Annotated in this window: 40 protein-coding genes and 1 riboswitch (1 of these 41 cut by a window edge); of the genes, 14 read left to right on the top strand and 26 right to left on the bottom strand. The window is 56.8% G+C overall.

The features are described from left to right. Positions 1-371: 371 nt before the first annotated feature. From sanA to metG, 6 genes are all read right to left on the bottom strand, one after another. Positions 372-1,091, bottom strand: a complete 720-nt coding sequence (gene sanA / locus PAG01S_RS06145; RefSeq protein WP_010248246.1) for an outer membrane permeability protein SanA — start codon at positions 1,089-1,091, stop codon at positions 372-374. Between the two features lie 135 nt (positions 1,092-1,226). After that, entirely contained in the window at positions 1,227-2,924 is a 1,698-nt protein-coding gene (locus tag PAG01S_RS06140) for an NAD-dependent malic enzyme (protein ID WP_033788243.1), read from the bottom strand. A gap of 269 nt (positions 2,925-3,193) precedes the next feature. Beyond that, positions 3,194-4,084 carry a cytidine deaminase gene (gene cdd / locus PAG01S_RS06135; RefSeq protein ID WP_062758063.1) on the bottom strand — a complete coding sequence of 297 codons (891 nt, stop codon included), beginning with the start codon at positions 4,082-4,084 and terminating at the stop codon, positions 3,194-3,196. 120 nt (positions 4,085-4,204) lie between these two features. Then, complete coding sequence (locus tag PAG01S_RS06130; RefSeq protein ID WP_010248240.1) at positions 4,205-4,897, bottom strand: CidB/LrgB family autolysis modulator; 693 nt, start codon at positions 4,895-4,897, stop codon at positions 4,205-4,207. Next, positions 4,890-5,282, bottom strand: coding sequence for a CidA/LrgA family protein (locus tag PAG01S_RS06125; RefSeq protein ID WP_010248237.1), 393 nt, complete (start codon positions 5,280-5,282; stop codon positions 4,890-4,892). Before PAG01S_RS06125 ends, PAG01S_RS06130 begins: the two co-directional genes overlap by 8 nt. Before the next feature lie 233 nt (positions 5,283-5,515). Further along, positions 5,516-7,549, bottom strand: a complete 2,034-nt coding sequence (gene metG, locus PAG01S_RS06120) for a methionine--tRNA ligase (RefSeq protein ID WP_062758061.1) — start codon at positions 7,547-7,549, stop codon at positions 5,516-5,518. 177 nt (positions 7,550-7,726) lie between these two features. Here metG and apbC point away from each other — a divergent pair, with 177 nt between their 5' ends. Beyond that, on the top strand, positions 7,727-8,839 hold the full coding sequence (gene apbC, locus PAG01S_RS06115; RefSeq protein ID WP_033772237.1) for an iron-sulfur cluster carrier protein ApbC: 1,113 nt from the start codon (positions 7,727-7,729) through the stop codon (positions 8,837-8,839). Here apbC and PAG01S_RS06110 read toward each other — a convergent pair. Continuing rightward, positions 8,836-9,291, bottom strand: coding sequence for a GNAT family N-acetyltransferase (locus PAG01S_RS06110; RefSeq protein WP_010670997.1), 456 nt, complete (start codon positions 9,289-9,291; stop codon positions 8,836-8,838). The genes apbC and PAG01S_RS06110 overlap by 4 nt on opposite strands. Positions 9,292-9,527: 236 nt before the next feature. Between PAG01S_RS06110 and ahpC the strand changes: the two genes are divergently transcribed. Then, complete coding sequence (ahpC, locus tag PAG01S_RS06105; protein ID WP_010248225.1) at positions 9,528-10,091, top strand: alkyl hydroperoxide reductase subunit C; 564 nt, start codon at positions 9,528-9,530, stop codon at positions 10,089-10,091. A 71-nt stretch (positions 10,092-10,162) separates the two neighbouring features. Then, complete coding sequence (gene ahpF, locus PAG01S_RS06100; protein WP_010248223.1) at positions 10,163-11,731, top strand: alkyl hydroperoxide reductase subunit F; 1,569 nt, start codon at positions 10,163-10,165, stop codon at positions 11,729-11,731. 54 nt (positions 11,732-11,785) lie between these two features. Here ahpF and PAG01S_RS06095 read toward each other — a convergent pair whose 3' ends face one another. Both PAG01S_RS06095 and PAG01S_RS06090 read right to left on the bottom strand, forming a co-directional pair. Then, complete coding sequence (locus tag PAG01S_RS06095; protein ID WP_062758059.1) at positions 11,786-12,745, bottom strand: AEC family transporter; 960 nt, start codon at positions 12,743-12,745, stop codon at positions 11,786-11,788. Positions 12,746-12,842: 97 nt separating this feature from the next. Further along, the gene (locus PAG01S_RS06090; protein WP_010670995.1) at positions 12,843-13,040 is read right to left on the bottom strand and encodes a hypothetical protein; all 198 of its coding nucleotides are present in this window, start codon (positions 13,038-13,040) and stop codon (positions 12,843-12,845) included. 307 nt (positions 13,041-13,347) lie between these two features. After that, positions 13,348-13,448, top strand: a riboswitch (TPP riboswitch). 34 nt (positions 13,449-13,482) lie between these two features. On the opposite strand from PAG01S_RS06090, the gene thiM reads away from it, so the two are divergent. Beyond that, positions 13,483-14,280: a hydroxyethylthiazole kinase gene (thiM, locus tag PAG01S_RS06085; protein ID WP_081114145.1), complete on the top strand. Its 798-nt coding sequence runs from the start codon at positions 13,483-13,485 to the stop codon at positions 14,278-14,280. Next, positions 14,267-15,067 (top strand): bifunctional hydroxymethylpyrimidine kinase/phosphomethylpyrimidine kinase, encoded by an 801-nt coding sequence (thiD, locus tag PAG01S_RS06080; protein WP_010670993.1) that lies wholly within the window; start codon positions 14,267-14,269, stop codon positions 15,065-15,067. Before thiM ends, thiD begins: the two co-directional genes overlap by 14 nt. Positions 15,068-15,119: 52 nt before the next feature. On the opposite strand, the gene PAG01S_RS06075 is transcribed toward thiD, so the two are convergent. From PAG01S_RS06075 to PAG01S_RS06015, 13 genes are all read right to left on the bottom strand, one after another. Next, positions 15,120-15,806, bottom strand: a complete 687-nt coding sequence (locus PAG01S_RS06075; RefSeq protein ID WP_010248206.1) for a GntR family transcriptional regulator — start codon at positions 15,804-15,806, stop codon at positions 15,120-15,122. A gap of 100 nt (positions 15,807-15,906) precedes the next feature. Beyond that, entirely contained in the window at positions 15,907-17,367 is a 1,461-nt protein-coding gene (locus PAG01S_RS06070) for a mannitol dehydrogenase family protein (protein WP_062758056.1), read from the bottom strand. A gap of 67 nt (positions 17,368-17,434) precedes the next feature. Beyond that, on the bottom strand, positions 17,435-18,718 hold the full coding sequence (locus tag PAG01S_RS06065) for an MFS transporter (protein ID WP_010248200.1): 1,284 nt from the start codon (positions 18,716-18,718) through the stop codon (positions 17,435-17,437). Between the two features lie 82 nt (positions 18,719-18,800). Further along, entirely contained in the window at positions 18,801-19,811 is a 1,011-nt protein-coding gene (locus PAG01S_RS06060) for a Zn-dependent oxidoreductase (protein ID WP_033788256.1), read from the bottom strand. 10 nt (positions 19,812-19,821) lie between these two features. Continuing rightward, positions 19,822-21,036, bottom strand: coding sequence for a D-mannonate dehydratase ManD (gene manD / locus PAG01S_RS06055; protein ID WP_010670990.1), 1,215 nt, complete (start codon positions 21,034-21,036; stop codon positions 19,822-19,824). A gap of 219 nt (positions 21,037-21,255) precedes the next feature. Continuing rightward, on the bottom strand, positions 21,256-22,155 hold the full coding sequence (gene yegS, locus PAG01S_RS06050) for a lipid kinase YegS (protein WP_062758054.1): 900 nt from the start codon (positions 22,153-22,155) through the stop codon (positions 21,256-21,258). 220 nt (positions 22,156-22,375) lie between these two features. Beyond that, a complete protein-coding gene (gene trhP, locus PAG01S_RS06045; protein ID WP_062758053.1) occupies positions 22,376-23,758 on the bottom strand; it encodes a prephenate-dependent tRNA uridine(34) hydroxylase TrhP in 1,383 nt (460 codons plus the stop codon). Positions 23,759-23,878: 120 nt separating this feature from the next. Beyond that, entirely contained in the window at positions 23,879-24,586 is a 708-nt protein-coding gene (gene baeR, locus PAG01S_RS06040; RefSeq protein ID WP_010248188.1) for an envelope stress response regulator BaeR, read from the bottom strand. 6 nt (positions 24,587-24,592) lie between these two features. Further along, entirely contained in the window at positions 24,593-25,981 is a 1,389-nt protein-coding gene (gene baeS, locus PAG01S_RS06035) for an envelope stress sensor histidine kinase BaeS (protein WP_010670989.1), read from the bottom strand. Continuing rightward, positions 25,978-27,384 carry an MFS transporter gene (locus PAG01S_RS06030; RefSeq protein ID WP_010248184.1) on the bottom strand — a complete coding sequence of 469 codons (1,407 nt, stop codon included), beginning with the start codon at positions 27,382-27,384 and terminating at the stop codon, positions 25,978-25,980. Before PAG01S_RS06030 ends, baeS begins: the two co-directional genes overlap by 4 nt. Positions 27,385-27,434: 50 nt before the next feature. After that, the gene (gene mdtC / locus PAG01S_RS06025; RefSeq protein ID WP_031592105.1) at positions 27,435-30,509 is read right to left on the bottom strand and encodes a multidrug efflux RND transporter permease subunit MdtC; all 3,075 of its coding nucleotides are present in this window, start codon (positions 30,507-30,509) and stop codon (positions 27,435-27,437) included. Further along, positions 30,506-33,628, bottom strand: a complete 3,123-nt coding sequence (locus PAG01S_RS06020) for an MdtB/MuxB family multidrug efflux RND transporter permease subunit (RefSeq protein WP_062758051.1) — start codon at positions 33,626-33,628, stop codon at positions 30,506-30,508. The genes mdtC and PAG01S_RS06020 overlap by 4 nt, the downstream gene beginning before the upstream one ends. Further along, positions 33,628-34,866: an MdtA/MuxA family multidrug efflux RND transporter periplasmic adaptor subunit gene (locus PAG01S_RS06015; protein ID WP_062758050.1), complete on the bottom strand. Its 1,239-nt coding sequence runs from the start codon at positions 34,864-34,866 to the stop codon at positions 33,628-33,630. The genes PAG01S_RS06020 and PAG01S_RS06015 overlap by 1 nt, the downstream gene beginning before the upstream one ends. A 240-nt stretch (positions 34,867-35,106) precedes the next feature. Between PAG01S_RS06015 and PAG01S_RS06010 the strand changes: the two genes are divergently transcribed. Beyond that, on the top strand, positions 35,107-36,066 hold the full coding sequence (locus PAG01S_RS06010) for an aldo/keto reductase (protein WP_010670985.1): 960 nt from the start codon (positions 35,107-35,109) through the stop codon (positions 36,064-36,066). Positions 36,067-36,275: 209 nt separating this feature from the next. After that, the gene (locus tag PAG01S_RS06005) at positions 36,276-37,619 is read left to right on the top strand and encodes a carbohydrate porin (protein WP_060680592.1); all 1,344 of its coding nucleotides are present in this window, start codon (positions 36,276-36,278) and stop codon (positions 37,617-37,619) included. Positions 37,620-37,990: 371 nt separating this feature from the next. On the opposite strand, the gene yegD is transcribed toward PAG01S_RS06005, so the two are convergent. The 3 genes from yegD to PAG01S_RS05990 all read right to left on the bottom strand — a co-directional run bounded on the left by yegD (position 37,991) and on the right by PAG01S_RS05990 (position 43,544). Continuing rightward, the gene (yegD, locus tag PAG01S_RS06000) at positions 37,991-39,355 is read right to left on the bottom strand and encodes a molecular chaperone (RefSeq protein WP_062758048.1); all 1,365 of its coding nucleotides are present in this window, start codon (positions 39,353-39,355) and stop codon (positions 37,991-37,993) included. 75 nt (positions 39,356-39,430) lie between these two features. Then, positions 39,431-42,766 (bottom strand): diguanylate cyclase, encoded by a 3,336-nt coding sequence (locus PAG01S_RS05995; protein ID WP_062758046.1) that lies wholly within the window; start codon positions 42,764-42,766, stop codon positions 39,431-39,433. A gap of 163 nt (positions 42,767-42,929) precedes the next feature. Then, entirely contained in the window at positions 42,930-43,544 is a 615-nt protein-coding gene (locus tag PAG01S_RS05990; RefSeq protein ID WP_010248160.1) for a phosphatase PAP2 family protein, read from the bottom strand. Positions 43,545-43,827: 283 nt separating this feature from the next. Here PAG01S_RS05990 and udk point away from each other — a divergent pair, with 283 nt between their 5' ends. From udk to asmA, 3 genes are all read left to right on the top strand, one after another. Then, positions 43,828-44,469, top strand: a complete 642-nt coding sequence (udk, locus tag PAG01S_RS05985; protein WP_010670982.1) for a uridine kinase — start codon at positions 43,828-43,830, stop codon at positions 44,467-44,469. Between the two features lie 81 nt (positions 44,470-44,550). Further along, on the top strand, positions 44,551-45,132 hold the full coding sequence (gene dcd / locus PAG01S_RS05980; RefSeq protein ID WP_004571280.1) for a dCTP deaminase: 582 nt from the start codon (positions 44,551-44,553) through the stop codon (positions 45,130-45,132). Positions 45,133-45,144: 12 nt separating this feature from the next. Further along, positions 45,145-46,968, top strand: a complete 1,824-nt coding sequence (gene asmA, locus PAG01S_RS05975) for an outer membrane assembly protein AsmA (RefSeq protein ID WP_062758045.1) — start codon at positions 45,145-45,147, stop codon at positions 46,966-46,968. A 30-nt stretch (positions 46,969-46,998) separates the two neighbouring features. Here the strand turns inward: asmA and PAG01S_RS05970 are convergent, their stop codons facing one another. After that, complete coding sequence (locus PAG01S_RS05970; RefSeq protein ID WP_062758043.1) at positions 46,999-48,570, bottom strand: TerC family protein; 1,572 nt, start codon at positions 48,568-48,570, stop codon at positions 46,999-47,001. Between the two features lie 795 nt (positions 48,571-49,365). Here PAG01S_RS05970 and wbaP point away from each other — a divergent pair. From wbaP to wzc, 4 genes are all read left to right on the top strand, one after another. Further along, a complete protein-coding gene (wbaP, locus tag PAG01S_RS05965; RefSeq protein ID WP_010248148.1) occupies positions 49,366-50,799 on the top strand; it encodes an undecaprenyl-phosphate galactose phosphotransferase WbaP in 1,434 nt (477 codons plus the stop codon). Between the two features lie 287 nt (positions 50,800-51,086). Next, on the top strand, positions 51,087-52,226 hold the full coding sequence (locus tag PAG01S_RS05960) for a polysaccharide export protein (RefSeq protein WP_010248145.1): 1,140 nt from the start codon (positions 51,087-51,089) through the stop codon (positions 52,224-52,226). A 9-nt stretch (positions 52,227-52,235) separates the two neighbouring features. After that, complete coding sequence (locus PAG01S_RS05955; RefSeq protein ID WP_010248142.1) at positions 52,236-52,670, top strand: arsenate reductase/protein-tyrosine-phosphatase family protein; 435 nt, start codon at positions 52,236-52,238, stop codon at positions 52,668-52,670. 12 nt (positions 52,671-52,682) lie between these two features. Continuing rightward, a protein-coding gene (gene wzc, locus PAG01S_RS05950) for a tyrosine-protein kinase Wzc (RefSeq protein WP_010248139.1) crosses the window boundary here: on the top strand, positions 52,683-54,429 show its 5' portion. It continues 431 nt past the right edge of the window; only the first 1,747 of its 2,178 coding nucleotides appear in the window; its start codon is at positions 52,683-52,685; its stop codon lies off the right edge, out of view.

Below are 54,429 nucleotides of genomic sequence, written 5' to 3'. Positions count from 1 at the left end.
ACGCTCGGCCCACGCCATCCCTGGCGTGTGACGCTTTCCTCTTCTGACCGTGTTCCCTGCGCGTTGAGCTGATTTATTGCTGTTGGATTCACCCTAATTCAGACTGATAAGCAGTCAGCTTAAAAATCGCTGCGGAATGGTCTTCTGTCAGACGGCGACAAAAACTAAAGCGATAGGAGCATACGCCTGTAGCAAAGCGTTGGCTCGTTTACGGGCGCACCTCAGGGATGAGGTGCGTAATCGCCCGCGCTGAGCCCGCCAGGTATAGAGGTCCTGCGTCTTTGCGGAAGGCGTATGCTCCCTGAACCCTGCACGTTACTGCCAGACTTCGGCACAGCAGTAACCAGCATAAAGAAGCCGCAGCGCGTGAGCTATTTCCGCAGCTTCTGTTCCAGCTCAAGCAGCTGCTCCGGCGTCACTGCCGGGTAACTCTGCGCATCTTCAGGGACATCGCGTACGGCGGGGATCGGCACCAATGGGCCCAGGAAGCGGGGTTCGCGCTTAAGCAGGAAGAGATCCACCAGCGCGCCCAGCCGGGCACCTACCTCACGGAAGCGCACGCTAAGCATGTTCTTCGGTGAGGGCACCGCATAACACTGCGCCTGAATACCCAGCTGTAAGGCGATAAACAGCGCACGCTCGCAATGGAAACGCTGCGTGATAATAATGAAGTCGTTGGTATCAAACACTTTGCGAGTGCGCACAATCGAATCCAGTGTGCGGAAACCGGCATAGTCCAGCACGATATCAGCCGGATCGACACCGGCTTTGATGAGATCGCGGCGCATCGTCATCGGCTCGTTATAGCTTTGCAGCGCGTTATCACCGCTTAACAGCAGATAATTGACCTTGCCGCTGTTGTAGGCATTCAGCGCGCCCTGCATACGATAGAGGTAATACTGATTGATGACGCCGGTGCGATAATATTTCGCCGTACCCAGTACCACACCGACCTGACGATGTGGCAAAGAGGCGACATTTTCGTAGATAAAGGGCGCAGTTTTCCAGCTGATCCAGCGATCAAGGCCGAGCGCCGTTGCCATCATCAGTAAGATGATGAAAAGCAGACCAATGAAAACGCGTTTCAGCATGCGCCTGGAGACTCGATGTCAGAATAGTGAGATGGGACAAGGCTACTTGAGCTGTCACTGTGAAGCAAGTTACTGCCGGCTGGCTGTGCTCTTTTTGAACACTGCCGGATCGGATGCAATCCGGCAGTCTGAAGATTAAATCGAGGTACGACGATAATGACGGTACTGCGGTAGCCAGAAGTTGTTGGCGATAGCCTGTGACAACACATCTTCAGAGGTCACCACGGCGACACCCGCCAGCTGAGCAGCTTTACCCACTTCCATCGCAATGATTTTCGATACACCCTGGATATCTTTAATCTCAGGCAGCACAGGGCCTTCACCTTCATTCACCAGCGGAGAGCAGTCAGCAAGCGCGCGGCTGGCGGTCATCAGCATGGTATCGGTAACGCGGCTGGCACCCGAAGCAATCACACCCAGACCAATGCCCGGGAAGATGTAGGAGTTGTTACACTGCGCAATCGGATAGGTTTTACCGTTCCAGCTCACCGGCGAGAACGGACTGCCGGTTGCGACCAGTGCGGCACCGTCAGTCCAGGCGATGATATCGGCTGGCGTCGCTTCCACGCGTGATGTCGGGTTCGACAGTGGCATCACGATAGGGCGCTTACAGTGCTTGTGCATCTCGCGGATGATCTCTTCGGTGAACAGGCCCGGCTGGCCAGAGACACCAATCAGAATATCGGGCTGCGCATTGCGCACCACGTCCAGCAGCGAGATGGAATCATTGGTGACATCCCACTGCTGCAGGTTTTCGCTCTTCTGCACCAGCTTGCTCTGGAAATCGAGCAGGTTAGGCAGCTTGTCAGTGAGCAGACCAAAGCGATCCACCATCATTACCCGGCCACGCGCTTCCTCGTCACTCAGACCTTCGGATTTCATCTGTGCGATGATCTGTTCAGCGATACCACAACCCGCGGAACCGGCGCCCAGGAACACCACTTTCTGCTCGCACAGGCGGCTGCCGGCGGCGCGGCTGGCGGCAATCAGCGTACCCACGGTCACGGCGGCAGTGCCCTGAATATCATCATTAAAGCAGCAGACTTCATCGCGATAGCGGTTCAGCAGTGGCATGGCATTCTTCTGGGCGAAATCTTCAAACTGCAACAGCACTTTCGGCCAGCGGCGTTTAACGGCCTGAATAAAATCGTTCACGAACGCATCATACTCATCGCCAGTGATGCGCGGATGACGCCAGCCCATATAGAGCGGATCGTTCAGCAACTGCTGGTTGTTGGTACCAACATCCAGCACCACCGGCAGGGTGTAAGCCGGACTGATGCCGCCACAGGCGGTGTAGAGTGAAAGCTTACCAATCGGGATACCCATACCACCGATGCCCTGATCGCCGAGGCCCAGAATACGCTCGCCATCAGTCACCACGATCACCTTCACATTCTGCTTGGTGGCATTTTGCAGCATATCTTCGATATGGTCGCGGTTAGGGTAGGAGATGAAGACGCCGCGCGCACGACGGTAGATTTCAGAGAAGTGTTCGCAGGCTGCGCCGACGGTCGGGGTGTAGATGATGGGCATCATCTCTTCGAGATGGTTATCCAGCAGGCGGTAGAACAGCGTTTCGTTGGTGTCCTGGATGTTACGCAGGTAGACATGCTTATCGTTATTGTTTTTGAAGTCCTGGAACTGACGCCAGGCACGCTGCGCCTGCTCTTCAATCGATTCCACTGCTTCTGGCAGCAGACCGTTGAGGTTGAATTCGTTACGTTCTTCGATACTAAAGGCGCTGCCTTTGTTCAGCAGGGGAAATTCCAGCAAAATCGGGCCAGCATAAGGGATATACAGCGGGCGTTTACTTTCGTAGTCGAGTTCCATGCGGTAATGCTCCGGTTGCAGTGTTGTCTGGCGTCACGCCGGAAAGGTAGCGCCAGTTTTCTTACCCGTTATAGCTCAGACTGCAGGCCTGGCAGCGGCAGGGTAACCGCTGCAGAAACATTCACGACCGTGCTGCCATCCTGCAACCTGAATTATTCAGAGTAATTTGTAATGACGTGAATTCTGGCGCCAGATCCTATGAAATTTCCCGCAGAAGTACAGCGTTTGTTCATAAAAGCTCACAAAACTGTGGCCTCTCTGACAGCGGGTTATGCTTTGTACAGCGTCACCTGCAGCAGCTCACCGCAACCAAATGTCTCAAGCGTCGCCTGTGTGGCGGCGAACTGGCTTAGCGTGGCATTTTCCACTTCGGCTAATACCGCTTTTTTTATCTGACGAACATCGCCACCCTGCATGTTGAGCAGGACCAGCGCCGCCTGAAGGGGCGGGAAACTCGGGTTAAAGGCGGCATTTTCCGCATAGCGCCCGGTGACAATCGCGCCGGTTGCGGTCAGCAGCGCAACACCGGCGTGTGACTGGCTGTAAGGCGCGTGGCTGGCATTGGCAGCGACAACCGCGGCCTGCACCAGTTCATCGCCTTCGGCTACATAACCGTGATCCACGCTGTCCATCAGGAAGGTCGTGATGTCCAGATCGCGCGGTCCAAAGGCATCCGGCAGATAATCGGCCAGGGTGCTGACCGCGCGTTGTGGCAGGCTGATGCGAATGTTCGTGCCGCTGTTCAGCTCGTTCATAAACTGACGGCAGTGACCGCACGGCGTGTAGTTAACGGTGATCGTCTCAAGCTGGCTTTCGCCACGCAGCCACGCATGGGTAATGGCGCTCTGCTCGGCGTGAACCGTCTGCTGCAACGGCGTACCGATAAATTCCATGTTGGCCCCGAAGTACCAGTTGCCGCTGACGCCACGGGCGATAGCCCCGACGTTAAAATGCGACACGGTAGCAACGGCACAGGCCGCCGCCAGGGGCAGCAGCGCCAGCGCCAGAGCATCGGCATCCATCTGTGTCTGTTGCTGCAGTGAGGCGACCTGGTCGGCGCTCAGCACCGCCTGAAAGCCAGGATCGTCCAGCAGCGGAGCGAGTGCGGTTTGCAGCGTTGACGGCAATGCCTCAAAGGCAGAGAGGAAACGGGATTGCATGTGAGCCTCATTAGATTCAGCAGGGCGATGTGCCAGTCACCGGTTTATATGTGATCCACATCGCTCTGACAATGTAACCTGTGTTGCATGTTTCAACTTTGCGAGATCTCTCGCAAACTTTCAGCCAAACCAGTGCAGCAGCAGCGGAAAAATAAACGGCGCCAGCAGAGAGGTGATGATGCCGCAGATCACCAGCGCCAGTGAGCTGAATGCCCCTTCCTGATAGTCGAGTTCAGCGGCGCGCGCTGTGCCGAGGGCGTGCGACGCGTTACCTATCGCCAGTCCGCGCGCTGCTTTAGATTTCACGCCAAGCAGATTCAGCACGGTATGTCCGAACACCGCCCCCAGTACCCCGGCAATCAGCACGCAGATGGCGCTGATGGCGGGAATACCGTGCAGCGAACCGGAGACGGCCATCGCAATGGGCGTGGTAACGGATTTAGGAACAATGGTAGCGGCGATTTCAGGCGTGGCACCCATCCACAGAGCAATAGCGGTGCCAGAGGTCATGGCGGTCACACTGCCGATAAAGCAGACGCCAATAATCGATTTCCAGCGGGCTCGGATCTGGTGCATCTGCTCATACAGCGGCAGTGCCAGCGCGACAACAGCCGGTTGCAGCAGCTGATTAAGAATCTGACTGCCCGCGAAATAGCGCGAATAGGGCAGCTGCAACAGCAGCAGAATCGGGATAATAATCGCCATCGCCACCAGCAGCGGATTGAGCAGCGAGATTTTCAGCCGTATCGCCAGTTTGCGTGCCAGAAAAAATGCCGCCAGCGTCAGTGGCAGTGACCACCATATTTCACTCATCGCCTGACTCCCCGGCCGGGCGGCGACTATGAAGCTGGTGGGCGCTTACGCCGACAATAGAGAGAACCAGGAAGGTGCTGACGACGCAGGAGATCACGATAGGGCCAAACTGCGCGGTCAGAATATCGGTGTAGCTCATTACCCCGACGCTGATTGGCACAAACAGCAGCGCCATATAGCGAATCAGCAGATGGCAGCCCGGTTTAACCCAGCTGACCGGCAGGATCTGCGAGGCGAGCAGGGCAAACAGAATTAACATCCCAAGGATGCTGCCAGGCAGTTTGATAGGCAGCAGCGAGGCGATGCCGATGCCGGCGTATAAGCAGAGATAAATGATGATAAAGGCGCGAAGATAGCGCCCGCAGACAGACAGCACGGTGAGCATGGCAGGCTCCTGTTTTCACTGAGCTTCATCATACGCATTAACCGCTTAGCGTGCTAGCGATCACATTTATGCAGCGGTATGGCCGTAGCAGATACAGATTTTCAGGGGCGGGAGTGGAATGGAAGCGGTGCACATTCAGAGCGAGGAGAGATAACCCTTCGCGCCCGTGATGAGGCACGAAGGGTTTGAGAACGGCACTGCGCTAAGCGGTTAAAGCCGCAGAATGCAGAGTGTTACTTAACGGGCATTCCCGGCACAGCACCGCTGTCGACGGACAGCACAAACAGGTCTTTGCCGCCAGGACCCGCTGACAGCACCATGCCTTCAGAGATCCCAAAACGCATTTTACGCGGCGCGAGGTTGGCCACGATAATGGTCATTTTACCGACCAGCACAGAGGGATCGGGATAGGCGGCGCGGATACCCGAGAAGATCTGACGCTTTTCACCGCCCAGGTCGAGCTGCAGGCGCAGCAGCTTGTCCGAACCCTCAACCAGTTCCGCCTGCTCAATCAGCGCCACGCGCATATCAACTTTGGCGAAATCGTCGATGGTGATGGTGTCACCTACCGGCGAATCTGCCAGCGGGCCGCTTGCGGCCGGTGCACTGGCGGCAGCGGCATCCTTTTTCGAGGCCTCAATCAGTCCTTCAACCTTTGCCATCTCAATGCGGCTGTAGAGCGCTTTGAATGGCGCAACCTGGTGGTCCAGCAGCGGTTGCGCGATAGCATCCCAGCTCAGTTCGCAGTTCAGGAAGCCTTCTGCGCGGGCGCTCAGTGACGGCAGAACCGGCTTCAGCCAGGTCATCAGAATGCGGAACAGGTTAATGCCCATTGAGCAGATCGCCTGCAGATCGGCATCACGGCCTTCCTGCTTCGCCACCACCCACGGAGCCTGCTCATCGACATAGCGGTTCGCCAGGTCGGCCAGCGCCATGATCTCACGAATAGCCCGGCTGTATTCACGACCGGCCCAGGCTTCACCAATCTTCTCTGACGCGTCCACAAAGGTCTGATAGAGCGCCGGATCGGCCAGCTCCGCCGCCAGTTTGCCGTCAAAGCGTTTAGTGATAAAGCCCGCGTTACGTGACGCCAGGTTAACCACCTTGTTGACGATGTCGGCGTTCACGCGCTGGACGAAATCTTCCAGATTCAGGTCGATATCGTCGATACGTGAAGAGAGTTTCGCCGCGTAGTAGTAACGCAGGCTGTCCGCATCCAGATGCTGCAGCCAGGTGCTGGCTTTAATAAAGGTGCCGCGCGACTTCGACATCTTGGCACCGTTGACGGTGACATAGCCGTGCACAAACAGATTGTTCGGCTTGCGGAAGTTGCTGCCTTCCAGCATCGCTGGCCAGAACAGGCTGTGGAAGTAGACGATATCTTTACCGATGAAGTGATAGAGCTCGGTAGTGGAGTCTTTACGCCAGAATTCGTCGAAGTCGATGTCGCCGCGCTTGTCGCACAGGTTCTTGAACGAGCCCATGTAGCCGATAGGCGCATCCAGCCAGACATAAAAATATTTGCCTGGCGCGTCCGGAATTTCAAAGCCGAAGTAAGGCGCGTCGCGGGAGATATCCCACTGCTGCAGGCCCGATTCGAACCACTCCTGCATTTTGTTCGCCACCTGATCCTGCAGCGCACCCGAGCGGGTCCAGGCCTGCAGCATGGCGCTGAAGGATGGCAGATCAAAGAAGAAGTGTTCAGAGTCGCGCAGAACCGGCGTCGCGCCAGAGACCACCGATTTTGGCTCGATCAGCTCGGTCGGGCTGTAGGTCGCGCCACACACTTCGCAGTTATCGCCATACTGATCGGCAGATTTACATTTCGGGCAGGTGCCTTTTACAAAACGGTCCGGCAGGAACATCCCTTTTTCCGGATCGTAAAGCTGGGAGATGGTGCGGTTCTTAATAAAACCGTTCTCTTTCAGACGGCCATAAATCAGCGCAGAAAGCTCACGGTTTTCGTCGCCGTGGGTCGAGTGATAGTTGTCATAGCTGACGTTGAAACCGGCAAAGTCGGCTTCATGCTCGCTTTTCATTTCTGCAATCATCTGCTCCGGTGCAATCCCTAACTGCTGAGCTTTCAGCATGATAGGCGTGCCGTGCGCATCATCGGCGCAGATGAAATAAACCTGATTGCCACGCATTCGCTGATAACGCACCCAAATGTCGGCCTGGATATGCTCGAGCATGTGGCCGAGATGGATTGATCCGTTCGCGTAAGGCAGTGCGCACGTTACCAGAATTTTTTTAGCGACTTGAGTCATAGTTTGCGTAGCTTTCTGTTGATTGAAAAAACGGGCTTAGATGGTAACTGAAGGCTTCTCCTGCGTAAACACAAGGGATTCACCCCCTGCGGTCACCGCAGATCCACGGGCATCTGATATCATTGACAATACATCGCTGAAACACAGCGTAAGCACAGCAGAAATAAGGAGTAGGGGATGACAGCACAATCCCGGGAACCGCAGACGCCAGAAGGCCTGCGCGCCATCGTGGCTGGCGTATTGAGAAGCTTTGAGCATCCGACCCTTAAGCAGAATCTCACCGCCCTTAAGGCGTTACATCACGTGGCGCAGCTTGACGGTACGCTGCATGTGGAGCTGCTGATGCCGTTTGCCTGGGCCAGCGGGTTCGACGTCCTGAAAGAGCAGGTCAGCGCCGAACTGCTGCGTCAGACCGGCGCGGGTGCCATCGACTGGCGACTCAGCCATGACATTGCCACCCTGAAACGGGTGAAAAACCAGCCGGGCGTTAACGGCGTGAAAAATATTATTGCGGTCAGCTCTGGCAAAGGCGGCGTGGGTAAATCCAGCACCGCCGTGAACATGGCGCTGGCGCTGGCAGCAGAGGGGGCGCGGGTCGGCATTCTTGACGCCGACATTTATGGCCCGTCAGTGCCGAACATGCTTGGCACCCAGGATCAGCGGCCTACCTCGCCGGATGGCACCCACATGGCACCGATCATGGCGCACGGGCTGGCAACCAACTCTATTGGTTATCTGGTAACGGACGACAATGCGATGGTGTGGCGCGGGCCGATGGCCAGCAAAGCGCTGATGCAGCTGCTGAACGAGACGCTGTGGCCTGAGCTGGATTATCTGGTGCTGGATATGCCACCCGGTACCGGCGATATTCAGCTGACGCTGGCGCAGAACGTACCGGTCACCGGCGCGCTGGTGGTGACTACGCCGCAGGATATCGCCCTGATTGATGCCCGCAAAGGGCTGGTGATGTTTGAAAAGGTTAATGTGCCGGTACTTGGCGTGGTGGAAAACATGAGCCTGCATATCTGCAGTCAGTGTGGCTTCCATGAGCCGATTTTCGGCACCGGCGGCGCACAGAAACTGGTAGAGGATTACCAGACGCAGCTGCTGGCTCAGCTGCCGCTGCACATTGACCTGCGCGAAGATCTCGATGAAGGACAGCCGACGGTTATTCGCCGGCCCGATAGCGAGTTTACCGCGCTTTATCGCCAGCTGGCCGGACGCGTTGCTGCCCAGCTTTACTGGCAGGGCGAAGTCATCCCCGGCGACATCGCCTTCCGCGCGCTCTAAGCACGACCCGACCCGCTGGCATATTGCGAGGCCAGCGGGTAGTGCATTAGCACGTAGCCGCCATGTTCGCCTTCGCCTTGTGAAATCATCTTCCAGCCATGTTTCAGGTAAAAGGCCTGCGCCGCTTTATTCTTCTGCAGGCACTTTAGCGCACCGGTTGAGGTAAAGCGCGCCTCTGCCGCCTTAAGCAAAGCGCTGCCCACGCCGCGCCCCTGCCAGTCAGGATCGACATAGAGGCTGTGCAGGAAGTTATCGTTCTCCAGCAGGCCGGCAAATCCGACCCGCTGTCCATCAGCTTCCGCGACCAGCACGGTTTCACCCAGGATTACCCCATCAAAATCTTCCAGCTGCCACTCGCTGCCGTCCAGCCAGCGCCAGTTATGCCGACGCGCCGCCAGAAACAGCGTACGCAGAAAAGGACGATCGGCTTCAGTAAACGGACGAATCTCCACAAGTCAGCTCCCTTTTAATCCGGTCTTACAAAACTAGCAGCGATTCGCGGAGAGGGGCGGAAAAGATAAAGCGGGTTAAATGTCACGTAAATCGCTGTACACTGCCTGCCGGGCCAGAGAGCATCAGGCTCTTAGCGTTTGATAGCTTTCGTTAATCAAATTGATAACGACTGCATATTAGATGTTGGCCCGGAAATTATGTAACCTGCATCACATATTTTAACGGAGGCCACCAGATGTCTATTATCAATACCAAAATCAAGCCGTTCAAAAACGCAGCATTCAAAAACGGCGAATTCATCGACGTAACCGAGAAAGACGTTGAAGGTAAATGGAGTGTGTTCTTCTTCTATCCAGCTGACTTCACCTTCGTCTGCCCGACCGAGCTGGGCGACGTGGCTGATCACTACGAAGAGTTCCAGAAACTGGGCGTAGATATCTACTCCGTTTCTACCGATACCCACTTTACCCACAAAGCCTGGCACGGTTCTTCTGACACCATCGCGAAAATCCAGTACACGATGATCGGTGATCCGACTGGCGCGCTGACCCGTAACTTCGAAATTATGCGCGAAGACGAAGGTCTGGCTGACCGTGGTACCTTTATCGTTGACCCGGAAGGCGTTATCCAGGCAATCGAAATCACTGCTGAAGGCATTGGCCGTGACGCCTCTGACCTGCTGCGCAAAGTGAAAGCGGCTCAGTACGTGGCTTCTCACCCAGGTGAAGTGTGCCCGGCTAAATGGAAAGAAGGTGATGCAACACTGGCTCCGTCTCTGGACCTGGTTGGCAAAATCTAATTCCGCTTCGGCCTTTCGACCATTCTCCAATCGGGTGCTGCGGCACCCGATTTTTTGACCAGGATATCACTATGCTCGACACAAATCTGAAAACCCAGCTCAAGGCTTACCTTGAGAAATTAACCAAACCTGTTGAGTTGATTGCCACGCTGGACGAAGGTGCAAAATCAACCGAGATCCGTGAACTGTTGGTTGATATCGCCGGTTTGTCTGACAAAGTCAGCTTCCGCGAAGAGAACGATCGTCAGGTGCGTAAGCCCTCATTTCTGATCACCAACCCAGGTTCGAACAGCGGCCCGCGTTTTGCCGGTTCACCTCTGGGTCACGAATTTACCTCACTGGTGCTGGCACTGTTACAGACCGGTGGGCATCCGTCGAAAGAAGCACAAAGCCTGCTGGATCAGATTGCCGCGCTGGACAGCGACTTCCATTTCGAAACCTACTATTCACTCTCATGCCATAACTGCCCTGACGTCGTACAGGCGCTGAACCTGATGGCGGTGATTAACCCGCGCATCAGCCACACCGCTATCGACGGTGGCTTGTTCCAGAACGAGATTCAGGAACGTAACGTGATGGGCGTGCCAGCGGTTTACCTCAATGGTAAAGAGTTTGGTCAGGGTCGCATGAGCCTGGCGGAAATCGTCAGCAAAGTGGATACCAATGCCGACAAACGTGCAGCGGAAGAGCTGAACAAGCGTGACGCCTATGAAGTCCTGATTATCGGCAGCGGCCCGGCGGGCGCAGCGGCAGCCATCTACTCAGCACGTAAAGGTATCCGTACCGGCCTGCTGGGTGAGCGTTTTGGCGGCCAGGTGCTGGACACGGTCGATATCGAAAACTATATCTCCGTACCGAAAACCGAAGGGGCAAAACTGGCCGGTTCACTGCGCGCACACGTGGATGATTACAACGTAGACGTCATTGAAAGCCAGAGCGCCATCAAACTGATCCCGGCAGCGAAAGAGGGCGGAATGCACGCCATCGAAACCGCCTCCGGCGCAGTATTGAAATCACGCAGCATCATCCTGGCGACCGGCGCACGCTGGCGTAACATGGGCGTGCCGGGTGAAGAAGAGTATCGCACCAAAGGCGTGACCTACTGCCCACACTGCGATGGCCCGCTGTTTAAAGGCAAACGCACGGCGGTGATCGGCGGCGGTAACTCCGGCGTGGAAGCGGCCATCGATCTGGCCGGTATCGTTGAACACGTTACGCTGCTGGAGTTTGCTGGTGAGATGCGCGCCGATCAGGTGCTGCAGGATAAGCTGCGCAGCCTGAAGAACGTGGATGTGATCCTGAACGCCCAGACCACCGAAGTGAAAGGCGACGGTACCAAAGTCACCGGCCTGCACTATATCGATCGCACGACGCAGACCACTCATGAGCTGCCGCTCTCCGGTATCTTCGTTCAGATTGGTCTGTTGCCAAACACCCCATGGCTGGAAGGTGCGGTTGAGCGCAACAAAATGGGTGAGATCATCATCGATGGTAAATGCGAAACCAGCCTGAAAGGCGTGTTCGCCGCGGGCGACTGCACCACCGTACCGTACAAGCAGATCATCATCGCCAGCGGCGAAGGTGCTAAAGCCTCACTGAGTGCTTTTGACTATCTGATTCGTACCAAATCGGCAGAGTAACATTTAGTTAGCCATACAATAGCCCTTCAGCACGTGTGCTGAGGGGCTTTTTTGTTAATAGCCCGCCAGCGTCATCAGCATCATCCAGATTGGCGTTGTAACCGCCGCAAACACGGTAGAATAGAGCATGCTCGCCGCCGCCGGGCCGGTAATGACATTGAACTTCTGCGACATCAGATAGACGTTAACCCCGACTGCCATCGATCCCAGCAGCACCACCACTTTACTCTCCAGCGGCGGCAGATCGGTCAGCCACGCGATAGCCCATACCGTCATCGGTTGCAGCACCAGCTTCAGCAGGCAGATGGTATAGCTCTCTTTTAAGCCATCCCGCACCCGATAGTGTGCCAGGCTCATGCCCAGCGTCACCAGCGACAGAGGTGCAGCCAGTGAGGCCAGCATCTTTAGCGGTTCAGCGGCCAGCAGCGGCAAGGGACGTTGCAGAAAGCTCCAGGCTGTACCGCTGAGAATACCGATGATCAGCGGATTCTTCAGCACGCCGAGCAGGGTGCGCCAGAGTCCTTCCAGCGAGAAGCTGCCCTGTTTTGCCCACTCGACCGAAACGGTCAGTAAGGTCCAGAGGATCAGGCTGTTAAAAACCAGCACCAGCGCCACCGGGGGCAGGGCTTCTGGCCCCAGCAGTACCGTGGCCACCGGGATCCCCAGCATCACGTTATTGGAAAAGATGCCGCCCAGCGCAAAAACCGACGCCGCTACGCCATCCAGATTAAACAGCCTTGTTGCCAGCAGTCGCCCCACGATAAACACCAGCAGGCAACTGCCGAAAAAGGCCAGCAACAGGCGCGCATCCACCGGCGGACTTTGCGAGAAGGTGCTCATTACCCGAAACAGCATGCAGGGCAGAGCAACGTTAAACACAAAGCGGTTCATCCCTTCGCTGATGCTGGCGGGCCATTTCCCGAGGCGCGTCAGGCAGTACCCCAGCAGGATCAGGATAAACAGCGGGGCTGACAGGTAAATTTGATGGCTTAAGCTTTCAAACAGCAGTGGCATAGAGAGAGTCTGGTCAGACGATGATTAGTTACCAGACTAACAAATTGCTAACTAACTGTTAACCTGAACTGTGTCCGGAATGACCGTTGCCGGGACGCTAACCTAACCAGCGGCGCGCCTGCCGATCGCTGATGTCGCGATAATAGACCCGGTGAATAATTTCGCCACAGCCTGTGCAACGGGCGGAGATATAGGTGGAGAGGTACTGTCTGCCATTGGGTGCCACGGCACCCCTGCGTTCAATATTAATATCCTGCCATCGATGGCGGTGTGGAATAAGCGCTAAAAATCGCATCATACATCCTGAATAGTATGAAGTTCCGCTTCAGGAGTTTTCTAACCCCATGAAATAAAGTGTTTTTTACGATGATGCTGCAAGCAGGTTAATTATTATGGGGTAACCAGAGTCACTGCGGGAAATATTACCCATCCGGGTAATAAGCGGGACTACCTATAAAGAGGTATCTCGTTAACCCGCAGCATTAAGCCTTTTTTTGCACCCTCAGGCGTTGATCGGGATCATGTGAATTGTTTCAGCTCTGATTATTTCCCAGGCGGGAGTCGCTTGCTTTCGCTGCGCGGCTTGCCTATGCTGCAAGCCGTAAGATGACTCGGGGTGCCGCTTTCCACACGGAAAGGGCTGAGAAAAACCCGCTGACCTGAACTGGATAATGCCAGCGTAGGGAAGTCTGATGCCTGACCGCATTCGCCTTCTTGTTCGCCGGTTGGGAGCTACCATGACACATCAATCTCAACACCTTTCTGCCGCGCACTTCGCGCCCATTCTGCACGCTTTCCGGCGCCAGTCACCGCTGGTGCACTGTATGACCAATGACGTGGTCCAGAACTTCACCGCCAACGTGTTGCTGGCACTCCATGCCTCACCGGCGATGGTGATCGATGCCGCTGAGGCTGCCCAGTTCAGTAGCATGGCCGATGCACTGCTGATTAACGTGGGCACCTTAACCCGCGATCGCCAGCAGGCGATGCAGGCTGCCGTCACCGCGGCTAATCAGGCGGGCACGCCCTGGACACTCGATCCGGTTGCCGTCGGCGCGCTGACGCTGCGCAGTGACTTCTGCCAGCAGTTGTTAAACCAGCAACCGGCGGTGATTCGGGGGAATGCGTCAGAGATTCTGGCGCTGGCACAACAGGCCAGCGGCGGGCGCGGTGTCGACACGCTGCATCAGGCGGATGCCGCACTCGATGCGGCCCAACAGCTCGCGGAAACCTGGAGCACGCTGGTGGTCGTCACCGGTGAAGTGGACTACGCCACCGATGGTCAGCGACTCCTTGCTGTACACGGTGGAAACCCCTCAATGACACGGGTAGTCGGGACCGGCTGCGCCCTCTCGGCAGTGGTGGCGGGTTTCAGCTCTCTGCCTGGCGATCGGCTGATGAATGTCGCGGCCGCCTGTCAGGTGATGGCGCTGGCGGGTGAAAAGGCAGCGGCGCAGGCTGCCGGCCCCGGCAGCTTTGCCACGGCGTTTATTGATGCACTCTGGACGCTGGAGGGTAATCATGAAGCGTATTAACGCTCTGACGATTGCGGGTACCGATCCCAGCGGCGGCGCAGGGATTCAGGCCGATCTCAAGACCTTCTCCGCTCTGGGAGCCTATGGCACCAGCGTCATCACCGCGCTGGTGGCACAGAACACCTGCGGCGTGCAGTCGGTTTATCGCATTACGCCTGACTTTGTTGCTGCCCAGCTCGATTCGGTGCTCAGTGATGTGCGCATCGACAGCGCAAAAATTGGCATGCTGTCAGAAACAGCTATCGTGGAGCAGGTTGCGGCCCGGCTGAGCAATGCGGCAATCCCGTTTATCGTGCTGGACACGGTCATGGTTGCGAAAAGTGGTGATGCGCTGCTCTCGCCAGACGCCGTAGCCAGTGTTCGGGAGCTGTTATTGCCGCAGGTCTCGCTGATCACGCCTAATCTGCCGGAAGCGGCGGCGTTGCTGGACTGCGCCATTGCGGCAGATGAAAAGGAAATGCGCGAGCAGGGACGGGCATTGCTGGCACTGGGCTGTCAGGCCGTGCTGATGAAGGGCGGTCACCTTGCGGCGGCAGAGAGCCCGGACTGGCTGATCACGCACTCAGCAGAGCAGCGATTCAGTACGCCGCGCGTGAATACCCGTCATACGCACGGCACCGGCTGTACGCTGTCGGCAGCCTTAGCCGCGTTGCGACCACGTCATGCTGACTGGGCAGAGACGATTGGGGAAGCCAAAAACTGGTTACAGCAGGCGTTGCTACAGGCGGATTCGCTGGAGGTCGGGAAGGGTATCGGGCCGGTTCACCATTTTCATCAGTGGTGGTAACGACGAAGGCCCGCATCGACCTGGTAATCAGGTGGTGCGGGCGGTTTCAGGTTCAGGGTGCTTCAAACCAGGCGCTGTTACGCTCGGCAATCGGGGTGATAGAGAAGATCATCTCCTGCAGATGACGACGCATTGCCGCTTCGGCTGCATCGGCGTCATGACGCTTCAGCGCCGCAAAAATCTCTTCATGCTGCTCAATCAGCTTGTCCGGTGGAGAGACTTCACTCAGCGTCAGAAACCGCACCCGGTCCATGGCCGCTTTGATGTTCTCCACCGTTTCCCAGGCCAGCTTACAGTCAATGCTTTCAGCAATCAGGCGATGAAACTCATCGTCCAGAGTGAGAAAAGCCTGGCTGTCATGCCGTTCAGCGGCCATGCGCTGTAGCTGCAGGTTATGCTCCAGTGCCATCAGAGCCGGATCATCAATCTCCAGTGCCGCACGGCGAACCACCGACACCTCGACTGCCTCCCGGATAAAGCGGCCATCCGCCACCCGCTTAGCGGAGATTTTGCGCACGAAAGTGCCACGCTGCGGCAATACCTGTACCAGTCCGGCTTCGGCCAGCTTGATGAACGCTTCACGCACCGGCTGGCGTGAAACGTTGAAGCGCGCGGACACCTCTTTTTCCGAGAGCAGCGAGCCCGGCTGAATTGCGCAGGTGACGATATCTTTGCGCAGATACCGGTAAATCTGCTGATTTACCGGTTCGCTGGTAGTAATGGTATAGGCGATCGACATGCAGCAATATCCATATTACGGCTGGCAGGGGCCAGCGCGATGGGAAAGTGTCAGTCTAATCAGCGCGCTGCATCTGCGCCAGCGCTTTGTCACCAGGCTGTTATGCCTGACTCATACACTGTTGCACCGTCGCCCGCGCGCCCTGAGTCGTCAGTTGCTGGTAATACGTCGTCAGTCGGGCCACCAGATCGGCGTTCTGCGCTAAATCTTCGCCAAAGATGTCGCGCAGACCCAATAGCGCACGGACACGCGCTTCGCCTTCTTCGCTACCGGCAACCGTCTCTGCCAGCGTGGCTTTCAGCGGATCGCGGATCTCAATCGGTTGACCCTGTTCATCGACGCCGCCGACATAGCGCATCCAGCCTGCCACGCCCAGCAGCAGCAGGTCGCAGCGGCTGCCGCGCTGCAGGTGCCAGCGCAGACTGTCGAGCATGCGTTGTGGCAATTTTTGCGATCCGTCAGTGGCGATTTGATATGTGCGATGTTTAATGGCACGGTTTTCGTAACGGGCGATAAGCGAATCGGCATAGGCGTTGAGATCCACGCCCTGGGTACGCAGCGTCGGCGCCTGTTCATCGATCATCAGTGAACGGGCGGCAGCGCGGAAATGGGAATCGGCCACGCAGTCGCTTATGTATTCATAACCTGCCAGGAAGCCGAGATAGGCCAGGAAAGAGTGGCTGCCATTGAGCATGCGCAGTTTCATCTCTTCATAGGGCAGAACGTCACTGACCAGTTCTGCGCCCGCTTTTTCCCACGCCGGACGGCCATTGACGAAGTTATCTTCAATCACCCACTGAAAAAAGGGCTCCGCTTCAACCGCAACCGGGTCATCGGAACCCAGACGCGCGCCTAGTGCCGCAAACGCCGCATCGGTCATGGCCGGAACGATACGATCCACCATGGTGGAGGGGAAGGTAATGTGTTGCTGAATATAGTCTGCCAGGGCCGGATCCTGATGCTGTGCCAGTTGTACAACAACGTTGCGGGTCACGTGACCGTTTTCCGGCATGTTGTCACAGGACATCACGCTAAAGGCGGGTAAGCCCTGATCCCGTCGGCGGCGAATTGCGGCCAGAATCAGACCGGGTAGCGAACGCGGCGAATCAGGATTCTGCAGGTCATGCACGATGTCAGGGTGATCGGGATTTAAATTGCCACTGGCTGGCTGGTGACAATAGCCTTTCTCGGTGACAGTCATGGAGACAATCGCCACCTCAGGCTGGCTCATGGCATTGATCACCGCCTCAATACCGTCACTTTTGCCGTGCAGTGCCTGAGTAATGACGCCAATCACCCGGGTATGCAATGAATCATCGGCCATCTCGGTGAGGGTATAAAGCAGATGCTGCTCTCGCAGGGCCTCAATCAACGCGCCGCTGTTGAGGTTCACTTCACAATATCCCCAGTCGCTGCCCTGTTCAGCCAGCTTATCGCTGCAGAGCGCCTGATGGGCGCGGTGAAATGCACCAAAACCGATATGTACCATGCGGGTTTTTAACTGGCTGCGGTCGTAAGCGGGGCGCTTGACTTCAGCGGGCAGGCGATCAATCTGTAACATAGTCCATCCTTATGGCAAACGGGGCGCAAAGCGCCCCGAAATCATACATCTGTTAGCGAAACAACACTCAGACCGAAACCGGTTTATCCTGGGTTTTCGGACTGCGAATCACAAATAACACCAGGAAGGCGCCCAGCGCGGCAACACAGCCCGCCAGGATAAAGGCGCTATCGAATTTACCGGTGTGATGAACAATAAACCCGGTGACGATGGGCCCGATGATGCCGGAGAGGCTACCCACCAGATGGATAAAGCCGCTGATGCTGCCGATACGGCTCTTGTGCACCACATCCTGAATAATCGCCCAGTAGATTGCGCCGGTGATATAGAGAAAGAAAATCGACACCGACATCATAATTACCGCAGGCACCACATCTTTTATCGTACCCGCCAGCGCCACACAAATTGCGGCGGCCAGCAGTGAGACCACCAGCACAATTTTGCGGGACAACAACAGCTTGCCGGTGATGTTAAAGATCTTATCGGAGATCCAGCCACCCAGCGCCAGGCCAACGAAACCGACGATCCACGGGATCATAGTGGTGATGCTCATCGATTTGATATCCAGGCCGTGCGCCTGCACCAGGTAGGCCGGGAACCAGCTCAGGAAGAAGAACAGAATGTAGTTGTAGCAGAAGAAGGCAAAAGCGGTGACCAGGATAATCGGCTGGCGCAGGTAGTAGCCAAACGGATGTGACGTTTCCGACAGATCAACTTCATCATTCGGATTCGTTGCTTTCAGGCGATCAATCAGCAGACGTTCCTCTTCGCTGACGCGCTTGCTCTTCGCCGGATTGTCAGCGGCGAAGAAGAGCCAGAATGCCATCCACACCAGACCGATGCAGCAGACAATCACGAACGCCGGACGCCAGCCATAGGCGAGCGCCAGATAACCAATGATCGGGCCAGCGACCGCACCACCTAAAGGTGATCCGGCACTCAGTAAGCCCATGGCCGTCGCGGCCTGTTTTTTCGGGAACCAGCCGTTAATCGCTTTGTTGGCCGAGGAGCAGATCGGGCCTTCAGCCATGCCGAACAGCACACGCAGGATCAGCAGTGACCAGAAGCCGGTGGCCAGTGCGGTCATGCCGCAGAAAATGGACCAGGCTCCTACCGCCACAGCCAGCACGATTTTAGGGCCATAGCGGTCAGTAGCAAGGCCGCCAAGGAAGTTAAACAGGGCATAGCCAAAGAAAAAGCTGCCGAAGATCATGCCAAACTGCTCAGCATTGATCGCCAGATCTTTTTCCACCAGCGGCACCGTCAGCGACAGGGCGACACGATCGAGGTAGTTAATCATGTAAACCAGGAACAGCAGCAAAACGAGGGTCCAGCGCAGATTCTTGAACATACAAACTCCGTGATCTGTTTTATCTTTATAGTCATGCCGGCGGGTACGCACCGGCTGAGGAGACCTGGTGTTCAGCGGATAATTAACCCATCTGAAGTATGACTTTGCAGCAGGTGCGCGGATCTTTTTCAAACAGGGTCATCGCACGCTCAATCTCCTGCAGCGGGAAGTAGTGCGTGACCAGTTTCTCTGGCTGGATTAACCCTTTTTCCATCCATTCGATCACCTGGGGGAAACGATTGCTGTTAAGACGTGAGGTAAACAGCGACAGCTCCTTGCTGGTCAGGCTCTGCTGAGTAATGCTGCACGGCTCGCCGGAGAAACCCAGCAGGCCAATGCGCGCGGCCGGTGAGGCGAGGGCAGCTGCTTCAGCCAGAATGGTGGGATGGCAGGCCGCGTCGATAATCAGCGTAGGCTGCACGCCCTCAAGCTGTGCCGCCAGCGGGATTTCGCTGTTATCGAACAGTTGATCCGCACCGCTCTGCTCTGCAAGTGCCAGCCTTTCCGGCAGGCGATCCACCACCATCACCTTTTTAACCTTATAGACGCCCTTCAGCACCTGAATCGCAGTGAGCCCCATCGGACCGGCACCGTAAATCAGCGCCACATCGTCTGGCTGCGGTTTGAGAAACGCGGTGATATTGGCGGCGATAGTGAAAGGCTCAACCAGACTGGCGAGCCGATCGGGGATGCTGTCCGGCAGGGAAAAGGCATTTTTTGCCGGAGCCAGCGCAAACTCGCTGAAGCCGCCATCACGGTGCACGCCAATCACCTGCAGTGTGGTACAAACATTGGGACGGCCCACCGAGCAGGGATAGCAGCTGCCGCAGCTCACCACCGGATCCACCGCCACGCGGTCGCCCAGCCGGGCCGGATCAACACCGTCGCCCACCGCGTCAATGACGCCGAAAAATTCGTGACCAATTACCCGTGGATATTTCGCGAACGGGTTATGCCCGTGCCAGATATGCACATCAGAGCCGCAGATACTGGCATAAGCCACTTTGACCCGGACTTCGCCCGCCGCAGGTTGTGGCAGCGGACGTTCAGCCACCACCAGTTCACCCGGCTGTTCAATAACAACGCTTTTCATCAGCTTCTCCTTACCAGTTCCACAGGGTGCCATCTTCAAGACGGGCGACCGGGAGATAGGCAGGTTCATAGGGATATTTCGACGCCAGTTTCTCGTTGAATTCAATGCCGAGACCGGGTTTGTCGCCTGGATGCATGTAGCCCTGGTCAAAGGTCCAGTTAGCATCAAACAGCTCCATCATCTGTTCGGAGAAGCCCATGTACTCCTGCACACCGAAGTTCGGCACCCAGAGGTCAAAGTGCAGTGCAGCCGCCATGCAAACAGGGGAGAGATCAGAAGGACCGTGCGAGCCGGTGCGCACCTGATAGAGCGAGGCAAAATCAGCGATACGCCGCATACCGGTAATGCCGCCCGCATGCGTAATGGTGGTGCGGATGTAGTCGATCAGCTGTTCTTCAATCAGCTGCTTACAATCCCAGATGCTGTTGAACACTTCACCCACGGCAATCGGCGTAACGGTATGCTGGCGGATCAGGCGGAAGCACTCCTGATTCTCAGCAGGCGTCGGATCTTCCATCCAGAAAAGGCGATAATCTTCCACGCTCTTGCCGAAACGCGCCGCTTCAATTGGCGTCAGGCGATGATGCATGTCATGCAGCAAGTGCTCGTCGAAACCAAACTTGTCACGGATGGCGGCGAACAGTTTCGGGGTGAAATCGAGGTATTTCTCGGTTGACCAGAGCTGCTCTTCCGGCCAGTTACCTTTGGTTGCAGGCTCATAGGCCAGACCTTTGCCTTTCGCCATGCCGTAGGTGGTTTTCATGCCCGGGACGCCGCACTGCGCGCGAATCGCTTTGAAGCCCAGCTCTTTGTGCTTCGCGTAGTCATCCATCACTTCATCAATAGAGTGGCCGGTGGTGTGGCAATAGACCATCACGCCGGTGCGTGATGCGCCACCCAGCAGCTGATACACCGGCATATTGGCGGCTTTGCCTTTGATATCCCACAGTGCCATATCGACGGCCGAGATAGCGGACATGGTGACCGGGCCACGACGCCAGTAAGCGCCCTTGTAGAAATATTGCCAGATGTCTTCGATCTGATGCGCATCGCGTCCAATCAGCTGCGGGCAGACGTGATCTTTCAGGTAGGAGGCGACCGGTAATTCACGGCCATTCAGCGTTGCGTCGCCAATGCCGGTCAGACCCTGATCGGTGGTGATCTTTACGGTGACAAAGTTTCTGCCTGCGCAGGTTACAAATACTTCTGCCTTAACAATTTTCATCCTGGTTGCCTTAAGTCAGCGTTCAATGATGAAAAAGTACGCTCTTTAATACTACCATACAAGTTAGGGTGGCAGAGTTGTGAACGGAATCACAGAGTGTTTACATTGTCTGAAAACGGCGATTAAGGCGTCATAAAGCGAGGCAGCAGGGGGAATGTTACGAACAAAATAGGCGCTATTGGCAGCAATAAAAAAGGGGCTTTCGCCCCTGATGTTGGTTCAGGCAAGCAGCGCGCACTGCGGCGGCAGGCGGCAGCTCAGCGCGCCCGCCATCACCTCAATCACGAATTCGCGCCCGGAAAGCGGCTCGCCATCAAGGTTAAAGGTCATCTCATGCGGAGAACGGATCGTCAGTGACTCCAGTTGCGTGGTGACGATGCCGGGATTGTCATCGTCGCCGGTCAGCGAGTGCAGCAGGGTAGGCAGCAGCTCCTGTGCGGTGACAATACTGACGTCCAGTCTGCCATCGTTGATCAGGGCAGAAGGGCACAACCGCTGACCGCCGCCCGCCTGACGACCATTACCGATACCGATCACCAGCGCATCACCCTGCCAGGCGAAATCGGGGCCGCTAATCTCGCAGGTATCCGGTTTCAGCGTATCCATGCGCATCAGGCCGTGAATAAAGTAGGAGACGCCACCCAGCGCCGACTTCAGCTTTTCCGGGGTTTCAGTCGTGATACGGGTACCAAACCCGCCGGTCGCCATATTGATGAAGTAGTGGCTCTGGTTTACCCTGGCCAGATCGATGGCACTGGCTTTGCCCTGAATCGCCAGTCGCAGTGCCAGTTCCATCTCTTCCGGGATGCCGACGCTGGTGGCAAAATCGTTGGCGGTACCCAGCGGCAGGATGCCCAGCACCGGGCGATGATCCGCTTCAGAAGAAGCCAGCGCTGTCGCAATTTCATTGATGGTGCCATCGCCGCCACCCGCCACCACGGTCGCGGCCTGCAGTGCAATGGCCTCTTTGACGTACCGATCGCCGTCACCTTTTTCAAACGTGACACGCACCGCAATGTCGAAGCCTTCTTCACGCAGGGTCGTAATAGCTTCGCGCAGATCATCATTACCCGCGCCTTTCCCATTCAGGATGAGCAGCGTAAGCGGTTTATTATCCATTTTGCGTTCCTTGAAGATCTACAGAGTAAGAAGGGATTTATAACACAGCTGCCAGCAGTAAATTATTGGCGAAAGAGAGAAAAAAGAAAACCCGCACGGGGGAGCCGGGCGGGTAAATGAGGTGGTTCCTGGTAAATCTGCCGTTTGTTGTTACTCGTTAGCAGCAGGCGGGACTATAAAGCAGCACCGCGCAAGGGTCTGTGATCCTGTTCTGATTTCCTCAAAATGTTTCCGTTGGTAAACGATTATGAGGGTCCCGGGTATCTTCACCGTGATCAAAGTTGCGCAGCAGCAGTGCAAAACGCAGATCCACCTCCTCTGGCACCCGCAGCCAGACGCGATGGCCATCGCCCGGCGCAACTTCAGTGGGTTCGCCGCGCGCATTCTGCAGCGCGTCCAGCTGGCAATTCAGGTTCCCCTGAGGCGTCATGATCTCCACGCTGTCGTGCAGCATAAACTTATTCTTCACCGCCACTTCAGCCCATTCGCCCCGGCGTTCACCGGTGAATTCGCCGACAAACTGCTGGCGGTCGGACACCGAAAAGCCCTGCTGATAATTCTGGTAGCTGTCGTGAGTGTGGCGGCGCAGGAAGCCTTCGGTATAGCCACGATGTGCCAGGCCTTCCAGGGTTAACAGCAGTGAGGGATCAAACGGCTTACCGGCAGCGGCATCATCAATCGCCCGGCGATAAACCTGAGCGGTGCGGGCGCAGTAGTAGTAGGACTTGGTGCGTCCCTCAATCTTCAGCGAATGAACGCCCATCTCGCTGAGCCGCTCCACGTGCGCAACCGCGCGCAGATCCCGCGAGTTCATGATGTAGGTGCCGTGCTCATCTTCGAACGCGCTCATCACCTCGCCGGGCTTCATCTTCTCTTCCAGCAGAAACACCTTGTCGGTGGGCTGACCAACGCCCAGCGTTGGCGTCACATCCTGTACGGCGACAGGCGTGTGGATACCAACGATATTCCCCACCTCATCCTGCTGACCCTCCGCCACTTTATACTCCCAGCGGCAGGCGTTGGTGCAGGTTCCCTGATTCGGGTCGCGTTTGTTCATATAGCCGGAGAGCAGGCAGCGACCGGAGTAGGCCATGCAGAGCGCGCCATGGACAAAGACTTCCAGCTCCATCTCCGGGACCTGCTGGCGGATCTCGGCGATCTCCTCCAGCGACAGCTCGCGTGACAGAATCACCCGGCTCAGCCCCATCTGCTGCCAGAATTTAACCGTGGCCCAGTTAACCGCATTGGCCTGCACCGACAGATGAATAGGCATCGTCGGGAAAGCGTCGCGCACCAGCATAATCAGGCCGGGATCGGACATAATCAGCGCGTCGGGCTGCATCGCCACTACCGGCGCTAAGTCACGAATAAAGGTTTTCAGCTTGGCGTTGTGCGGCGCAATGTTCACCACCACGTAGAATTTTTTACCCAGCGCGTGCGCTTCACTGATGCCCAGTGCGAGGTTTTCGTGGGTGAATTCGTTGTTGCGCACCCGCAGGCTGTAGCGCGGCTGGCCGGCATAGACGGCATCGGCACCATAAGCAAACGCGTAACGCATGTTCTTCAGGGTGCCAGCGGGGGAAAGCAGTTCGGGTTTCATGATTTTCTCACTGATGTCAGGTCAGCATGTCGCCTCAGGCGGCAGGTGCAGGGCAGTTAAGCCCTGCAAAAGGTGCGGAATTGTAGGCAGTGAGAAAAGGGAAGTAAATTGATCGGGATCAAACTAGATCAAATGACAGGCATCGGCTTCCCAGCGATAGCCCATGCCGTAGACGGCGCGGATAAAAGGTTGCTCGCTATCGAGAGTCTCCAGCTTGCGCCGCAGGTTCTTTATATGGCTGTCGATGGTGCGGTCCGTGACCACGCGGTAGTCATCATAGAGATGGTTAAGCAGCTGTTCGCGTGAAAAGACCTTGCCCGGCTCCAGCGACAGCGTTTTCAGCAGACGGAACTCCGCCGGCGTGAGATCCAGCGGCTTGTCGCGCCAGCTGGCGAAGAAGCGGCTCTCATCGACGCGAAGTAACGAGGCGCTTTGCGGCTCTTCCGCCGACCGTTTTACCCGGCGCAGAATCGTTTTAACTCGCGCCACGACTTCACGCGGGCTGAAGGGTTTACAGATGTAGTCATCCGCGCCCAGCTCCAGCCCCAGCAGCCGATCGATCTCCTCGGTGCGGGCGGTGACCATAATAATCGGCAGTTCGGAATGACGACGGATTTCACGGCACAGCGTTAAACCGTCGGTGCCTGGCAGCATCAAATCCAGCAGCATCAGGTCGGGTGGCGTCTGGCGCACATACTCCAGCACCGCGTTACCGTCGGCGATGTGATGGGTACGGTAGTTCGAGGCATGCAGATAATCGATCATCAGCTGCGCCAGTTTCGGCTCATCTTCGACCACCAGAATCAGCGGGTCGTGGTTTTCCAGGCTCATAAGCGTCTACACAAGGGGAACATAGCGCAAGTGTAGCGCGATTTTCAGTCCACCTAAATCAGAGTGCGCCGCATGAATATCGCCGCCATGCGCGTCAGCGATATTTTTACAGATGGCCAGTCCCAGGCCCGAGCCACCGCTGGCGCGATTGCGCGAGCCTTCGGTGCGGAAGAAGCGCTCAAAAATCTGGGCCTGATGTTCCCCATCCACGCCCGGTGCGCTGTCATCAAACTCGATGCGCCAGTTGGGTGCCTCATAGTTCAGCGTCACTTCAACCCGGCCCCCGCTGTCGGTGTAGCGCAGGCTGTTCTCCAGCAGATTAGTGAACAACTGCATCAGGCGGTCGGGATCGCCAAAGAAGGGGGCGTTATCGGGCAGATTGAGTTTCAGCGTCAGCCCGTGTGCACGATAGCGTTCGGCAAAGCTGCCTGCCGTCACTTCCAGCAGCTGCACCAGATCGGTTGCCTGTTTGCGGTAGGCAAGGGCGCCCTCATCGGACAGCGACAGCTGATGCAGATCGTCGACCAGCTTGGTCAGCACCACCACTTCGCTTTGTAGCGAGGCGATCGCTTCCGGCGTCAGTTTGCGCACGCCATCCTGCATCGCTTCCAGTTCACCGCGCAGGATCGCCAGTGGTGTGCGTAATTCATGGGAGATATCGGCCATAAAGGCGCGGCGCATGCTCTCATTTTTCTCCAGCGAGCTGGCAAGGAGGTTAAAGTCCCTGGCCAGCTGGCCCAGCTCATCCCGGCTGCTGACCTCAACGCGGGTGGCAAAATTACCGGCCGCCAGATGATGGGTGCCGTCAACCAGCCGTTTGACCGGAGCCAGCAGACCGCGCGCCATCAGCCAGGTTGCCAGCGCCGCCAGCAGCGTGGACAGCCCGACGATAATCCAGCTGGTGCGCCGCTGCTGCTGATCAAAGTTAATGTCGGTGCTGCGCGTCAGCCGCTCCGGCGGCGAGCCGATGACCCAGCCGACCACTTTATTATTGCTGGTGGTGATATTGCGTCGCGTGCCTTCGGGCGGCACCGGCGATTTTGGCCCGGCCAGCACTTTATATTGCTGATCGAGGATCCAGAACTGGGTGCGCCAGCCGTGCGGCGGCAGCTGACTGTTACTGTCGGGATTCTGCTCCAGCGAACGCAGCATGGTGAACACCAGCCGGTCGTTGTGGCGCAAAAAATCCCAGTTGCCGTGCTGCTCATACTGATCGGCCAGGGCATCACTGAGCAGATTTAACCGCTGCTCGTTGCCGCGCTTAATGTAGTCGACAAAGCCATGCTCGAAACTGAGGCGAACCCCCCAGTGCATGGTAATCAGCACCAGCATGCAGGTGGCGAAAATCGCCATAAACAGTTTGGCCCCGATGCCCAGGCGCAGGTTATCTCTCATTTTTTTCTCCGGCGTCGCAAATCAACGTTGGTACTCACCTGTGGCGGCACGCGCCAGAACACCAGCGCGGGCAGGATGATAATCAGCGACATGCAAAGGTAGGTATAAATAAACATCTGATGTTCCGCCGTGCTGTTTGCTGCGCTCTCCTGAGCAAATGCCCCCAGCAGCAGCCCGGCCACGGTAACGCCGATACTCATCGACAGCTGCATAATCATCGACAGCAGGCTGTTGCCGCTGGACGCCAGCTCATCGGGCAGCTCCTTCAGCGTCAGGGTATTCATTGAAGAGAAGCGGATGGCGTTGACCATGCCCTGCAGAAACAGCACCAGTGGCAGCAGCCAGACCCAGCCCAGAATTGCCACCAGCGGGAACAGCAGGACCACCAGCGCCAGCGCCACGGTCGACATCACCAGCACGTTGCGGTAGCCATAAAGATTGACGATGCGCACCACAATGCGTTTCATCCCCATATTCCCCAGCACCATCGGAATCATCATCAGACCGGCATGAAACGGGCTGTAACCCATGCCGAGCTGCAGAAAGATAGGCGTCATAAAGGGCAGCATGCCGCTGCCGATGCGGCCGGTAAAACTGCCGAGCAGGCCGATGGAGTAGATGCGATTATCAAACAGCTTCAGGCTGAACAGCGCATTATCATTGCTGCGCGCATGCATCAGGTAGAACAGCAGAGAGAACATACCAATGAGGATCATGGCACCCAGCAGCAGCGGAGAGCCGCCACTGCTGCGCTGACCATCCAGCGCCAGCGTCAGGGTTGCCATTCCGGCGGCCAGCAGGATAAAACCGCCGAAATCAAAGCGCCGCGTCTGCATGCTGTAGTTGGGCATCAGCATCAGGGTGGCGATAGCGCCTGCAATGCCGACCGGGATATTGATCAGAAAGATCCAGTGCCAGCTGGCGTACTCCACCAGCACACCGCCCAGCGCCGGACCCAGCAGCGGGCCAATCTGGCCGGGCAGAGTGACAAACGTCATGGCGGACATATACTGCTCGCGCGGCACGATTTTCATCACCGTCAGGCGACCCACCGGCACCATCATGGCCCCGCCAATCCCCTGAACCACCCGCGACAGCACCAGCTGATCGAGGGTGCCGGAGAGGGCGCACAGCAGTGATCCCAGGCTGAACAGCACAATCGCGCAGAAGAAAATGTTGCGCACGCCAAAACGGTCGGCCAGCCAGCCGCTGACCGGCAGCATCACCGCCACCGTCAGCACGTAATAGACGATGACCGAGTGCATGTGCAGCGGGCTGACACCCAGATCGTGCGCCATCGACGGGATCGCGGTATTCACGATGGTGGTATCCAGCGTCTGCATAAAGAAGCCGATGGCAACAATCCACAGTTGCCAGCGGACGTTAGTGCTTTGCGTACTCATCGATCCCCCGATAAAGGCGTCACGTCCGATGCCTGCTGCCGCCATACCTGTTACGGCTGCTGCGCGGCGGCCAGCGGGCGTTTTTTACGGCGCAACTTATCCATCATTAAATAGACCACCGGCGTGGTGTAGAGCGTCAGCAGCTGGCTCATCACCAGCCCGCCTGCAATGGTAATCCCCAGCGGCTGACGCAGCTCTGCGCCGTCGCCGCTGGTCAGCACCAGCGGCAGTGCGCCAAACAGCGCCGCCAGCGTCGTCATCATAATCGGCCGGAAGCGCAACAGGCACGCCTGGAAAATCGCTTCCCGCGCGCTGAGCTGGCCGTTGCGCTCTGCCTCCAGCGCAAAATCGACCATCATGATGGCGTTCTTTTTCACGATACCGATCAGCAGCAGAATACCGATCAGCGCAATCAGGCTGAAGGGCGTATCGAACAGCTCCAGCGCCAGCAGCGCACCGACACCCGCCGAGGGCAGGGTAGAGAGGATCGTCAGCGGATGGACATAGCTCTCATAAAGGATCCCCAGCACGATATAGACCGCTGCAATCGCCGCCAGCATCAGCCAGAGCTGATTGCTTTGCGACTGCTGAAACACCTGCGCCGTACCGGCAAAGCTGCCGCGCACGCTGGAGGGCACGCCAATCGCGGTCATGGTGCGTTCAATTGCCTCCGACGCCTGCGACAGCGACACCCCTTCCGGCAGGTTAAATGAGATGGTCGAGGCGGCAGACAGCCCTTCATGATTGACCGAGAGCGGCGCATTCGCGGGCTGCCAGTGGGCGAACCACGACAGCGGAATCGCTTTACCTTCGCTGTTTATCACGAACATCTGCGAAAGGGCGCTGATATCCTGGGTGTAGCGCGGATCGACCTCCATCACCACTTTGTACTGGTTAAGCGGCTGATAGATGGTGGAGATCTGACGCTGACCAAAGGCGTTATTCAGCAGGGCATTGGCCTGAGAGACATCGATGCCAAGCCGCGCCATGCTTTCCCGGTCATAGGTCAGCGCCATCTCGCTGCCTTTATCCTGCTGATCGGAGTTCACATCCGCCAGCTGCGGCAGGGCAGAGAACGCCTGACGGATTTTTGGCTCCCACTCACGCAGGGCGTTGAGGTCGTCCGACAGCAGGGAATATTGATAACCGGCATTCGATTCCCGACCGCCGACGCGCAGATCCTGCACCGCATTCAGATAGAGACTCGCCCCGGGTTCTTTCGCCAGCTTGTTGCGCAGGCGGGCGATAATCTCCACTGCGCTCTCTTTCCGCTCTGACAGCGGCTTCAGCGAGATAAACATGGAGCCGCTGTTGGTACGCATACCGCCGGTGAAGCCCACCACGCTCTCCACCGCCGGATCGGCCCCGACAATCTCCATAAAATCCTGCAATTTACTGCGCATCGCCTGAAACGAAATGCTTTGGTCGGCAGAGATGAAACCGGAAAGTCGTCCGGTATCCTGCTCCGGCATAAAGGTTTTCGGAATATGAACAAACAGCCAGCCGGTAAGGACGATGGTGGCGAAAAACAGCACCATCACCCAGCGCGCATGGTTCAGTACCACGCTAAGCGAGCGGCCATAGCCCTGCTGGATCGCCATCAGCAGCCGGCCTGCGCCGCGCTGACGCGGCTGACTGCGCGGCGCGTGCGGCTTCAGCAGATAGGCGCACATCACCGGCGTCAGGGTGACCGAGATAAACAGCGAGATGACGATAGCCACCGACAGCGTAATGGCAAATTCTGAGAAGAAGCGGCCAATCAGTCCGCCGATCATTAGCAGCGGCAGGAACACGGCAATCAGTGACAGGCTCATCGACAACACGGTAAAGCCGACTTCACGCACCCCTTTCAGCGCGGCGGCCAGCGGCTTCATGCCCGCTTCTACGTGTCGGGCAATGTTCTCCAGCACTACAATCGCATCATCCACCACAAAGCCGGTGGCGATGGTCAGCGCCATCAGCGACAGATTGTTGAGGCTGAAGCCACACAGATACATCGCGGCAAAGGTGCCGATCAGTGAAACCGGCACCGCGACGGCGGGGATCAGCGTGGCGCGGCCTGAACGCAGGAAAACAAACACTACCAGAATCACCAGCGCCACGGCGATCACCAGCGACTGCTCCACCTCATGCAGCGAGGCGCGAATGGTGGGTGAGCGATCCTGAGCGATCTGCAGATCGATGGCGGCCGGGATCACCTCATGCAGCAGCGGCATTTCGGCGCGGATGCGGTCCACCGTATCGATGACGTTGGCTTCAGGCGTTTTGCGGATCAGCAGCAGCACCGCCGGTTTACCGCGCGACATCCCGGCGTTGCGTACGTCCTGCACTGAATCTTCGACTGTCGCCACATCCGACAGCCTGACCGCCGCGCCGTTGTTGTAATGCACTATCAGCGGCTGATACTCACTGGCGGTCTGCAGCGCGTCATTGGTACGCAACTGCCAGCGCTGCTGCGAATCATCCAGTGCGCCCTGCGGCCGTCGCTGATTGGCGTTGGAAATGGCGGTGCGCACCGCATCCAGCGAGACGCCCTGATTAAACAGCGCCTGTGGATTCAGGGCCACGCGGACCGCAGGCAGCGAGCTGCCGCCCACGGTGACGTCGCCCACGCCCTCAATCTGTGACAGTTTCTGCGCCAGCTGGGTCGAGGCGTAATCGTAGAGCTGACCCGGATTATAGGTATCCGAAGTCAGCGTCATGATCATAATCGGCGCATCTGAAGGGTTCACTTTGCGATAGGTCGGGCGCGACGGCATCCCGGTAGGCAGCAGGCTTTGCGCCGCGTTAATCGCGGCCTGGACATCGCGCGCGGCTCCGTTGATGTCGCGATCAAAATCAAACACCAGAATGATGCGGGTGCTGCCCAGCGAACTGGTGGAGGTCATTTCACTGACGCCCGCGATGCGTCCCAGCGAGCGCTCCAGCGGCGTGGCCACCGACGACGCCATGATCTCCGGTGCGGCACCCGGCAGCGAAGCCGAGATAACGATCACCGGAAAATCAACCTGCGGCAGCGGCGCCACCGGCAGCAGCCGGAAACCCAGCATCCCCGCCAGTGCGATGGCCAGCGTCAGCAGGGTGGTGGCGACGGGCCGGTTGATGAACAGGGCAAAGAACTTCACTCTGCGGCCTCCGTGCGGGCAAAGCGGCGGCGGGTGGCGTGCGCCAGTCGATCAAACAGCAGGTAGATCACCGGGGTGGTAAACAGGGTCAGCACCTGGCTCAGAATCAGCCCGCCGACCATGGCAATCCCCAGCGGATGACGCAGTTCGGCACCGACGCCGGTGCTGAGCATCAGCGGCAGCGCGCCGAGCAGGGCGGCCAGCGTGGTCATCAGAATCGGGCGGAAGCGCAGCAGGCAGGCCTGATAGATGGCATCAACAGGCTTCATACCCTGTTCACGTTCGGCCGCCAGCGCAAAGTCGATCATCATGATGGCGTTCTTTTTAACGATGCCGATCAGCAGGATGATGCCGATTATCGCCACGATATCCAGCTCATTGCCGCTGAGCATCAGCGCCAGCAGCGCGCCGACACCCGCCGTGGGCAGCGTTGAGAGAATCGTGATGGGGTGAATAAAGCTTTCATAAAGCACGCCCAGCACGATGTACATCGCCACAATGGCCGCCACAATCAGCCAGACGGTGCTGCTCAGCGCCGCCTCAAACGCCAGCGTGCTGCCCTGGAACTGCGTCATCAGCTCTGCGGGCATGCCAAGCTCGGCTTCAGCCTGCGACACCGCTTTCACCGCATCTTCCAGCGAATAGCCGTCAGCCACGTTGAAGGAGAAGGTCGCCGACGGGAACTGGTCGAGATGATTAATGCTGAGCGGCGTGTTGCGCTGTTCAATGCGGGCAATGGCGCTCAGTGGTACGCTGCCGCCGTCGCTGCTGTTAAGGCGAATCGCATTCAGGCTCTCCATGCCTGGAGTGGCACTATTGTCCTGCTCCAGCACCACCCGATACTGGTTCGCCTGGGTATAAATGGTGGAGATGAGCCGCTGACCAAAGGCGTTGTACAGCGCGTTATCGACATCCGCCATGCTGATGCCGAGGCGGCTGGCGCTGTCGCGGTCCACTTTGACATAGGCTTCCAGTCCTTGATCCTGCCAGTCACTGCTGACATCGCGCAGCTGTGGCAGGGTACTGAGACGGGTCAGCAGCGCCGGAACCCAGGTGCTGAGCGACGACAGTGAACCCGATTGCAGCGTGAACTGATAGGGCGTGCGGCTCGCCTGGGTATCGATGGTGAGATCCTGCACCGCCTGCAGCCACAGCTGCACGCCCGGTACCTCACTGACCTGCTGTTGCAGGCGCTGCTGAATGGCAGGAATGCGGTCGTCGCGTTGATCCAGCGGTTTGAGGTTGATCTGCAGACGCGCGCTGTTCAGCGAGGCATTGGTGCCATCCACGCCGACAAACGAAGTCATGCTCTCCACTGCCGGATCTTTCATGATGATGGAGGCGACATCGCGGGTGCGCTGCGCCATGCTGGCATAGGAGACCGACTGCGGTGCCTGCAGCGTGCCCTGAATAATGCTGTTGTCCTGCTGCGGGAAAAAGCCTTTCGGGATGATCATCCACAGCACCAGCGTCAGCACCAGGGTGCCAAGCGCCACCGACAGCGTGAGCCAGGGATGATTAAGTACCCGTTTCAGGCCGCGGCCATAGGCGGCCACGATACGATCAAACATCGCTTCGCTGGCCCGCGAAAAGCGGTTCTGTTTGCGCAGCGACTCCGCGCTCAGCATCCTGGCGCACATCATCGGCGTCAGGGTCAGTGACACCACCGCTGAAATCAGAATCGCCACCGCCAGCGTCACGGCAAATTCGCGGAACAGACGGCCGATCACGTCGCCCATAAACAGCAGCGGGATCAGGACCGCAATCAGCGAGAAGGTGAGGGAGATGATGGTAAAGCCGATCTCGCCGGCACCTTTCAGCGCGGCGATCAGCGGCTTTTCCCCTTTCTCGATATAGCGTGAGATGTTCTCAATCACCACGATGGCATCATCGACCACAAAGCCGGTGGCGATGGTCAGCGCCATCAGCGTCAGGTTGTTAATTGAAAAGCCGAGGAAGTACATCGCCGCGAAGGTGCCGATCAGTGACAGAGGCACCGCAACCGCCGGGATCAGCGTGGCGGGCACGTTGCGCAGAAACAGATAGATAATCATCACCACCAGCGCCATCGCCAGCATCAGCTCATACTGCGTGTCGTTGACCGAAGCACGAATATTGGTGGTGCGGTCGGTGAGCAGTTTAACCTCCACCGACTTCGGCAGGGCTGCGGTCAGGGCGGGCAACATGGCACGGATATTATCTGCTGTGGCGATGATATTGGCACCAGGCTGACGCTGAACGTTGAGCACAATCGCCGCATCGCGGTTGGCCCAGGCGCCGAGCCAGCTGTTTTCTGCTCCCTGTTCTATGGTCGCCACGTCGCCAAGACGCACCGGTGCGCCGTTTTTGTAGCTGATAATCAGCTGGCGATAATCCTCCGCTGATTTCATCTGATCATTGGCTGACAGGGTAACTGAGCGGGTCGGACCATCCAGGCTGCCTTTGGCCGAATTTACGTTGGCATTGCTGATGGCGGTCCGCACCGTTTCGCTGGTCAGACCCAGCGCAGCCAGCGCCTGCGCATTCATTTTCACCCGCACCGCCGGACGCTGACCGCCCGATAGCGTCACCAGTCCGACGCCGCTGACCTGAGAGATTTTCTGCGCCACCCGCGTTTCCACCATGTCCTGCACCTGCGTCAGCGGCATGCTGCGCGTGGTGACGGCAAGCGTCATGATCGGTGGATCGGCAGGATTCACTTTGCTGTAGACCGGCGGATTAGGCAGGTCGTTGGGCAGCAGGTTAGTGGCGGAGTTAATGGCAGCCTGCACCTCCTGCTCTGCCACATCCAGCGGCAGCGTCAGCTGGAACTGCAGCGTCACCACCGAGGCACCGCCGGAGCTTTGCGACGCCATCTGTTTCAGGCCAGACATCTGACCAAACTGGCGCTCAAGCGGCGCGGTGATGGAGGAGGTGACCACATCCGGGCTGGCACCCGGATAGAGCGTGACGACCTGGATCGTCGGATAGTCGACTTCCGGCAGCGCCGAGACCGGCAGGAAGCGGTAGCCCAGCACCCCGGCCAGCAGGATCGCAATCATCAACAGCGTGGTGGCGACCGGCCGCAGGATAAACTGGCGTGACGGTCCGCCACTGTGATCGGGAGGCATGACCTGCATTACTCACGCTCTCCTTTTGACGGCAGGGTGGCGCGGGTAGCGCGCGGTGCGTTGCTCTGCGGCGCGACCACCTCGACTTTTGCGCCTTCCGTCAGGCGATCCAGCCCATCGGTCACGACGCGTTCGCCCGCCTCCAGACCGGCGCTGACCACCACTTTCTCGCTATCCTGCAAGCCGGCAATCACGCTTTTCTTGCTGACCTTGTTGTCGCTGTTAACCACCCAGACAAAGTTGCCTTCGTTGCCCATCTGCAGCGCGGCAGGTGGGATAACAATCGCATCCTGCAGGGTGTTGACCTTCAGCCGCACATTCACGAACTGATTGGGGAACAGCGTGTCGTCCTGATTATCAAAACGCGCTTTGATTTTGATGGTACCGGTGGTGACATCAATCTGGTTATCGAGGCTCAGCAGTTTGCCATTGGCGATCAGATTCTGATTACTGCGATCCCAGGCTTCCACCAGCAGCGGCTCACCGCTTTTCTGCGCCTTGAGTATGGAACTGATGCTGTTCTCAGCCAGGGTAAAAACCACATCAATCGGGTGCGTCTGGGTGATCACCACGATACCGGTGGTGTCGCCGCTGGTGACGTAGTTGCCGACGTCCACCTGTTTCAGCCCGACCCGGCCGGCAATCGGCGCGGTGATCCGGCTGTAGGTAAGATTGAGCTGCGCACTGGCGACGCTTCCCTCATCCGCTTTCAGCGTGCCGAGCGTTTCACTGACCAGTGAGCGCTGGGTATCCAGCTCCTGTTGCGACACCAGCGAGGTTTTTGCCAGCTTCTCGAAGCGTGCCAGGTCACGACGGGCGTTGGCCAGCGTCGCCTGATCTTTCGCCAACTGGCCCTGTGCCTGCGTTAACGCCACCTGATAAGGCCGCGGGTCGACTTCTGCCAGTAGCTCGCCCGCTTTCACCTGCTGCCCTTCGGTGAAGTGGATTGCCAGCAGATCGCCATTGACCCGGCTGCGCACCGTGGCCGTGTTAGCCGCGGTCACCGTACCCAGTCCACTCAGATAGTGCGGCACGCTCTGGCTGGTAGCCGTAGCGGCCTGAACCGGCGCGAGGGGACGACGGGCACCGTCACCGCCGCCTTTGCCGCCACGTGGCGCAGGTGCGTCACTCTGACTGCTGCTCTGCGGCTGGGCATGGCGCTGCCAGGCATAATAGCCGCCAGCGGCCACGGCGATCAGGGCCAGCACGATAAGGGTTTTCTTCATAACAGGATGTCGGGTGCTCATGATTGTTGGTGCTCTCCAGCAGTGACGTAGTCCCAGGCGCAGGCATCAAATGGGTAGCCTGCAAACGACAGAGTGTAGCCGCCTCTGACGGGCAGAATTTGAAGGAAATAAGGATATCTGTCAGGGCGGGGTAATTATGCCTGTTCTTTCATTAATCGCATCACAATCGTCATAAAGCCGTGAAATCACTTTGCTATGCTGAAAGACAGACGGTTTTTTCAGGCAAATAAGGAGCAGGAAATGAGTCAGAATCAAACCCGGCAGTTGGGTGACAGTGGTATCGCGGTGCCGTTGCTGACGTTTGGCGGCAACGTGTTTGGCTGGACAGTGGATCAAACCACCTCCTTTTCTCTGCTGGATGCGCTGGTGGACCGAGGCCTGTGGTTTATCGATACCGCCGACGTCTATTCCCGCTGGGCACCGGGCAATAAAGGCGGTGAATCGGAAACCATTATGGGTGAATGGCTGAAAAAAAGCGGCAAACGCGACCAGATCGTGCTGGCAACCAAGGTTGGCATGGAATTGTCGCCGGAGAAAACCGGGCTGAAACCGCAATATATCCGTCAGGCAGTTGAAGATTCACTGCGCCGGTTGCAGACCGACTATATCGATCTCTACCAGGCGCACCGCGACGATCAGGATACGCCGCTGGCAGAAACCCTGAGCGCCTTCGACAGCCTGATCAGAGAGGGCAAAGTGCGGGCGATTGGTGCTTCCAATTACAGCGCGGCACGGCTGCAGGAGGCGTTGCAGGTCAGTGAAACGCAGGGGCTGGCGCGCTATGAAACCCTGCAACCTGAATACAACCTTTATGACCGCCAGCCCTATGAATCGGAGCTGGAGCCGGTGGTGATGGCGCAGGGGCTGGGCGTGATTAACTACTATTCACTCGCCAGCGGCTTTCTCAGTGGCAAATACCGCGAGGCGGCAGATGCGGGTAAAAGCGCGCGCGGTCAGGGTGTCGTAGATAAATACCTTAACCCGCGCGGTTTGCGGATCCTCGACGCACTGGACGCTATCAGCGAAGCGCATCAGGTGACGCCGACGCAGGTGGCGCTGGCCTGGCTGATCGCCCGTCCCGGTATCACCGCACCGATTGTCAGTGCCACCTCGCTGAAACAGCTCGACGATCTGACTGGCGCGATGCAGCTGACGCTGACACCGGCGCAGATTGAACAACTGAATCAGGCAAGCCAGTAAACACAAGGGGCGATAGCGCCCCTTTTTACGCTACACCTGTCAAAAAATTGGCACCCCGCCCAGAGAATAACCAATCAGCGATCCCGATCACAAATGCGTTAATAAACGGATGTTACGGGTAATTATGCGCACGTATTTACAAAAAACAGAGGTTATCCAGCACTATCCTCTGCGCGTCATTTTCCGTAACTTACATAAGAATAAGCAAGATGAAAAACAGAAAAGCAGAGCAGCGTTTCCCGCTGCGCCGTGTGGCAACCGGCACCCTGATCCTGGCCATGTTTTCCGCGCAGGCGTTTGCCGCTGACGCCCTGAGCCCGGACTCCGAATGGATGTTTGGTGACTGGGGCGGGTACCGAACGCAGCTGCAGGACGACGGCATTAAGTTTGACGTTAACTACACCATGGAAAGCGCCGCGAATTTAGGCGGCGGGGCAGATACCAATACCACCATGCGCTACAGCGATCAGTGGTCGTTTGGCACCAATTTCGATCTGCAGAAGTTGCTGGACTGGCAGGATGCCGAGTTCCAGATGACCGTGACCAGTCGTAACGGACAGAATCTTTCTGAACAGGTCGCGGATCAACGCACCGGTATGCTCTCCTCGGTGCAGGAGGTTTACGGTCGCGGCCAGACCTGGCGTCTGACCCAGTTCTGGTTGCGCAAAGGATTGTTTAACGATGTGGTCGATGTGAAAGCCGGGCGGGTGACGGTAGGGGAAGACTTCGATAACTTCGATGGCAATCTGTTCCAGAACCTGGCTCTGGGCAGCGGGCAGGCGGGTAACTGGCGCGGCGATCGCTGGTTTAACTGGCCGGTCTCGCAGTGGGGCGGCCGGGTGAAATTCAATATCACGCCGGACGTTTTCTTCCAGGTCGGTTTCTATAATCAGAACAGCGCTAACTACGATCGCGGTGATGGTTTCCGTCTGGATACCAGCAATTCAGAAGGGAATCTGGTGCCGGTCGAACTGGGCTGGAAACCAACCTTCGGGCCGGAGAAATTACCGGGTAACTACCGCATCGGCTATTACTATTCCTCAGTGGATGGCGATGTTTATGGCAGCTGGCGCAACGGCGGCTATCAGGATCAGGCCCATTCCTATGGCGGCTATCTGCTGTTACAGCAACAGCTGACCGCGCAGGATGGCGATGTGAATCGCGGTCTGGGCGTGCGGGTGCAGGCGGTGATGAACGATCACAAGACCTCAAAGACCGACAACTACCAGTCTATTGCGTTTACCTGGACAGGCCCGTTTGATGCCCGTCCTCAGGATGAGATCGGCGTGGGCGCATCACGTGTTCATGTGAACAGCGACTATACCCGCTCACTGCGTCAGCAGAATCAGGCTAATGGCGAGAGCCGCTTTGACAGCCCGACCTATCTGCCGATTCAGGAAGGCTCAGAGTACAACTATGAGGTTTACTACAACGCTAAAGTAACTAACTGGATGTCACTGCGTCCTAACCTGCAGTATGTGGTTGCCCCTGGCGCAGTCAGTGAAGTGAAAGATGCGTTTATCGGCGGTATCAGCGCCAATATTGCATTCTGATTTTCCGGGCGAGCGAGCCGCAGTACGGGCCTGAGCACCTCTGCTGCTGCCGGGCCGTCCTCGCGCCGCTCACGCGGTACCTTCGGCTTTGACGTCGTGCCGACGAACCGTTCGGGGATCGGCCCTCCCTGGCCGGCCCCGAACTGTCCACGCTTCCCGGCGTGGACTTCTGGCCCGGCGTCACGCCTGAGCGCTGCGGATAGCCCTTTCAGCAGCAGAGGCGCTCAGGCCTCCACTCTCGTGCCCTTTCTGACAACATGCACTCAAGCTTCAGAGCAGGCCGGGGCCCGGCACCAGACTGCGTTATCACCTGTCGCTTAACTGACTGGCATTACACCCTCAGGTGCCGTCTTTGTTATTGCAGTGCAAGCCTAGCGGAACATCACTTCCGCCCAGCGGGCCAGCCCTGCGGTGACGGAGGCGAAATCATCGCCGCCCACAATCGGTGTATCCGGCAGCGTCTGCTGCAGCGCCGCGCGCAGCAACGGCGAACGCGCACTGCCGCCGGTCAGGTAAATCACATCAGGCTTAATCTGGCTGGTGGCTAATGCCAGCTGCACCTGTTCCAGAATTTTCTCCAGCGGCTGACTGATGGCGTCCTGCAGCTGATCCACGCCAATCTCTGTCTCTAATGCGGCGGCAATAAAGTCCAGGGAAGCGGTATACGCCGGGCTGGCTGACAGCGCAATCTTGCTCTCTTCCGCTGCGCGTACCAGGCGATAACTGAGCTTCTGCTGCCACACTTTCAGCAGGCGAGCCACTACGTCACCCTGTTCCGCATCACGCACTAAATCCCGCAGCCACTTTCCGCAGGCGGGACTGTAAAAGTCACTTTGTGCCGGCACATCATTGATGGCGATCGCATTCCACCACGGCAGCGCAGGCAGGGCGGTGCCTTTCTGGGTGTTACCGCCCAGACCGAGTAGCGGCATCAGGGTCTTAAACGTCAGCATGATGTCCAGGTCGTTACCGCCGACACGGCAACCGCTGTGGCCCAGCAGGCTTTCACGGCGGTCAGCTTTATCACGCCACTTCGGCCCCATCAGCAACATTGAGCAGTCGGTAGTACCACCGCCAATATCCACCACCAGTACCCGCGTCTCCTGCTGCAGCGTGGCTTCGAAATCGAGTCCGGCCGCCACCGGTTCGAACTGAAACTCTACGTCGCGGAAACCGGCGCGGTGAGCGGCGCGCAGCAGAATACCTTCAGCCTGCTGGTTAGACTCTTCACTGCCTAAACCCTGGAAGTTGACTGGTCGGCCGATTACCGCCTGATCGATAGCCTGATCGATAGCCTGATCAAGCTGGCTTTCACCCTGCTTGCGGATATGCAGCATCATGGCGCAGACCAGATCTTCAAACAGGGCAATCTGCTGTGGCTTCAGGCCAGTAGCACCGAGGAACGATTTGGGGGATTTAACGAACCAGACATCTTCGGGATCGACCATATAGTGCTGCAGCGCGGTGAGGCCAAACTGCACGCTATTGGGCTGGACGTCGATATCTTCTTCGCGGTTATATCGCAGCGCGCGCTGCAGCAGCGCCGTGGTTTCGCTGTCAGGTGTCGCGACCTGATGATGACGATAGAGCCATTCGCTGATCGACTCGCGGGTCGGCGCACAGATCATCGACGGCAGCAGGCGCTGATCATTTTCCAGCGTTAACAGACGTGGCGTGCCATTTTCGCTGACTGCAATAGAGCAGTTAGCCGTGCCGTAATCGAATCCTATGAACATTTTCGCCCCCATGCCGGAAAAAAGGGGGCGACTTTAGCGCAGCTTCAGCAGGGTGGCAAGCGGGCAGCGCCGGAATTAACGAATAGCGAAGATGTGATCTTCAGCCAGTGAACGCAACGGCTGGCGCTCCGCCACGGCACTGCCCCAGACGCCATTAACATCGAGGTTAGCCAGGGTGCTGAGCAGGGCCGGTACCGAAACCGGACCGGCCAGCACCGAGATATTGCGCTGTGTTGCCTGGCCCTGAATGATGGTCAGCAGCATCTCATCCATCAGATTATTGTGAACGTTGGCAACCAGTTCAGGTGCCAGCACCAGATAATCGACCACCTCGTCACTCAGCAGATTAAAAGCATCCAGATTACGGCCAAAATGCTGCAATACGATGCGGCAGCCGCACTGCCGCAGTTGCAGCAGCGCGGCATAGAGCTGATCGCCCTGGCTCAGCACGCTGGCGGCAGGGAAAGCAAAACCACAGCCGCTGCTGGAGAGACCGGCGGCAACAAAGCGCTGGCAGAGTTGCTGCACAAAGGCGGCATCACTCAGCACCTGGGCATTGAGCGGCAGAATCACCGGAATGCCTTTGTTATTGAGCCGCTGCACGTCGTGGCGGAAAAAAGCCTCAAGAATATTATTATCCAGCCGGCGACGCAGCGTTTCATCAGGCAGGTTATTGCGCAGCAGTGTCTCATCCAGCAGCAATCCGTCAGCGGTTAACAGCTGCACCTCAAGCAGCCAGATAAAGGCTGCCTGCGGCGTTTTTGGCGGGGCAACGGCCCAGGCGGGCAGTTCGATCTGCAGCGCATCAATCATCGCCGCATCCATGCCCTGATGGTTGCCCGACAGCGGTAAGCGATGCTGTTCGTAGACCACCAGCCGTCCGCGCCCGCTGCGTTTGGCGTTGTAACAGGCGATGTCCGCCTGCGAAAGCACGTCGCTGCTCTGATAGTTTTCTGCTGAAATCTGCGTCACGCCCGCGCTGGCACCGACCTGATAGAGGCGTCCCAGCCACTGGAACCGGTAATCATTTACCGCGGCGACAATGCGCTGCACCACATTATGTGCCTGTGCGATATCGCAATCGGGCATCAGTAGTGCAAACTCATCACCGCCCAGTCGCGCAAGGAAATCGCTGCTGCGCAGAGGGTGCTGCATCAGATCGGAGAGTTCGCGCAGTAACGCATCGCCTGCAGCATGCCCGGCGCTGTCATTGACCGCTTTAAACTTATCAAGGTCGATAAACACCAGCACATGCTGATGCTGATGTTCAGCGGCATCAAACAGCAGACGCTTAAGCTGAAGTTCGAAGCTGGCGCGGTTAGGCAGACGGGTCAGGGTGTCATGCAGCGCGCTGTAGCTCAGGCGCTTCATCAGTTTGCGTGACTCACTCACATCCTGAATGACCATCACCGCCCCCTGTTCCAGACCCGCTTCCGAACGCAGCGGCGTGATGCTGTAGTGAATATCCATATGGCCGCCATCCGGGCTATGCAGCACCAGATCTTCAGCGAGACCGGGGGTGACTTTTTCCGGCGGCAGCTGGCATAACAGCAAACTCTCTACCTCAGGGCCGTTACGTCCCTGCGTGATATGCAGCAGCTCACTCAGCGGCTGACCGGCGGCCTGCTCCTGCGACCAGCCACTCATTTTCTCCGCCACCGGATTCATAAAGGCAACGCGCATCTCTTTATCGGTGCTGATGACCGCTTCGCCGATCGAATCCAGGGTGATCGCCATGCGCTCTTTCTCCTGAAACAGCGCCTCATTAAGATTGCGTAGCGGCGTGATGTCCTGACAGATGCCCAGCATACGCTCAATGCGGCCTTCTTTACTCAGCAGCCGGTTGGCCTGAGTGCGCACCCAGCGATGTCCCTGGTCATCGACCACGCGGTACTCCATGTGAAACGCGCTGCGAAGCTCAATCGCCTGTTGCACCGTCAGTGCGGCATACTCGCGATCGGCGGGATGCAGCAGATGGATCCAGAGGTCATAGCTGGGTGACTCATGCGGGGCAAGACCAAACAGCGCGTACATGCGCTTGTCCCATAACATCTCGCCGGTCAGCAGGTTCCACTCCCATACGCCAATGCCACCCGCTTCGTTGGCCAGCGTAATACGCTCCATCAGCCGGCGATTCACCTGCTCGCTCTGCTTCAGCTCAGAGATATCGATAATCTGCGCAATAAAGTAGAGCGGTTCCTGGTTACCATCGCGCACCAGCGATACCGTCAGCCGCGCCCAGACAATCTCGCCATCTTTGCGGAAATAGCGCTTCTCAAAGGTGTAGGTATCAATCTCACCCGCCAGCAGTCGGTTCGCATGTTGCAAATCCAGGCTGAGATCGTCGGGATGGGTGATCTGCTGAAAGGTCAGCCGCTTCAGCTCCTCAGCCGGATAGCCCAGGATCTGGCACAGCGAGCGGTTGACCTGCAACCAGATGCCGTGGGGCGCCACCAGCGCCATCCCAATGGCGGAGTACTCCATTGCGTGACGGAAGCGGGTTTCACTGTCAGTGATATGGAGCTTTTCGCGCCGGAACGCATCCATCACCAGCGACATAATGTGACTGGGGATTAGCACCAGCAGGAACGGCAGCCAGCTGGAGACCGGGCCCAGCGCGCTGTTGTTGTTCACCACGGTGACCAGATCAAAGGCGAGCAGTATCGAGATAAAACTGGCGTTCAGGAAGAACAGCACGAACGCCTGCAGCTTGGGCAGGCGAACCGCGCACCAGAAGAGGATCACCACGATAAAGGTAAAGGGCCACGGCAAAAAGCGCAGCGCCAGATAACTGGCCCCGAGGGTGAGAAGAAGCGTCAGCAGAGCTTCGGCAAGGCGCAGATTGCTGAACCCCGTGCGACGCAGCGGCCACGGCAGCAGTAACAGCATCGGGCCTAACACCAGCATGCCGATGATTTCGGAGATCACCCAGGTATAAAAGAAGGGAAACGAGGCGTGGCCGGTGACCTGTAGCGTCCAGAGTGCCAGCAGGCCGCCGAGCACCGGCGTCACGATGCCCACCGACAGTACCATCCGTGCCCAGTCATGCAGCGAATCCAGCGGCGCGCGCCGATCCAGCAGGGCGCGCAGCAGCATGCCACCCACACCGGCCTGGATAAGATTGAGCAGGGCGAATTTAATGTTCGAGAGGGCAGGCCCGATGATGATGGCGTTAGCCCCGGCGGTGCCAAGCACGCAGGCTGTCAGCAGCAGCGGGAGCTGGCGTGACGGGCAGCGGAAAACCACGACGGTCATTAACGTAGTCGGAAACCAGAGCGGGGAGATTTTGCCGCTGACGACGATCAGTTCCAGACAGAAGAGTGTCAGGACAAACACCACGCAGCCAAGGAGCAGCGCCGAGAGCCAGCGGTTTGGCGTGCTATTTTGCGGGGACAGGATCTCTATCGTCATGCGGACTTCCGGCAGGGTGCAACGCTCCACAATGGCGAATCAGGCACCAGTCATTCTCTCACTGCATGCTAGCACATCCGGCAAAGAAAAAAGGGGTGAAATCAATATTGCCCGTTATTCGGCGAATTGACGGGCACGCTAAGATTGATTGCCAGCACGTTGATTACTGGCGGAAAAGATCGGCGCGGGTATAGGGTTTCTCCATGCCCGCAAGGCTGGCGGCGAAACGCTCCAGGAATTGCTGCGTGGTGGCGACACGACCGTGACTCATCAATACAAACGGCACTAACAGCGCAGCACCGACCTGCGGCCAGCTGAAGCCTTTGAGCGAGGTGCGACGCTGGGAGATCAGAAACGCCGTGCTCAGCGTGAAGCCCAGCAGCAGCCCGGTGACCACCTCACTTTTTGAGTGTGCGTGGATGACCAGGCGGGAGAAACCGACCATCAGGGGAATCAGATAGCCAACCCCAATCGCCGCAATGCGCCACATCGCGGACCAGCGCCCGGAAATCAGCCATAGCATGACCGGCCACAGCGTGGCGGACATGGCACTATGACCGCTGAAACCGGTAAAATTAAAGCGGGCGCTGCCGATGCCAAACCCCAGAAACAGAATTTTAGAGATGCTGACGGTCAGGCCAGCCAGGCCAAATGCCACAATCCAGTAAAAGACCGTATGACGATTATCACTCTTCCACGGCAAAATCAGCGCAATAATCACCGCTGTTGGAATCAACAGCATGCTGTCGCCAAAATAGGTCAAAGTCTTCCAGTGCATACCACTCCTGATGCATCTTCGGTCGTCACGTTAGCGACACGCTTTGTCTGAACAGCGCGCCGCGCAGGCCATTTTTTTTATAGTATGGTGTGCCGCTAGTTTATCGGTGAAATGAGTGGCGTCCAAAGGAGAAAGTCTGAAAAGTCGCCGACGCCATTTCTCTGGCATCAAAAGGCCGAAATCCCTATACTTAGCGCGAACACACCCTCTCCATTTCGGCCCGTCCGCTGCCCGCGTAATGTGTGACCAGTGGCAGGCTCCAGTTATCAGGTCTTAAAAAAGTATGACTGACAAGTCTCATCAGTGCGTGATTGTAGGCATTGCCGGCGCTTCCGCATCCGGTAAAAGTTTAATTGCCAGCACGCTCTATCGTGAAATCCGTGATCAGGTAGGTGGCGAGCACATCGGGGTCATCCCGGAAGATGCTTATTACAAAGATCAAAGTCACCTCACCATGGAAGAGAGGGTTAAAACCAATTATGACCATCCGAGCGCGATGGATCATGATTTGCTGTTGCAGCATCTGCAGGCGGTCAAAGCCGGTCAGGATATTGAGCTGCCGGTTTACAGCTACGTTGAGCACACCCGCACCCAGCAAACGCATCATCTGAGCGCAAAAAAGGTCATCATCCTTGAAGGCATTCTGCTGTTAACCGATGCCCGTCTGCGCCAGGAACTCAACTTCTCTATCTTCGTGGACACGCCGCTCGACATCTGTCTGATGCGCCGAATGAAACGTGACGTCAATGAGCGTGGCCGCTCAATGGATTCGGTAATGAGTCAGTATCAGAAGACCGTGCGTCCGATGTTCCTGCAGTTTATCGAGCCATCAAAACAGTACGCCGATATCATTGTGCCGCGCGGCGGAAAAAACCGTATCGCCATCGATATCCTCAAGGCGAAAATCAACCAGTTTTTTGAATAACGCACGTCCGTCCGGACGTGGTGCAGACCGGCGGCAGGCACGCATGCCGGTTTGCTACACTTATGCCATGGAGTTACCGCAATGAGATTATGCGATCGCGATATTGAAGCCTGGCTGGACAATGGCAAACTGGCCATTGAGCCACGCCCGCCGGTCGAGCGCATTAACGGGGCGACCGTCGATGTGCGTCTGGGTAATCAGTTCCGCACCTTCAGCGGTCATACCGCGGCCTTTATCGATCTGAGCGGCCCGAAACAGGAAGTGAGCGCGGCACTGGATCGGGTCATGAGCGATGAGATCGTGTTGCCTGATGGCGAAGCTTTTTTCCTCCATCCGGGAGAGCTGGCGCTGGCGGTGACGCTGGAGTCCGTGACGCTGCCTGACGATCTGGTCGGCTGGCTGGATGGCCGTTCATCGCTGGCGCGACTTGGGTTAATGGTACACGTTACGGCTCACCGCATCGATCCTGGCTGGCAGGGCCGTATCGTGCTGGAGTTCTACAATTCAGGTAAACTGCCGCTGGCTCTGCGTCCCGGCATGTTGATCGGCGCGCTGAGTTTTGAACCGCTTTCAGGCCCGGCTGCGCGTCCCTACAACCGGCGTGAAGATGCGAAATATCGCGGTCAGCAGGGCGCTGATGCCAGCCGTATCGACAAAGACTGATCTGAGGATGTAATGAAAAGAGTGATAACCACGCTGGCCATCCTGTTAGTGGTGGTCGTAACGGGAATGAGCGCGCTGGTGCTGCTGGTCAATCCCAACGACTTTCGTGCCTATATGGTGCAGCAGGTCGAACAACGCAGTGGTTATCGCCTTGAGGTCAGCAGCGATCTGCGCTGGCACGTCTGGCCTCAGCTCAGCATTCTGGCCGGCCGGATGAGTCTTACCGCGCCGGGCGCCAGCCAGCCAATGGTCTCGGCGGAAAACATGCGGCTGGATGTTGATCTCTGGCCACTGTTATCCCATCAGCTCAGCGTCAGCCAGGTGATGCTGAAAAATGCGATAGTGCGGGTGACGCCAGATAGCCGCGCGCAGCGTGCCAGAAATGCGCCTCAGGGTCCGCGTGATGCGGAGCCGGCTTCGCCTTCCAGCGGCTGGTCATTTGATATCGCTAAACTGCGGGTAGCAGACAGTCTGTTGATCTGGCAGCAGCCAGGCGGCGACGAATATAATTTCCGCGACCTCAACATTAATATGGAACAGGACGCGAACAAGCTGGCGACCCTGTCGCTGAGCACTACGCTGATGCGCAACCAGCGCAACGCCACACTGAATCTCAAAGGCCAGCTGGATGCCGCGCAATATCCCCATCGCCTCAGCGGCCAGTTGCAGCAGCTTGATTACACCTTGTCCGGCGCCGACATTCCGGCACAGGGGATCAAAGGCTCGCTGAGCCTGCAGGGCGAGTGGGATGGTGACCGCCAGCAGCTCTCCTTCAGTAATCTGCAGCTCACCGCCAATGACAGCACCCTGACCGGGCAGGGCAGTGGCCATATTGCGCCACCGCAGCAGCTGGCACTGGATCTGAAAGCCAGCAACCTTAACGTCGATAATTTACTCACCAGTGCGCCCGTCTCTGACGCACCTGGCGTGCAGCACGCCACCGTGGCCCGTTCGCCGGTAATAGCTGCGCCGCGGGAACGCAGCAACGCCGACTCTCCGCTGAATGACCTGGATCTGGCGCTGAAGTTACAGGCTGACAATGCGGTATGGCGCGGACTCTCTCTGACCAATCTTTCGGTGAACGCCAGCAATCAGCAGGGAGTGATGACGCTGAAGACGCTCAGCGGCAAGCTGGGCAATGGCAGCTTCTCAATTCCCGGCAGTATTGATATCCGTCAGCCAGAGACGCGGGTCAGCCTTAAACCCCAACTCCGGTTAATTGCGATTCAGCCGCTGCTTAAAGCGTTTGAACTGCCGGAAAGCGTGCAGGGGAATCTGAGTCTGGATGGCGACCTGTCGGGCGATACGCTGACGGTCGAAGCAGCCAAACGTCGCTGGCAGGGCAGGGCGACCATCAGTGCCAGCAACCTGAAGCTGGCAGAGCTGAATCTGCAGCAGATGGTGCAGCGTGCCGTGGCGCGGGTCAGCGATAAGGTCAGCAGCGATCAGGCGGTGGATGAGGGGATTGAGTCGATTAGCGCACAGGTGGCGCTGAATAAGGGCGTACTCAGCTTCAGCGATATCAATGGCAACGGCCAGAATCTGGGCCTGCAGGGTGCGGGCAAAGTTGACATGGTGCAGCAACAGCTGGATATGACCCTGGGGCTGAAAATCAGCGGCTGGCATGGCGATGATGCGCTGGTGAAGGCGCTCTCCAGTCAGTCGGTTCCGCTGCGCATGTATGGTCGCTGGGACAACCTGCAATACTCTCTGCCGGTGGATGACGTTCTGCGTAACCGGCTGCAGAGTGAGGCGAAATCACGGCTGAATCAGTGGATCGATCGCCAGAAAGAGGGCGAGAACAAAGAGAACCTGAAGAAAATCATGCGCCCGTAGCGGGCGCATTCCCTTCGGCCTGCTAATCGCTCAGACTTCGTAACTGATATCGGGCTGCAGCAGGATCTCGACTTTCTGCACCCGATGATTTTCGACCTGCAGCGTTCGCAGCAGATAGTCACCCAGTTGCAACACTTCGCCTTCCTGAGGGATGTGTTGCAGCTTATCCATCAGTAATCCCGCCAGCGTATGATAGTCACCCTGCTCATCGAGCGGCAATTTCACATAGAGCGCCAGATCTTCCAGCGGCATATGACCGTTAGCAATCCAGTGACCTTCATCCTGAATCTGAATATCGTAGCGAGCATCGATTTCACCCGCCTCATTCGGCAGATTGCCGGCGATGGTCTCCATTACATCGCTCAGCGTCACCACGCCTTCCACCGAACCAAACTCATCAACCACAAAGGCGAAGTGAGTATGGGCCTGACGAAACTGTTCCAGCGCCTGCAGCACCGTCAGCCGTTCAGGAAAGACCAGCGGCTGTCGAATCAGGGCGCGTAAATCGAGGGAGTTCTGGTGCAGTGACTGGTGCAGCAGATCGATAACGTGAACCACGCCCAGCGGTTCGCTGGAGTGATCCGTGATCAGTATTCGCGTGTGCTGGTTGCGGTCGAGGCGCGACATAATCTCTGCCGGATCATCACTGAGATCGATATGTTCGACGTCGTGGCGCGAGGTCATGATGCTGTTAATGTGGCGCTGACCCATGCCCAGTACGCGGGCAATCATCACCCGTTCCTGCCGGTTAAACAGCATGCTGTCATCGCTGTCAGCAATCAGTGACGAGGTTTTCGCATCCAGCTCCGCCGGTTCTGCCGCGCCGCGCAGCAGCCGTAACACCGCTTCCGCCGTGCGCTGGCGTAGCGGACGACCGGCCGACAGCACCCGACGACGATTAAAGTGCGCCAGCTGGTTCAGTGCCTCAATGACCACCGAGAAGCCGATTGCCGCATAGAGGTAGCCTTTGGGAATCACAAAACCAAAGCCTTCCGCCACCAGGCTGAAGCCGATCATCAGCAGAAAGCTTAAGCAGAGGATCACAATCGTCGGATGGTTGTTCACGAAGCGGGTTAACGGCTTGCTGGCGAGCAGCATCAGCAGAATGGCGATGGTAACCGCAATCATCATGACCGGTAAGTCATTAACCATGCCGACGGCAGTAATCACCGCATCCAGCGAGAAGATGGCATCCAGCACCACGATTTGCGCCACCACCGGCCAGAATTTAGCGCCGCCTTTTTGTTGACCGGACGCCTCATCATCCCCTTCAAGACGCTCATTCAACTCTGTGGTGGCTTTAAATAGCAGGAAAATCCCGCCTGTCAGCAGCAGTAAATCGCGCGCACTGAAGGGGTGGCCCATAAGCGTAATCCAGGGTTCTTTCAGCGTAACCAGCCAGGAAAGCGATGCCAGCAGCAATAATCGGCACAATAACGCCAGCAGCAGTCCAATCACGCGCGCGCGGTCGCGAAGCGGCCCTGGAAGCTTCTCAACCAGGATGGCGATGAAGATCAGATTGTCGATGCCTAAAACCAGTTCCAGAACGATTAGCGTGACTAATCCCGCCCATAGCGAGGGATCTGCAATTACCTCCAGCATGCGTTGTTCACCTGAATGTCTTAAATTGAGTTTTCTCTGATGATAGTGGAGTGCGAAGCCACGTACAAATGGCAGGGCAGGGGGCATGTTCTCAGATAACCGCGCTATATCGTGCAAAATATGAACATAATAGTGTGACGCTTTGATTAACTTCACAGGGCGCAGTAGAGATAATTCTTAGTCATTGGCTGACAGGAAAGAGATATTCACCTGTCGGGCTTATGCGATTTATCTCATCGGGAGTATGGCATTAATCCGAATTGTGAAGAAAGGATTGCACTGCCCGTCAGGCCTCAATACTAATTGCTGGTAGTCTTTTTCCTAAAATAGTCCAGGGATGGCGGGACCTGCTTGTAAACAAGCCAGTAATAACTAGTATAGCAACAAGTTAGCAAACTCTGCCCCAGAGTCGTAATCTGCGTACCTATTCGACATTAATCGCAATGTCACGAATGAGTAATTCGCCTGTGAACGTCTGTATGATGCGTTGCGGTAACGCTAACACATTACGGGGAGCATTATGAATGATGACAGCGATATTGGCAGCGACAGCCAAGGGCGGTAGCGTGCCCGAATCGCGTTTTTGTTGATAAAGTGAGCAGCGCTGGCGGTGGTTAAGTCAGAGTAATCTGTTGGTATTCATCACGATATTATTGGTTTCATGGTTAAGATCATTGGCGTAAACGCCGCAGGAGCTCCCCTTAGAAACGGCTCACTCTGGAGAGGTTTCGTCGCTTAATGATTAAACAGGCGATAGCCGTTGCGGGTTTAAGGAAATAAAATAAAGAGTTAAATATGCGCGATACAGAATTTACGTTTAAAAGTCTTATTACCAAATTAATGCTGGCATGTTCAGACTTAATTTGTTTCAACGCAGCGTTCTTTTTGGCGATGATGCTAATTAATTTGCAGTCAGATTCGCCGCTGGCAGATATTTCTGAAAAAGAAATGAATTTAAAAATTGCCACACACATTTGTCTGTCGGTAATTTGTATTGGCTGGTTCTGGGTAAGGCTGCGTCACTACACTTACCGCAAACCTTTCTGGTTCGAATTAAAAGAAGTTTTTCGTACCATTCTTATATTTTCTGTTATCGACCTGTCGATTACCGCCCTGTCGCAGTGGCAGATGTCGCGTTTCGTCTGGTTACTGACCTGGATCCTGGCGCTGATTTTAATTCCGACCTGCCGCGCGCTTTCTAAACGTCTGCTGAATAAAAATGGCTTGTGGAAAAAACAGACCATTATTATCGGCAGCAGCAAAAATGCGCACGAAGCCTGGCAGGCGCTGCAAAGCGAAGAGGTCATGGGTTTTGACGTTATCGCCTTCTATGACGTTGATGGAACCTGTCCGCAGGAGATCATGAACGGCGTGCCGGTGCTGCGCGACGAGCAGGAGCTCTGGAGCCTCACCAACAGCGAAACGCAGTTTATCGTTGCGGTTGAGTATGAGCAGAGTCAGTACCGTGATGTCTGGCTTAAATCGCTGGCGATGCACAACTGCCGTTCAGTGTCAGTGATCCCAACCCTGCGTGGTGTACCGCTCTACGGTACCGACATGGCCTATATCTTCAGCCATGAAGTGATGATCCTGCGGGTTCAGAACAACCTGGCTAAACGCACGTCGCGCTTCCTGAAGCGGGCATTCGATATCGTGGGTGCGCTCTCGATTATCCTGATGCTGATGCCAGCGCTGCTGGTACTGGGCTTCCTGGTGGGTCGTGACGGTGGACCACCGATTTATGGTCACGAGCGTGTGGGAATGAATGGCCGTAAATTCAAATGCCTGAAATTCCGCTCGATGGTCATTAATTCAAAAGAAGTGCTGGAAGAGGTGCTGCGCACTGATCCGATTGCCCGTGCAGAATGGGATAAAGATTTCAAACTCAAAAATGATCCACGTATTACTAAAGTGGGCCACTTCATCCGTAAAACAAGCCTCGATGAGCTCCCTCAGCTCTGGAACGTGGTGCGCGGTGATATGAGTCTGGTCGGACCGCGTCCGGTCATTGAAGATGAACTCTGTCGTTATGCCGGTGATGTTGATTATTACCTGATGGCAAAGCCAGGCATGACGGGATTGTGGCAGGTCAGCGGTCGTAATGATGTTGACTATGAAACCCGCGTCTATTTCGACTCGTGGTACGTGAAAAACTGGTCACTGTGGAACGACATCGCGATTCTGTTTAAAACAGTGGGCGTGGTGTTGAAACGCGATGGTGCCTATTAATCGTGAGTCGGAATGAGCGCGTTAATGCGCGCTCAGAGGTGTTTTGCCGTTGTCAGGCGTGTCGTTGATAGTGGCCATCATCAGGGATATCGCTGTGCATCCATAGTCCGCTATGATGCGTGGCGTTCAGGGTACACCCTGGTAGATGGCCGCTACTTATAACAAGTGGAGCAAGGATAATGAACGACAGGTTCAGTGCTTAAGTCAGGTAGGATTTACTTTTTGTTGGACGCTTACACAGCGGCGGTTTCGCCTCTATCAATAAATAACTGATAGCGAAGATCTAAATGATTACAATCAAAATGAAATTGATACCCTTGCTGGTATCCGCCACATTCCTTAGCGGGTGTACGATCGAACCAGGTTCTCACCTTTCTACATCAGGAAAAGATGTTGTTGAACAGCAGGATAGCAACTTTGACATCGATAAATATGTCAACGTCTTCCCGTTAACGCCTTCACTGGTTGAAAGGATGCGTCCGAAGCCACTGGTGGCTCAGACGAATCCTGCCCTGCAGAACGAAATTCAGAACTACGAATACCGTATCGGTGTGGGCGATGTCCTGACCGTAACGGTCTGGGATCACCCGGAACTGACCACCCCAGCGGGTCAGTACCGTAGCGCCAGCGACACCGGTAACTGGGTGCATTCTGACGGCACCATTTTCTATCCCTACATCGGTCGTGTGCGTGTAGCGGGCCGTACCGTCGGCGAAGTGCGTGACGAAGTGTCACGTCGTCTGGCTCAGTACATTGAAAGCCCACAGGTTGATGTCAGCATCGCCTCGTTCAAATCACAGAAAACCTATGTGACGGGTTCAGTGACCACTTCTGGTCAGCAGCCCATCACCAACGTTCCGTTGACGGTGCTGGATGCGATCAACGCCGCTGGCGGCCTGGCCGCTGATGCTGACTGGCGCAACGTGGTGCTGACGCACAACGGTCGTGAACAGCGCATCTCTCTGCAGGCACTGATGCAGAATGGTGACCTGAGCCAGAACCACCTCCTCTATCCAGGCGATATTCTTTACGTTCCGCGTAACGATGATCTGAAAATCTTCGTGATGGGTGAAGTGAAGCAGCAGACCACCCTGAAAATGGACCGTAGCGGCATGACGCTGGCGGAAGCACTGGGCAATGCGGCCGGGATGGATCAAACCACCTCTGACGCCACCGGTGTATTCGTTATCCGTCCACTGCACGGCACCGATCGCAACAAGATTGCCAACATCTATCAGTTGAACACCAAAGATGCGGCATCCATGGTGATGGGAACCGATTTCCAGCTCCAGCCTTACGACATCGTTTATGTCACCTCTACGCCGCTGACGCGCTGGAACCGTGTGATTGGACAGTTGATACCGACCATCGCAGGTATCAACGATGCAACACAGGCCGCATCGCGTATCCGTACCTGGGGTAATTAAGGTCCCGTCATGATTAAGTCCGTGTTAGTCGTTTGCGTTGGCAACATCTGCCGCTCTCCTACCGGAGAGCGCCTGTTTAAACGTGCGCTGCCTGATTTAGACGTTCGCTCTGCCGGCCTGGGGGCGCTGGTCGGCCACCCGGCCGACAAGACGGCGTCTGAAGTCGCTGCTGCGCAGGGTCTGTCGCTGGAAGGACATGAGGCGCAACAGTTGACGGCAGAGATGTGCCGCAATGTTGACCTGATTCTGGTGATGGAAAAGCGACATATTGAACAGGTTAATCGCATCGACCCGGCCGCGCGTGGCAAAACCATGCTGCTTGGGCACTGGCTCAATCAGAAAGAAATTGCGGATCCGTACAGAAAAAGCCGTGAGGCCTTTGAAGAGATTTACGGATTACTGGAAAACGCTACCCAGAAGTGGGTGAACGTATTAAGCCGATAGTTGGGATTATCCATGAATATAAAAAATAAGGTCAGAACCGCGCCGGGAGAGGATTCGAATGGATGGGATCTGGCGCATCTTGTGGGACAGCTAATTGATCATCGCTGGATCATTGTTGCCGTTACCGCTTTTTTCATGCTGGCGGGAACACTCTACACACTGTTTGCAACACCCATTTATAGCGCAGATGCGTTAGTTCAGGTTGAGCAGAAGAATGCCAGCACCGTTCTGAACGAAATTGACAGCATTCTGCCACCGACACCAGCCTCTGATACGGAAATCGAGATTCTGGAATCCCGTATGGTCATCGGCAAAACCGTTGACGATCTGGGTCTGGATACCGTCGTTGAGCAGAACTATTTCCCGGTTATCGGTAAAGGTCTGTCGCGCCTGATGGGCAACAAACCCGCCAGTATCGCGATTTCGCGCCTGGAAATCCCACGCACTATCGACAAACGTAACGTTGAACTGGAAGTGACCGGTCCGGATAGCTACACCGTCTCAAAAGATGGCGATGAGCTGTTCAAAGGTAAAGTCGGCCAGCTGGAGTCGCACGGCGACATCAGCATGCTGGTCAGCGAGATTCACGCTGATGAAGGCACCAGCTTCACCGTGACCAAGCTGAATAACCTGCAGGCGATCCGTTCAGTGCTCTCTAACCTGACCGTGGCAGACAAAGGTAAAGATACCGGCGTGCTGGGTCTGGAGTATCTGGGTGAAGATCCAGAGCAGATCAGTAAAGTGCTGAACCAGATTGTGAATAACTATCTGTTACAGAACGTTGAACGCAAGTCAGCGCAGGCAGAGAAAAGCCTGGAGTTCTTACGCACTCAGCTGCCTGCCGTGCGCAGCAAGCTGGATGAAGCGGAAGACAAGCTGAACACCTTCCGTCGTCAGAACGAATCTGTTGACCTGTCACTGGAAGCGAAATCCGCTCTGGACTCCTCTGTCAGCGTGCAGAGTCAGCTGAACGAACTGACCTTCCGTGAAGCCGAAGTCTCTCAGCTGTTTACCAAAGATCACCCGACGTATCGCGCGCTGCTTGAAAAACGCAAAACGCTGGAAGGTGAGCAGGCTCAGCTGAACAAGAAAATTGCTGGCATGCCACAGACTCAGCAGGAAATCCTGCGTCTGACCCGTGACGTTCAGTCTGGTCAGGAGATCTACATGCAGCTGCTGAACCGTCAGCAGGAGCTGGGTATCAGTAAAGCGAGCACCGTGGGTGATGTCCGCATCATCGATGGCGCGCAGACTGCTAACTCGCCTGTTGCACCGAAGAAGCTGCTGATCATCGCCGCGAGCCTGATTTTCGGTCTGTTTGTGTCAGTGGGTCTGGTTCTGCTGAAAGCGCTGCTGCATCACGGCATCGAGAACCCGGATCAGCTGGAAGAGCTGGGCATGAATGTCTATGCCAGCGTTCCACTGTCAGACTGGCAGCGTAAGAAGGATACCGAAGCCCTGGCGCGTCGTGGCAGCAAGGTGAAAACCGATCCGCACGAAACGCTGCTGGCGCTGGGTAACCCGACTGACCTCTCCATCGAAGCGATTCGTAGCCTGCGTACCAGCCTGCACTTCGCGATGATGGAAGCGAAAAACAACATCCTGATGATCACCGGTGCCAGCCCGGGTATTGGTAAAACCTTTATCTGTGCCAACCTGGCGACCCTGGTCGCGAAAGCGGGTCAGCGTGTTCTGTTTATCGATGGCGACATGCGTCGTGGTTATACCCACGAACTGCTGGGCGCAGATAACAAATCAG

Origin of the sequence: Pantoea agglomerans NBRC 102470 (assembly GCF_001598475.1) — a bacterium.
Classification (GTDB): domain Bacteria; phylum Pseudomonadota; class Gammaproteobacteria; order Enterobacterales; family Enterobacteriaceae; genus Pantoea; species Pantoea agglomerans.
This window is presented reverse-complemented; position numbering and strand designations above follow the sequence as displayed.

Bases quoted from the DNA above. Each gene is read 5' to 3' on its own strand.
- PAG01S_RS06125 (WP_010248237.1), bottom strand. From the start codon at position 5,282: ATGCTCACCGTGCTGTCTGTCTGCGGGCGCTATCTTCGCGCCTTTATC.
- PAG01S_RS06090 (WP_010670995.1), bottom strand. From the start codon at position 13,040: ATGCGATTTTTAGCGCTTATTCCACACCGCCATCGATGGCAGGATATT.
- PAG01S_RS05995 (WP_062758046.1), bottom strand. From the start codon at position 42,766: ATGACGATAGAGATCCTGTCCCCGCAAAATAGCACGCCAAACCGCTGG.
- PAG01S_RS05955 (WP_010248142.1), top strand. From the start codon at position 52,236: ATGATTAAGTCCGTGTTAGTCGTTTGCGTTGGCAACATCTGCCGCTCT.
- PAG01S_RS06015 (WP_062758050.1), bottom strand. From the start codon at position 34,866: ATGAGCACCCGACATCCTGTTATGAAGAAAACCCTTATCGTGCTGGCC.
- apbC (WP_033772237.1), top strand. From the start codon at position 7,727: ATGACAGCACAATCCCGGGAACCGCAGACGCCAGAAGGCCTGCGCGCC.
- PAG01S_RS06060 (WP_033788256.1), bottom strand. From the start codon at position 19,811: ATGAAAAGCGTTGTTATTGAACAGCCGGGTGAACTGGTGGTGGCTGAA.
- sanA (WP_010248246.1), bottom strand. From the start codon at position 1,091: ATGCTGAAACGCGTTTTCATTGGTCTGCTTTTCATCATCTTACTGATG.
- wbaP (WP_010248148.1), top strand. From the start codon at position 49,366: ATGCGCGATACAGAATTTACGTTTAAAAGTCTTATTACCAAATTAATG.
- PAG01S_RS06140 (WP_033788243.1), bottom strand. From the start codon at position 2,924: ATGGAACTCGACTACGAAAGTAAACGCCCGCTGTATATCCCTTATGCT.
- PAG01S_RS06005 (WP_060680592.1), top strand. From the start codon at position 36,276: ATGAAAAACAGAAAAGCAGAGCAGCGTTTCCCGCTGCGCCGTGTGGCA.
- PAG01S_RS06030 (WP_010248184.1), bottom strand. From the start codon at position 27,384: ATGAGTACGCAAAGCACTAACGTCCGCTGGCAACTGTGGATTGTTGCC.
- PAG01S_RS05960 (WP_010248145.1), top strand. From the start codon at position 51,087: ATGATTACAATCAAAATGAAATTGATACCCTTGCTGGTATCCGCCACA.
- baeS (WP_010670989.1), bottom strand. From the start codon at position 25,981: ATGAGAGATAACCTGCGCCTGGGCATCGGGGCCAAACTGTTTATGGCG.
- PAG01S_RS06010 (WP_010670985.1), top strand. From the start codon at position 35,107: ATGAGTCAGAATCAAACCCGGCAGTTGGGTGACAGTGGTATCGCGGTG.
- udk (WP_010670982.1), top strand. From the start codon at position 43,828: ATGACTGACAAGTCTCATCAGTGCGTGATTGTAGGCATTGCCGGCGCT.
- PAG01S_RS06095 (WP_062758059.1), bottom strand. From the start codon at position 12,745: ATGCCACTGCTGTTTGAAAGCTTAAGCCATCAAATTTACCTGTCAGCC.
- dcd (WP_004571280.1), top strand. From the start codon at position 44,551: ATGAGATTATGCGATCGCGATATTGAAGCCTGGCTGGACAATGGCAAA.
- baeR (WP_010248188.1), bottom strand. From the start codon at position 24,586: ATGAGCCTGGAAAACCACGACCCGCTGATTCTGGTGGTCGAAGATGAG.
- ahpC (WP_010248225.1), top strand. From the start codon at position 9,528: ATGTCTATTATCAATACCAAAATCAAGCCGTTCAAAAACGCAGCATTC.
- metG (WP_062758061.1), bottom strand. From the start codon at position 7,549: ATGACTCAAGTCGCTAAAAAAATTCTGGTAACGTGCGCACTGCCTTAC.
- yegD (WP_062758048.1), bottom strand. From the start codon at position 39,355: ATGTTCATAGGATTCGATTACGGCACGGCTAACTGCTCTATTGCAGTC.
- PAG01S_RS06070 (WP_062758056.1), bottom strand. From the start codon at position 17,367: ATGTTACAGATTGATCGCCTGCCCGCTGAAGTCAAGCGCCCCGCTTAC.
- PAG01S_RS06020 (WP_062758051.1), bottom strand. From the start codon at position 33,628: ATGCAGGTCATGCCTCCCGATCACAGTGGCGGACCGTCACGCCAGTTT.
- cdd (WP_062758063.1), bottom strand. From the start codon at position 4,084: ATGCAATCCCGTTTCCTCTCTGCCTTTGAGGCATTGCCGTCAACGCTG.
- PAG01S_RS06075 (WP_010248206.1), bottom strand. From the start codon at position 15,806: ATGTCGATCGCCTATACCATTACTACCAGCGAACCGGTAAATCAGCAG.
- thiM (WP_081114145.1), top strand. From the start codon at position 13,483: ATGACACATCAATCTCAACACCTTTCTGCCGCGCACTTCGCGCCCATT.
- PAG01S_RS06065 (WP_010248200.1), bottom strand. From the start codon at position 18,718: ATGTTCAAGAATCTGCGCTGGACCCTCGTTTTGCTGCTGTTCCTGGTT.
- yegS (WP_062758054.1), bottom strand. From the start codon at position 22,155: ATGGATAATAAACCGCTTACGCTGCTCATCCTGAATGGGAAAGGCGCG.
- ahpF (WP_010248223.1), top strand. From the start codon at position 10,163: ATGCTCGACACAAATCTGAAAACCCAGCTCAAGGCTTACCTTGAGAAA.
- asmA (WP_062758045.1), top strand. From the start codon at position 45,145: ATGAAAAGAGTGATAACCACGCTGGCCATCCTGTTAGTGGTGGTCGTA.
- PAG01S_RS06130 (WP_010248240.1), bottom strand. From the start codon at position 4,897: ATGAGTGAAATATGGTGGTCACTGCCACTGACGCTGGCGGCATTTTTT.
- thiD (WP_010670993.1), top strand. From the start codon at position 14,267: ATGAAGCGTATTAACGCTCTGACGATTGCGGGTACCGATCCCAGCGGC.
- PAG01S_RS05970 (WP_062758043.1), bottom strand. From the start codon at position 48,570: ATGCTGGAGGTAATTGCAGATCCCTCGCTATGGGCGGGATTAGTCACG.
- manD (WP_010670990.1), bottom strand. From the start codon at position 21,036: ATGAAAATTGTTAAGGCAGAAGTATTTGTAACCTGCGCAGGCAGAAAC.
- PAG01S_RS05990 (WP_010248160.1), bottom strand. From the start codon at position 43,544: ATGCACTGGAAGACTTTGACCTATTTTGGCGACAGCATGCTGTTGATT.